Origin of the sequence: Pseudomonas sp. SMN5 (genome assembly GCF_052041925.1) — a bacterium.
Lineage (GTDB): Bacteria > Pseudomonadota > Gammaproteobacteria > Pseudomonadales > Pseudomonadaceae > Aquipseudomonas.
Window position 1 is genome coordinate 112475 of the sequence record NZ_JBKGGX010000005.1, and the last position, 55021, is coordinate 167495.

At 57.1% G+C, this 55021-nt stretch carries 59 protein-coding genes and 3 pseudogenes (2 of these 62 cut by a window edge); 43 read left to right on the forward strand and 19 right to left on the reverse strand.

The features are described 5' to 3' along the window. On the reverse strand, positions 1-204 hold the 5' end (the start) of the coding sequence (gene dnaA / locus ACLEJR_RS06910) for a chromosomal replication initiator protein DnaA (protein WP_440794593.1). The gene continues 1320 nt to the left of window position 1, outside the view; 204 of the gene's 1524 nt are visible here — the first part of the coding sequence; it begins with the start codon at positions 202-204; its stop codon lies off the left edge, out of view. A 564-nt stretch (positions 205-768) separates the two neighbouring features. Here dnaA and rpmH point away from each other — a divergent pair. The 25 genes from rpmH (at position 769) to ACLEJR_RS07035 (ending at position 27337) form a co-directional block, all read left to right on the forward strand. Beyond that, positions 769-903 carry a 50S ribosomal protein L34 gene (gene rpmH, locus ACLEJR_RS06915; RefSeq protein WP_003213577.1) on the forward strand — a complete coding sequence of 45 codons (135 nt, stop codon included), beginning with the start codon at positions 769-771 and terminating at the stop codon, positions 901-903. A 16-nt stretch (positions 904-919) separates the two neighbouring features. Beyond that, on the forward strand, positions 920-1327 hold the full coding sequence (rnpA, locus tag ACLEJR_RS06920) for a ribonuclease P protein component (protein WP_440794788.1): 408 nt from the start codon (positions 920-922) through the stop codon (positions 1325-1327). After that, positions 1320-1565, forward strand: a complete 246-nt coding sequence (gene yidD / locus ACLEJR_RS06925; protein WP_010465488.1) for a membrane protein insertion efficiency factor YidD — start codon at positions 1320-1322, stop codon at positions 1563-1565. The genes rnpA and yidD overlap by 8 nt, the downstream gene beginning before the upstream one ends. A gap of 2 nt (positions 1566-1567) precedes the next feature. Then, complete coding sequence (yidC, locus tag ACLEJR_RS06930; RefSeq protein ID WP_440794594.1) at positions 1568-3250, forward strand: membrane protein insertase YidC; 1683 nt, start codon at positions 1568-1570, stop codon at positions 3248-3250. A gap of 79 nt (positions 3251-3329) precedes the next feature. After that, positions 3330-4700: a tRNA uridine-5-carboxymethylaminomethyl(34) synthesis GTPase MnmE gene (gene mnmE, locus ACLEJR_RS06935; RefSeq protein ID WP_440812943.1), complete on the forward strand. Its 1371-nt coding sequence runs from the start codon at positions 3330-3332 to the stop codon at positions 4698-4700. 543 nt (positions 4701-5243) lie between these two features. Continuing rightward, positions 5244-7136 carry a tRNA uridine-5-carboxymethylaminomethyl(34) synthesis enzyme MnmG gene (mnmG, locus tag ACLEJR_RS06940; RefSeq protein WP_440812944.1) on the forward strand — a complete coding sequence of 631 codons (1893 nt, stop codon included), beginning with the start codon at positions 5244-5246 and terminating at the stop codon, positions 7134-7136. A gap of 5 nt (positions 7137-7141) precedes the next feature. Further along, a complete protein-coding gene (rsmG, locus tag ACLEJR_RS06945; protein WP_440794790.1) occupies positions 7142-7777 on the forward strand; it encodes a 16S rRNA (guanine(527)-N(7))-methyltransferase RsmG in 636 nt (211 codons plus the stop codon). A gap of 18 nt (positions 7778-7795) precedes the next feature. After that, positions 7796-8593, forward strand: coding sequence for a ParA family protein (locus ACLEJR_RS06950; protein ID WP_245145415.1), 798 nt, complete (start codon positions 7796-7798; stop codon positions 8591-8593). A gap of 9 nt (positions 8594-8602) precedes the next feature. Then, entirely contained in the window at positions 8603-9475 is an 873-nt protein-coding gene (locus ACLEJR_RS06955) for a ParB/RepB/Spo0J family partition protein (protein WP_440812945.1), read from the forward strand. Positions 9476-9623: 148 nt separating this feature from the next. Beyond that, positions 9624-10031, forward strand: coding sequence for a F0F1 ATP synthase subunit I (locus ACLEJR_RS06960; protein WP_440812947.1), 408 nt, complete (start codon positions 9624-9626; stop codon positions 10029-10031). A 16-nt stretch (positions 10032-10047) separates the two neighbouring features. Further along, on the forward strand, positions 10048-10917 hold the full coding sequence (atpB, locus tag ACLEJR_RS06965) for a F0F1 ATP synthase subunit A (protein ID WP_047703951.1): 870 nt from the start codon (positions 10048-10050) through the stop codon (positions 10915-10917). A gap of 132 nt (positions 10918-11049) precedes the next feature. Further along, positions 11050-11307, forward strand: coding sequence for a F0F1 ATP synthase subunit C (gene atpE, locus ACLEJR_RS06970; protein WP_003097235.1), 258 nt, complete (start codon positions 11050-11052; stop codon positions 11305-11307). A 59-nt stretch (positions 11308-11366) separates the two neighbouring features. Then, positions 11367-11837, forward strand: coding sequence for a F0F1 ATP synthase subunit B (locus ACLEJR_RS06975; RefSeq protein ID WP_030139033.1), 471 nt, complete (start codon positions 11367-11369; stop codon positions 11835-11837). A gap of 12 nt (positions 11838-11849) precedes the next feature. Continuing rightward, positions 11850-12386, forward strand: a complete 537-nt coding sequence (locus ACLEJR_RS06980) for a F0F1 ATP synthase subunit delta (RefSeq protein WP_440794604.1) — start codon at positions 11850-11852, stop codon at positions 12384-12386. Between the two features lie 21 nt (positions 12387-12407). Continuing rightward, positions 12408-13952, forward strand: a complete 1545-nt coding sequence (gene atpA / locus ACLEJR_RS06985) for a F0F1 ATP synthase subunit alpha (RefSeq protein ID WP_024777788.1) — start codon at positions 12408-12410, stop codon at positions 13950-13952. Between the two features lie 50 nt (positions 13953-14002). After that, the gene (gene atpG, locus ACLEJR_RS06990; protein ID WP_030139034.1) at positions 14003-14863 is read left to right on the forward strand and encodes a F0F1 ATP synthase subunit gamma; all 861 of its coding nucleotides are present in this window, start codon (positions 14003-14005) and stop codon (positions 14861-14863) included. Between the two features lie 27 nt (positions 14864-14890). Beyond that, positions 14891-16267, forward strand: a complete 1377-nt coding sequence (gene atpD / locus ACLEJR_RS06995; protein WP_042727805.1) for a F0F1 ATP synthase subunit beta — start codon at positions 14891-14893, stop codon at positions 16265-16267. 45 nt (positions 16268-16312) lie between these two features. Next, positions 16313-16738: a F0F1 ATP synthase subunit epsilon gene (locus ACLEJR_RS07000; RefSeq protein WP_440794607.1), complete on the forward strand. Its 426-nt coding sequence runs from the start codon at positions 16313-16315 to the stop codon at positions 16736-16738. Between the two features lie 114 nt (positions 16739-16852). Then, positions 16853-18220, forward strand: coding sequence for a bifunctional UDP-N-acetylglucosamine diphosphorylase/glucosamine-1-phosphate N-acetyltransferase GlmU (gene glmU / locus ACLEJR_RS07005; protein WP_440812948.1), 1368 nt, complete (start codon positions 16853-16855; stop codon positions 18218-18220). A gap of 228 nt (positions 18221-18448) precedes the next feature. Next, positions 18449-19225, forward strand: a complete 777-nt coding sequence (locus tag ACLEJR_RS07010) for a DeoR/GlpR family DNA-binding transcription regulator (RefSeq protein WP_440812950.1) — start codon at positions 18449-18451, stop codon at positions 19223-19225. 1 nt (position 19226) lies between these two features. After that, positions 19227-21059 (forward strand): glutamine--fructose-6-phosphate transaminase (isomerizing), encoded by a 1833-nt coding sequence (gene glmS, locus ACLEJR_RS07015; protein ID WP_440812952.1) that lies wholly within the window; start codon positions 19227-19229, stop codon positions 21057-21059. A 269-nt stretch (positions 21060-21328) separates the two neighbouring features. Continuing rightward, a complete protein-coding gene (locus tag ACLEJR_RS07020; RefSeq protein ID WP_440813100.1) occupies positions 21329-22228 on the forward strand; it encodes a TnsA endonuclease N-terminal domain-containing protein in 900 nt (299 codons plus the stop codon). Next, entirely contained in the window at positions 22221-24389 is a 2169-nt protein-coding gene (locus tag ACLEJR_RS07025; RefSeq protein WP_103435499.1) for a Mu transposase C-terminal domain-containing protein, read from the forward strand. The genes ACLEJR_RS07020 and ACLEJR_RS07025 overlap by 8 nt, the downstream gene beginning before the upstream one ends. Then, entirely contained in the window at positions 24386-25834 is a 1449-nt protein-coding gene (locus ACLEJR_RS07030) for an ATP-binding protein (RefSeq protein ID WP_023048574.1), read from the forward strand. Before ACLEJR_RS07025 ends, ACLEJR_RS07030 begins: the two co-directional genes overlap by 4 nt. A gap of 24 nt (positions 25835-25858) precedes the next feature. After that, complete coding sequence (locus tag ACLEJR_RS07035; protein ID WP_031312166.1) at positions 25859-27337, forward strand: TnsD family Tn7-like transposition protein; 1479 nt, start codon at positions 25859-25861, stop codon at positions 27335-27337. On the opposite strand, the gene ACLEJR_RS07040 is transcribed toward ACLEJR_RS07035, so the two are convergent. Next, on the reverse strand, positions 27309-28232 hold the full coding sequence (locus tag ACLEJR_RS07040) for a TniQ family protein (protein WP_125924300.1): 924 nt from the start codon (positions 28230-28232) through the stop codon (positions 27309-27311). The genes ACLEJR_RS07035 and ACLEJR_RS07040 overlap by 29 nt on opposite strands. Positions 28233-28369: 137 nt before the next feature. On the opposite strand from ACLEJR_RS07040, the gene ACLEJR_RS07045 reads away from it, so the two are divergent. The 3 genes from ACLEJR_RS07045 to ACLEJR_RS07055 all read left to right on the forward strand — a co-directional run bounded on the left by ACLEJR_RS07045 (position 28370) and on the right by ACLEJR_RS07055 (position 29686). Then, positions 28370-28882 carry an antitoxin Xre/MbcA/ParS toxin-binding domain-containing protein gene (locus ACLEJR_RS07045; RefSeq protein WP_023048572.1) on the forward strand — a complete coding sequence of 171 codons (513 nt, stop codon included), beginning with the start codon at positions 28370-28372 and terminating at the stop codon, positions 28880-28882. Positions 28883-29027: 145 nt separating this feature from the next. Next, positions 29028-29360: a DUF2790 domain-containing protein gene (locus ACLEJR_RS07050; protein WP_012316932.1), complete on the forward strand. Its 333-nt coding sequence runs from the start codon at positions 29028-29030 to the stop codon at positions 29358-29360. Positions 29361-29497: 137 nt separating this feature from the next. Next, entirely contained in the window at positions 29498-29686 is a 189-nt protein-coding gene (locus tag ACLEJR_RS07055) for an AbrB/MazE/SpoVT family DNA-binding domain-containing protein (protein ID WP_016489899.1), read from the forward strand. Positions 29687-29791: 105 nt separating this feature from the next. On the opposite strand, the gene ACLEJR_RS07060 is transcribed toward ACLEJR_RS07055, so the two are convergent. The 6 genes from ACLEJR_RS07060 to ACLEJR_RS07085 all read right to left on the reverse strand — a co-directional run bounded on the left by ACLEJR_RS07060 (position 29792) and on the right by ACLEJR_RS07085 (position 34726). Next, positions 29792-30247: a DUF411 domain-containing protein gene (locus ACLEJR_RS07060; RefSeq protein ID WP_023048571.1), complete on the reverse strand. Its 456-nt coding sequence runs from the start codon at positions 30245-30247 to the stop codon at positions 29792-29794. After that, positions 30237-31019 (reverse strand): c-type cytochrome, encoded by a 783-nt coding sequence (locus ACLEJR_RS07065; protein ID WP_012316930.1) that lies wholly within the window; start codon positions 31017-31019, stop codon positions 30237-30239. The genes ACLEJR_RS07060 and ACLEJR_RS07065 overlap by 11 nt, the downstream gene beginning before the upstream one ends. Positions 31020-31029: 10 nt before the next feature. After that, complete coding sequence (locus ACLEJR_RS07070) at positions 31030-32145, reverse strand: copper resistance protein B (protein WP_012316929.1); 1116 nt, start codon at positions 32143-32145, stop codon at positions 31030-31032. Next, on the reverse strand, positions 32135-32458 hold the full coding sequence (locus ACLEJR_RS07075) for a hypothetical protein (protein ID WP_125924299.1): 324 nt from the start codon (positions 32456-32458) through the stop codon (positions 32135-32137). Before ACLEJR_RS07075 ends, ACLEJR_RS07070 begins: the two co-directional genes overlap by 11 nt. 14 nt (positions 32459-32472) lie before the next feature. Beyond that, positions 32473-34338 carry a copper resistance system multicopper oxidase gene (locus tag ACLEJR_RS07080; RefSeq protein WP_181073833.1) on the reverse strand — a complete coding sequence of 622 codons (1866 nt, stop codon included), beginning with the start codon at positions 34336-34338 and terminating at the stop codon, positions 32473-32475. 181 nt (positions 34339-34519) lie between these two features. Next, the gene (locus ACLEJR_RS07085) at positions 34520-34726 is read right to left on the reverse strand and encodes a co-regulatory protein PtrA N-terminal domain-containing protein (RefSeq protein WP_053868003.1); all 207 of its coding nucleotides are present in this window, start codon (positions 34724-34726) and stop codon (positions 34520-34522) included. Between the two features lie 165 nt (positions 34727-34891). Between ACLEJR_RS07085 and ACLEJR_RS07090 the strand changes: the two genes are divergently transcribed. From ACLEJR_RS07090 to ACLEJR_RS07125, 8 genes and pseudogenes are all read left to right on the forward strand, one after another. Beyond that, positions 34892-35569, forward strand: a complete 678-nt coding sequence (locus ACLEJR_RS07090; RefSeq protein WP_012316925.1) for a heavy metal response regulator transcription factor — start codon at positions 34892-34894, stop codon at positions 35567-35569. Further along, a complete protein-coding gene (locus ACLEJR_RS07095; RefSeq protein WP_125924308.1) occupies positions 35569-36969 on the forward strand; it encodes a heavy metal sensor histidine kinase in 1401 nt (466 codons plus the stop codon). Before ACLEJR_RS07090 ends, ACLEJR_RS07095 begins: the two co-directional genes overlap by 1 nt. 36 nt (positions 36970-37005) lie before the next feature. Beyond that, positions 37006-37353, forward strand: coding sequence for a hypothetical protein (locus tag ACLEJR_RS07100; RefSeq protein ID WP_023048569.1), 348 nt, complete (start codon positions 37006-37008; stop codon positions 37351-37353). A gap of 86 nt (positions 37354-37439) precedes the next feature. Next, positions 37440-37820: pseudogene (locus ACLEJR_RS07105) on the forward strand (TolC family protein); the annotation flags it as partial. Continuing rightward, positions 37817-38245, forward strand: a pseudogene (locus ACLEJR_RS07110) (efflux RND transporter permease subunit); the annotation flags it as partial. The pseudogenes ACLEJR_RS07105 and ACLEJR_RS07110, both read left to right, overlap by 4 nt. Beyond that, on the forward strand, positions 38242-38595 hold the full coding sequence (locus ACLEJR_RS07115; RefSeq protein ID WP_023048565.1) for a copper-binding protein: 354 nt from the start codon (positions 38242-38244) through the stop codon (positions 38593-38595). The pseudogene ACLEJR_RS07110 and the gene ACLEJR_RS07115, both read left to right, overlap by 4 nt. 160 nt (positions 38596-38755) lie before the next feature. Further along, a complete protein-coding gene (locus ACLEJR_RS07120; RefSeq protein WP_371263243.1) occupies positions 38756-39082 on the forward strand; it encodes a four-helix bundle copper-binding protein in 327 nt (108 codons plus the stop codon). Positions 39083-39739: 657 nt separating this feature from the next. Next, a complete protein-coding gene (locus ACLEJR_RS07125) occupies positions 39740-40423 on the forward strand; it encodes a hypothetical protein (RefSeq protein WP_172439589.1) in 684 nt (227 codons plus the stop codon). A 166-nt stretch (positions 40424-40589) separates the two neighbouring features. Here ACLEJR_RS07125 and ACLEJR_RS07130 read toward each other — a convergent pair whose 3' ends face one another. Genes ACLEJR_RS07130 through ACLEJR_RS07160 form a run of 7 tightly spaced genes read right to left on the reverse strand, consistent with a single transcriptional unit; the run spans position 40590 to position 45632 of the window. Continuing rightward, positions 40590-41132 carry an arsinothricin resistance N-acetyltransferase ArsN1 family B gene (locus tag ACLEJR_RS07130; protein WP_125924296.1) on the reverse strand — a complete coding sequence of 181 codons (543 nt, stop codon included), beginning with the start codon at positions 41130-41132 and terminating at the stop codon, positions 40590-40592. Then, positions 41125-42207: an ArsO family NAD(P)H-dependent flavin-containing monooxygenase gene (locus tag ACLEJR_RS07135; protein ID WP_023048561.1), complete on the reverse strand. Its 1083-nt coding sequence runs from the start codon at positions 42205-42207 to the stop codon at positions 41125-41127. Before ACLEJR_RS07135 ends, ACLEJR_RS07130 begins: the two co-directional genes overlap by 8 nt. Positions 42208-42232: 25 nt before the next feature. Beyond that, positions 42233-42736, reverse strand: coding sequence for a cyclin-dependent kinase inhibitor 3 family protein (locus ACLEJR_RS07140; RefSeq protein WP_080992800.1), 504 nt, complete (start codon positions 42734-42736; stop codon positions 42233-42235). A 4-nt stretch (positions 42737-42740) separates the two neighbouring features. Then, the gene (gene arsH / locus ACLEJR_RS07145) at positions 42741-43454 is read right to left on the reverse strand and encodes an arsenical resistance protein ArsH (RefSeq protein ID WP_023048559.1); all 714 of its coding nucleotides are present in this window, start codon (positions 43452-43454) and stop codon (positions 42741-42743) included. 23 nt (positions 43455-43477) lie between these two features. Further along, the gene (locus ACLEJR_RS07150; RefSeq protein WP_023048558.1) at positions 43478-43948 is read right to left on the reverse strand and encodes an arsenate reductase ArsC; all 471 of its coding nucleotides are present in this window, start codon (positions 43946-43948) and stop codon (positions 43478-43480) included. A 14-nt stretch (positions 43949-43962) separates the two neighbouring features. Then, positions 43963-45246, reverse strand: coding sequence for an arsenic transporter (locus ACLEJR_RS07155; RefSeq protein ID WP_049695270.1), 1284 nt, complete (start codon positions 45244-45246; stop codon positions 43963-43965). A 29-nt stretch (positions 45247-45275) separates the two neighbouring features. Then, the gene (locus ACLEJR_RS07160) at positions 45276-45632 is read right to left on the reverse strand and encodes a metalloregulator ArsR/SmtB family transcription factor (RefSeq protein ID WP_049695271.1); all 357 of its coding nucleotides are present in this window, start codon (positions 45630-45632) and stop codon (positions 45276-45278) included. Between the two features lie 177 nt (positions 45633-45809). On the opposite strand from ACLEJR_RS07160, the gene arsN2 reads away from it, so the two are divergent. Then, positions 45810-46259, forward strand: a complete 450-nt coding sequence (gene arsN2 / locus ACLEJR_RS07165; RefSeq protein ID WP_023048556.1) for an arsenic resistance N-acetyltransferase ArsN2 — start codon at positions 45810-45812, stop codon at positions 46257-46259. 648 nt (positions 46260-46907) lie between these two features. After that, a complete protein-coding gene (locus tag ACLEJR_RS07170; RefSeq protein WP_440812958.1) occupies positions 46908-47132 on the forward strand; it encodes a hypothetical protein in 225 nt (74 codons plus the stop codon). Positions 47133-47182: 50 nt separating this feature from the next. Here the strand turns inward: ACLEJR_RS07170 and ACLEJR_RS07175 are convergent. After that, positions 47183-47293 (reverse strand): annotated as a pseudogene (locus ACLEJR_RS07175) (methyl-accepting chemotaxis protein); the annotation flags it as partial. Between the two features lie 108 nt (positions 47294-47401). On the opposite strand from ACLEJR_RS07175, the gene ACLEJR_RS07180 reads away from it, so the two are divergent. Beyond that, on the forward strand, positions 47402-48559 hold the full coding sequence (locus ACLEJR_RS07180; protein WP_440794615.1) for an ATP-binding protein: 1158 nt from the start codon (positions 47402-47404) through the stop codon (positions 48557-48559). A gap of 59 nt (positions 48560-48618) precedes the next feature. Here the strand turns inward: ACLEJR_RS07180 and ACLEJR_RS07185 are convergent, their stop codons facing one another. Both ACLEJR_RS07185 and ACLEJR_RS07190 read right to left on the reverse strand, forming a co-directional pair. After that, positions 48619-49326 carry an NUDIX hydrolase gene (locus ACLEJR_RS07185; RefSeq protein WP_440794617.1) on the reverse strand — a complete coding sequence of 236 codons (708 nt, stop codon included), beginning with the start codon at positions 49324-49326 and terminating at the stop codon, positions 48619-48621. 1 nt (position 49327) lies between these two features. Continuing rightward, positions 49328-49873: an adenylyltransferase/cytidyltransferase family protein gene (locus ACLEJR_RS07190; RefSeq protein ID WP_440812960.1), complete on the reverse strand. Its 546-nt coding sequence runs from the start codon at positions 49871-49873 to the stop codon at positions 49328-49330. 173 nt (positions 49874-50046) lie between these two features. Here ACLEJR_RS07190 and ACLEJR_RS07195 point away from each other — a divergent pair, with 173 nt between their 5' ends. Genes ACLEJR_RS07195 through nudK form a run of 4 tightly spaced genes read left to right on the forward strand, consistent with a single transcriptional unit; the run spans position 50047 to position 53390 of the window. Continuing rightward, positions 50047-50694 carry a nicotinamidase gene (locus tag ACLEJR_RS07195; RefSeq protein ID WP_440812962.1) on the forward strand — a complete coding sequence of 216 codons (648 nt, stop codon included), beginning with the start codon at positions 50047-50049 and terminating at the stop codon, positions 50692-50694. 9 nt (positions 50695-50703) lie between these two features. Beyond that, positions 50704-51933: a nicotinate phosphoribosyltransferase gene (gene pncB / locus ACLEJR_RS07200; RefSeq protein ID WP_440794623.1), complete on the forward strand. Its 1230-nt coding sequence runs from the start codon at positions 50704-50706 to the stop codon at positions 51931-51933. A 1-nt stretch (position 51934) separates the two neighbouring features. Further along, a complete protein-coding gene (gene nadE / locus ACLEJR_RS07205; protein WP_440794625.1) occupies positions 51935-52765 on the forward strand; it encodes an ammonia-dependent NAD(+) synthetase in 831 nt (276 codons plus the stop codon). Positions 52766-52793: 28 nt separating this feature from the next. Beyond that, the gene (nudK, locus tag ACLEJR_RS07210) at positions 52794-53390 is read left to right on the forward strand and encodes a GDP-mannose pyrophosphatase NudK (protein ID WP_440794627.1); all 597 of its coding nucleotides are present in this window, start codon (positions 52794-52796) and stop codon (positions 53388-53390) included. Positions 53391-53417: 27 nt separating this feature from the next. Here nudK and ACLEJR_RS07215 read toward each other — a convergent pair whose 3' ends face one another. After that, positions 53418-55021 carry the 3' portion of an LTA synthase family protein gene (locus ACLEJR_RS07215; protein ID WP_440812964.1) on the reverse strand. Its footprint extends 601 nt past the window's final position, so the window shows 1604 of its 2205 coding nt (coding positions 602-2205); its start codon lies beyond the right edge, outside the window — the gene reads right to left on this strand; the stop codon is at positions 53418-53420.

Here is a 55021-nt window from a genome sequence, read left to right on the forward strand (position 1 = left end):
ATTGCCGTGCTCGTCGAGGAGCTCCATGACCCGGCCCAGGTACTTTTCGTTGACCCAATCGAGAACGAAACGATTCGGTGCATAGACACGCAACTCGTCGCCTTCGGCTTCGACCTGTAGTGGACGGATCCAAGTGTTGAATTGTTGGGCAGGCAGCTCATCGCGCAAAAGATCTACGCACTGCTGCCAAAGTTCCACTGACACGGATATCCCCTAAGTTGAAAGCCGGTGAGGCAAAAACAAGCGGCCATTGTAGCGATCAGTCGGTCACTTATCCACACGCAGGTTGCTGTTCGCCCAGTATTTATCAATGTCTTACGGACAAGAAAGGCGACCGGCGGTCAGTGGATAAGCTCTGTGGATAACCAAGCTTGAGGTCTTTGTACAAGTCCGGGTCAAACCCGGTGGATAACCCGCCTGTGGATAACTGATCTTTCAGCTCACAGCTTATCCGAGGGCGCAGCACAGGCTTGTCACTGCTTTCCCCTGTAGTTGTCATTCTCTGTACAGCTTGAATCCAAAGGTCTGCAGGGGGTTATCCACAGACGGCAGGCCACCTAGCTTTTATAAGCTTTACAGAAAAGCTTTAAATAATTCCCTTCTTTATTTCTATATCTGGCTCCGATGAGGAAGCCGTCCTGAGGCCGGATATCTATTTAAAGGAAACGTTGGTTGGAAATTGACCTAGAGGCTTGCTTTCTCTAGAATCCCCGGTCTCTTAAAACGGGGGCCATTCCGGCCCGTTGTGGACGAACCAGGTAACACGACATGAAACGTACTTTCCAACCAAGCACTATCAAACGCGCTCGTACCCACGGTTTCCGTGCTCGCATGGCTACCAAGAACGGTCGTGCCGTCCTGTCGCGTCGTCGCGCCAAAGGTCGTGCGCGTCTGGCAGTTTGATAATCCGGCACTGGAGGTGAGTCAGGACTTCAGTCGGGAAAAGCGTCTGCTTACTCCCCGGCATTTCAAGGCAGTCTTTGACTCCCCTACCGGCAAGGTTCCGGGGAAAAATCTCCTGCTCCTTGCGCGCAACAATGATCTCGATTACCCCCGACTTGGGTTGGTTATCGGGAAAAAGAGCGTCAAGCTCTCCGTTCAGCGCAATCGCCTCAAACGTCTGATGCGCGAATCGTTTCGCCTGAACCAGCAAGCCCTGGTCGGGTGGGACATCGTTATCGTCGCGCGCAAAGGTTTGGGTGACGTAGAAAACCCCGAATTGATTCAGCATTTCGGCAAGCTCTGGAAGCGTCTGGCACGTAACAAGCCGGTATCCGCTCCAGCTGCCAGCACCGAAACTGTAGGGGTAGACAGTCCCGATGCGTAAACTGGCACTCGTTCCGATCCAGTTTTATCGCTACGCCATTAGTCCTTTGATGGCCAGCCACTGTCGTTTCTACCCCAGTTGTTCCTGCTACGCGTATGAAGCCATAGAAAATCATGGTCTCCTGCGCGGTGGCTGGCTGACCTTTCGTCGTTTAGGTCGCTGTCATCCGTGGAACCCCGGCGGTTATGACCCGGTTCCGCCTATCCCTACCTCCCGTTCTTCTTCGATGGCCGAGTAATCATGGATATCAAACGCACGATCCTGATCGTCGCCCTGGCAATCGTGTCCTATGTCATGGTCCTTAAATGGAACCAGGACTATGGCCAGGCTGCCCTGCCGACTCAGAATGTTGCAGCCAGCAATACAGCACCGAGCCTGCCGGATGTACCTGCCGGCAACGCCGCTGCCAGCAACGACGACATTCCGCGCGCCGCAAGCGAAACCAGCGCTCCCGCCGAAGCCCCCGCGGCTGCAAGCAAAGACCTTATCCAGGTCAAGACGGATGTGCTCGAACTGGCAATCGATCCACAAGGTGGTGACGTTGCGCAGTTGAAGCTACCGCTGTACCCGCGTCGCCAGGATCATCCGGAAATCCCGTTCCAGTTGTTCGACAACGGGAACGAGCGGACCTATCTGGCCCAAAGCGGCCTGATCGGCACCAATGGCCCGGACTCCAACCCGGCTGGACGCCCGGTTTACTCTGCCGAGAAGAAGACCTATCAACTGGCTGACGGCCAGGATCAATTGGTCGTCGACCTGAAGTTCAGCAAGGACGGCGTCAACTACATCAAGCGTTTCACTTTGAAACGTGGCCTGTATGACGTGACGGTCTCCTACCTGATCGACAACCAGAGCGCCCAGCCTTGGTCGGGCGCGATGTTTGCGCAACTCAAGCGCGACGCCAGTGATGATCCGTCGTCCAGCACCGCCACCGGTACCGCGACCTACCTGGGCGCCGCCCTGTGGACAAGTTCGGAGCCGTACAAGAAAGTGTCCATGAAAGACATGGACAAGGGGCAGCTCAAGGAAACCGTCCAAGGCGGTTGGGTTGCCTGGTTGCAGCATTATTTTGTAACTGCCTGGATTCCGCAGAAGGGCGACAGCAACATCGTCCAGACGCGTAAAGACAGCAAAGGCAATTTCATCATCGGTTATACCGGTCCGACATTGACCGCTGCACCCGGTGGAAAAGTCGAAACCAGCGCGATCCTGTACGCCGGTCCGAAGAGCCAGGCCGTGCTGAAAGAGTTGTCCCCAGGTCTGGAACTGACTGTGGACTACGGTTTCCTGTGGTTCATTGCCCAACCGATCTTCTGGTTGCTGCAACATATCCACAGCATCGTCGGTAACTGGGGCTGGTCGATCATCTTCCTGACCATGCTGATCAAGGGCTTGTTCTTCCCATTGTCGGCTGCCAGCTACAAGTCCATGGCCCGCATGCGCGCAGTGGCACCGAAGCTGGCCGCCCTGAAAGAACAGCATGGCGATGACCGGCAGAAAATGTCCCAGGCCATGATGGAGCTGTACAAGAAAGAAAAGATCAACCCGCTGGGTGGATGCTTGCCGATTCTGGTACAGATGCCGGTGTTCCTGTCGCTGTACTGGGTTCTGCTGGAAAGCGTGGAGATGCGCCAGGCACCGTTCATGCTGTGGATTACCGACCTGTCGATCAAGGATCCGTTCTTCATACTGCCGATCATCATGGGCGCGACCATGTTTATCCAGCAGCAATTGAACCCGACCCCTCCGGACCCGATGCAGGCGAAGGTCATGAAAATGATGCCAATCATCTTCACCTTCTTCTTCCTGTGGTTCCCGGCCGGTCTTGTGCTGTACTGGGTTGTGAACAACGTGTTGTCCATCACTCAGCAGTGGTACATCACGCGTAAGATCGAAGCGGCGACGAAAAAAGCCGAGGCGTAACTTGCTCTGTGGATAACCACACAAAACGCCCCCTAGTGGGGCGTTTTGCTATCTGTCACTTTTGTCTGGATATCGGTTTATGAGCACACCGCGTGAAACCATCGCTGCCGTTGCCACCGCCCAAGGTCGCGGTGGTGTCGGCATCGTCCGTATTTCCGGGCCGTTGGCCAGTGTCGCGGCCAAGGCTATCAGCGGTCGTGAACTCAAGCCGCGATACGCGCATTACGGCCCGTTTTTCAGCGACGACCAGCAAGTTCTGGATGAAGGTCTGGCCTTGTATTTCCCGGGCCCGAATTCATTCACCGGCGAAGACGTGCTGGAGTTGCAAGGACACGGCGGCCCCATCGTGCTGGACATGTTGCTCAAACGTTGCCTTGAACTGGGTTGCCGCTTGGCCCGGCCGGGGGAATTCAGCGAACGGGCCTTTCTCAATGACAAGCTCGACCTGGCCCAGGCCGAGGCGATTGCCGATCTGATCGAAGCCAGTTCCGCCCAAGCCGCTCGCAACGCATTGCGCTCCTTGCAGGGGGCTTTTTCCCAGCGTGTGCATAACCTCACCGAACAATTGATCGCCCTGCGGATCTATGTCGAGGCCGCGATCGATTTCCCGGAAGAAGAAATCGACTTTCTCGCCGACGGCCACGTTCTGAGCATGCTTGATAAAGTCCGCGAACAGTTATCCACAGTACTGCGTGAAGCAGGACAAGGGGCCTTGCTGCGCGATGGAATGACCGTGGTCATCGCTGGACGACCGAATGCCGGCAAATCCAGCCTGCTGAATGCCTTGGCCGGCCGCGAAGCGGCGATCGTCACTGAGATTGCTGGCACCACTCGGGACATCCTCCGTGAACATATCCACATCGATGGTATGCCCCTGCACGTAGTGGATACTGCCGGTTTGCGCGATACCGATGACCAGGTGGAAAAAATCGGCGTCGAACGGGCACTCAAGGCCATCGGTGAAGCTGATCGGGTTTTGCTGGTGGTGGATGCCACTGCGCCTGAAGCAAATGATCCCTTTGCCTTGTGGCCCGAATTCCTTGAGGTCCGCCCCGATCCTGCGAAAGTCACCCTGATTCGCAACAAGGCCGACCTGACCGGGGAAGCGATCGCCCTCGAAGTCAGTGATGACGGTCACGTGACCATCAGCCTGAGCGCGAAATCGGCGGGTGAAGGGCTGGAATTGCTGCGTGAACACCTCAAGGCCTGCATGGGCTACGAACAAACTTCAGAAAGCAGCTTCAGTGCCCGCCGCCGGCACCTTGAGGCGCTGCGCCATGCCAGTGCCGCCTTGGAACACGGTCGTGCACAGCTGACGTTGGCGGGAGCTGGAGAGCTGCTGGCCGAAGATTTGCGCCAAGCGCAGCATTCCTTAGGGGAAATCACTGGGGCGTTTAGCTCGGACGACCTGCTGGGGCGGATATTTTCCAGCTTCTGCATCGGTAAATAACCCCATCCACCCAGCCGGGGGAGCATTCGAAAGCGCATCGAGTCAATGCGAACCCGGCCCACCCTCTTTTTCGCTGATTGCCCAACATGGCGGTTGGCCTATGGACGATGATTTCTTGAGGGTAAGCCCTGTGAATAACTGCCGCTGAGGTCGGTTGATAAACGGCCTTCAAAACTGAAGATAATTGCCTCTGTGGATAACAGCGTCATTCATCCACAGGCTTACACCGGTTATCCAAGCCCCTCATTGCCAGATGACCACAGGCTTTTGGATCGCTGTACATATTGAAATAAAAGGCCTGCAAAGCTTTATCCACAGATTGGTCGCGGCCTAAGAATAAACATAAAAACAAAGGTTTTATAAATTTCTTTCTTTTTTATTTTTTTTTACCCCCAGTTCTCCACAGCTGGTTAAATTTTGTGCAAAGGGTTCTTTAGAAAGGGCGAAGTCCCTATACTTGCCGACCTGGCTCCAAAAACGCCCCAAGGCCAGAGCCAAATCTATTTTCCGAATTACCTGAATTAAGCAGGCACGAGGTGCGTGGTGGATTTCCCTTCCCGTTTTGAAGTGATCGTCATCGGCGGCGGTCATGCCGGTACCGAGGCAGCACTTGCATCAGCGCGCATGGGGGCCAAGACCCTATTGCTGACGCATAACGTGGAAACCCTCGGCGCCATGAGCTGCAACCCCGCCATTGGTGGGATCGGCAAGAGCCATCTGGTCAAGGAAATCGATGCCCTGGGTGGCGCGATGGCCATAGCTACCGATAAGGGTGGTATCCAGTTCCGCGTATTGAACAGCCGCAAAGGCCCTGCCGTGCGCGCTACTCGCGCCCAGGCCGACCGGGTCTTGTACAAGGCTGCTGTGCGCGAAATCCTGGAGAACCAGCCGAACCTGTGGATATTTCAACAAGCGGCCGATGATCTGATCGTCGAGCAAGACCAGGTACGCGGCGTCGTTACCCAGATGGGCCTGCGTTTCTTCGCAGATTCCGTGGTATTGACCACCGGGACCTTCCTCGGCGGACTTATCCACATCGGCATGCAGAACTATTCCGGTGGCCGCGCCGGTGATCCGCCCTCGATCGCACTGGCCCAGCGCCTGCGAGAGTTGCCGCTGCGTGTCGGTCGCCTGAAAACCGGTACGCCACCGCGCATCGACGGCCGGACTGTGGATTTCTCGGTGATGACCGAGCAACCCGGCGATACGCCGATCCCGGTGATGTCGTTCCTGGGATCCAAAGAGCAACACCCGCAACAGGTAAGCTGCTGGATCACCCACACCAATGCCCGCACCCACGAGATCATTGCGGCCAACCTTGATCGTTCGCCGATGTATTCCGGCGTGATCGAAGGGGTCGGCCCACGCTATTGCCCGTCGATCGAAGACAAGATCCATCGGTTTGCCGACAAGGAAAGCCATCAGGTCTTCATCGAACCGGAAGGCCTGACCACCCACGAGCTGTACCCGAACGGGATTTCCACCTCCCTGCCGTTCGATGTGCAATTGCAGATCGTGCAATCGATCCGCGGTATGGAGAATGCCCACATCGTTCGCCCGGGCTACGCCATCGAATACGATTATTTCGACCCGCGTGACCTGAAATACAGCCTCGAGACCAAGGTCATCGGTGGTCTGTTCTTCGCCGGACAGATCAACGGCACCACGGGGTATGAAGAGGCCGGCGCCCAAGGTCTGCTGGCCGGGGCCAACGCCGCGCTGCGTGCCCAAGGCAAGGACAGCTGGTGCCCGCGACGCGATGAAGCCTACATCGGTGTGCTTGTGGATGACTTGATCACCCTGGGTACCCAGGAACCGTATCGGATGTTCACTTCCCGTGCGGAATATCGCCTGATCCTGCGTGAAGACAACGCCGACCTGCGCCTGACCGAGAAAGGTCGCGAACTGGGGCTGGTGGACGACGTGCGTTGGGCCGCGTTCTGCAAGAAACGTGAAGGCATCGAGCTGGAAGAGCAGCGCCTGAAAAGCACCTGGGTTCGTCCCGGTACCGAGCAGGGCGATGCAATCGCCGCAAGATTCGGTACGCCGCTGACCCACGAATACAACCTGCTCAATTTGTTGAGCCGCCCGGAAATCGATTACGCCGGATTGGTGGATGTCACCGGGCAGGGCGCAGAAGATCCGCAGGTGGCAGAACAGGTCGAGATCAAGACCAAGTACGCCGGTTACATCGACCGCCAACAGGACGAGATCGCCCGGCTGCGCGCCAGTGAAGATACGAAGCTGCCTGTGGATATCGATTACACGGGTATCTCCGGTTTGTCGAAGGAGATCCAGAGCAAACTCGGTGCTACCCGGCCGGAGACCCTGGGCCAGGCTTCGCGTATCCCGGGCGTGACCCCGGCGGCGATTTCCCTGTTGATGATTCATTTGAAAAAACGCGGCGCCGGCCGCCAGCTGGAGCAAAGCGCTTGAGTTCGATGGTCACCTCGCAACACGCTGAAGAGTTATCCACAGGAGCTCGTCAACTTGGCGTCAGCCTGAGCGAAGCCCAGCATGCGCAATTGCTGGGTTACCTGGCGCTGTTGATCAAATGGAACAAGGCCTACAACCTGACCGCAGTGCGCGATCCGGACGAAATGGTCTCGCGGCATTTGCTCGACAGCCTCAGTGTGATGTCTTTCATCGAGAACGGTCGCTGGCTGGATGTGGGCAGTGGCGGCGGGATGCCGGGCATACCTCTGGCGATCCTGTTTCCCGAGTCGCAAGTGACATGCCTGGACAGCAACGGCAAGAAAACCCGCTTCCTGACTCAGGTCAAACTCGAGCTGCAGTTGGATAACCTGCAAGTTATCCACAGTCGCGTCGAAGCGTTCCAGCCGACGCAACCGTTCACCGGGATTATTTCCCGTGCGTTCAGCAGCATGGAAAATTTCAGCAACTGGACTCGCCACCTGGGTGACGCCGATACGCGCTGGCTGGCAATGAAGGGCGTTCATCCGGCCGATGAGCTGGTAGCATTGCCGGCAGACTTCCACCTCGATAGCGAACACGCCTTGGCCGTACCCGGTTGCCAAGGCCAACGCCATCTGCTGATACTGCGCCGCACGGCATGATTGGGAACACAAGCAAGAATGGCTAAGGTATTCGCGATAGCGAACCAGAAAGGTGGCGTGGGCAAGACCACCACCTGCATCAACCTCGCAGCATCCCTGGTCGCGACCAAGCGTCGGGTGCTGCTGATCGACCTCGATCCACAGGGCAACGCCACCATGGGTAGCGGTGTGGATAAACATGGCCTGGAAAACTCCATCTACGACGTACTGATCGGTGAATGCGATCTGGGTCAGGCCATGCATTTTTCCGAACACGGCGGTTATCAGCTGCTGCCGGCCAACCGTGACTTGACGGCGGCCGAAGTGGTGCTGCTGGAAATGCAGATGAAGGAAAGCCGCTTGCGCAGCGCCCTGGCGCCGATCCGGGAAAACTACGACTACATCCTGATCGACTGTCCGCCGTCATTGTCGATGCTCACCCTCAATGCCCTGGTGGCCGCCGATGGGGTGATTATCCCCATGCAGTGCGAGTACTTTGCGTTGGAAGGTTTGAGCGACCTTGTGGATAACATCAAGCGCATCGCCGAACTGCTGAATCCGGACCTGAAGGTCGAAGGCCTGCTGCGGACCATGTACGACCCGCGCCTGAGCCTGATGAACGACGTCTCGGCCCAGCTCAAGGAACACTTCGGCGAGCAGCTCTACGACACGGTCATCCCGCGTAACATCCGCCTGGCCGAAGCGCCGAGCTACGGCATGCCTGCCCTGGCCTACGATAAACAATCGCGTGGTGCACTGGCCTATCTGGCCCTGGCGGGCGAGATGGTTCGCCGCCAGCGCCGCAATCCACGCATCGCTGCAGCCCAGCCAACTTAAGGAAACCTGATGGCCGTCAAGAAACGAGGTCTCGGACGTGGACTGGATGCACTGCTCAGTGGTCCGACCGTCAGCTCCCTGGAAGAGCAGGCGGTGCAGGCCGATGAGCGTGAGCTGCAGCACCTGCCGCTGGACCTGATCCAGCGTGGCAAATACCAACCGCGCCGCGACATGGATCCGCAGGCGCTGGAAGAACTGGCCCAGTCGATCAAGACCCAGGGCGTCATGCAGCCGATCGTGGTGCGTCCCATCGGCAGCGGACGTTTCGAGATCATTGCCGGCGAACGCCGCTGGCGCGCCAGCCAGCAGGCCGGTCAGGAAACCATCCCGGCGATGGTGCGTGATGTGCCGGATGAAACCGCCATTGCCATGGCGCTGATCGAGAATATCCAGCGCGAAGATCTCAACCCGATCGAAGAGGCGGTGGCCCTGCAGCGTTTGCAGCAGGAGTTCCAGCTGACCCAGCAACAGGTGGCCGAGGCGGTGGGCAAATCCCGCGTGACCGTCGCTAACCTCTTGCGGTTGATCGCGCTGCCGGAAGTCATCAAGACCATGCTGTCCCACGGTGACCTGGAGATGGGGCACGCCCGTGCGCTGCTCGGTTTGCCGGAAAATCAACAGGTTGAAGGGGCGCGACATGTTGTCGCACGCGGTCTGACCGTGCGCCAGACTGAGGCATTGGTTCGTCAGTGGCTCAGTGGGAAACCGGCCCCTGTCGAAGCCCCCAAACCTGATCCGGATATCGCTCGCCTGGAACAGCGTTTGGCCGAGCGCCTGGGCTCTGCGGTGCAGATTCGTCACGGCAAGAAGGGCAAGGGGCAACTGGTGATCGGTTACAACTCTCTTGATGAGCTGCAAGGTGTCCTTGCACACATTCGCTGAAACAATTGCGCTTGTAGCGCCCAGTCGGAAATCACTACCTGACAGTTGAATAGGGGCAGAACCGCCCCTATACTCTGCGCGCATTTTGTCGGCACAAATTATGCCAAGTTATTGAAATATGGCAGCCGACCCTTGGAGAGCAAAAGCGATGGAAACCCGCACGCCAAACCGCTTGCCGTTCCATCGTCTGGCAGTTTTCCCGGTTTTGATGACTCAGCTCATCGTTGTTCTGATCGCCACATTGGCGCTCTGGCAATGGAAAGGCGTCGTCGCCGGATACTCAGGTCTTTGCGGAGGCCTGATAGCCTTGCTTCCCAATATTTACTTTGCTCACAGGGCCTTTCGGTTTTCCGGCGCCCGAGCAGCCCAGGCTATCGTCCGGTCTTTTTATGCCGGCGAGGCGGGGAAACTGATTTTGACGGCAGTGCTGTTTGCACTGACGTTTGCAGGTGTGAAGCCATTGGCGCCGCTGGCTGTATTCGGCGTCTTCGTGCTGACCCAACTGGTCAGCTGGTTCGCTCCCCTGCTGATGAGAACAAGACTTTCGAGACCTTAGGGCGTTTGAGGCAACCATGGCAGAGACAACCGCTTCGGGCTATATCCAGCACCACTTGCAGAACCTGACTTTCGGTCAGCTACCCAACGGCGGCTGGGGCTTTGCCCACTCCGCAGCAGAGGCCAAGGAAATGGGCTTCTGGGCTTTCCACGTCGATACCCTCGGTTGGTCGGTCGCGTTGGGCCTGATCTTTGTCTTCCTTTTCCGCATGGCGGCGAAGAAAGCGACCTCCGGTCAGCCTGGCGCACTGCAGAACTTCGTGGAAGTACTGGTCGAGTTCGTCGATGGCAGCGTGAAGGACAGCTTCCATGGCCGTAGCCCGGTGATCGCACCGCTGGCCCTGACCATCTTCGTCTGGGTGTTCCTGATGAACGCCGTCGACCTGGTACCGGTCGACTGGATTCCTCAACTGGCCATCCTGATCTCCGGTGATCACCACATCCCATTCCGCGCCGTGTCGACCACCGACCCGAACGCGACCCTGGGCATGGCATTCTCGGTTTTCGCACTGATCATTTTCTATAGCATCAAGGTCAAGGGCATCGGCGGCTTCATCGGCGAACTGACCCTGCATCCGTTCGGCAGCAAGAACATCCTGGTTCAAGCCCTGCTGATCCCGGTGAACTTCCTGCTGGAATTCGTGACCCTGATCGCCAAGCCTATCTCTCTGGCCCTGCGTCTGTTCGGCAACATGTATGCCGGCGAGCTGGTGTTCATCCTGATCGCTGTGATGTTCGGCAGCGGCCTGCTCTGGCTCAGCGGCCTGGGCGTGGCACTGCAGTGGGCGTGGGCTGTGTTCCACATCCTGATCATCACCCTGCAGGCGTTCATCTTCATGATGCTGACCATCGTCTACCTGTCGATGGCGCACGAAGAAAACCATTAAGGCCAGTCTCGACTAGTCTGATGTCCTTCCCGGTCAAACGGGAAGGAGCCCGAACAGGGCTGATGAAACGATTTGTTTTACCGCTTTAATCTAAAAAACCTAAACCATACGACGTAAAAGTCGGGAGGAAAGATGGAAACTGTAGTTGGTCTAACCGCTATCGCTGTTGCACTGTTGATCGGCCTGGGCGCACTGGGTACCGCAATTGGTTTCGGCCTGCTGGGCGGCAAGTTCCTGGAAGGCGCTGCGCGTCAGCCAGAAATGGTTCCAATGCTGCAAGTCAAAATGTTCATCGTTGCCGGTCTGCTCGACGCCGTAACCATGATCGGTGTTGGTATCGCTCTGTTCTTCACCTTTGCGAACCCGTTCGTTGGTCAGATCGCTGGCTAATTACTCGGAGTTTTTCGAGTAGTTTGATGTGATGGACAACGTAACTGCGAGGTGTTGGCGTGAACATTAATGCGACCCTGATTGGCCAGTCCGTTGCGTTCCTGATTTTTGTATTGTTCTGCATGAAGTTCGTATGGCCTCCGGTCATTGCGGCATTGCACGAACGTCAAAAGAAGATCGCTGATGGTCTGGACGCTGCCAGCCGTGCAGCTCGCGACCTGGAGTTGGCCCATGAGAAAGTGGGTCAGCAACTGCGCGAAGCGAAGGCTCAGGCAGCTGAAATCATCGAGCAAGCCAAGAAACGCGGTACCCAGATTGTCGACGAAGCCCGTGAACAGGCTCGCGTCGAAGCTGACCGTGTGAAGGCTCAGGCTCAAGCCGAGATCGAACAGGAACTCAACAGTGTCAAAGACGCGCTGCGTGCCCAAGTGGGTAGCCTGGCCGTTGGCGGTGCTTCGAAGATCCTGGGTGCCACAATCGATCAAAACGCGCACGCAGAGCTGGTAAACCAACTGGCTGCTGAAATCTAAGCGAGGGCGATCATGGCAGAACTGACCACGTTGGCCCGACCTTACGCTAAGGCGGCCTTCGAGCACGCTCAGGCCCACCAGCAACTGGCCAATTGGTCAGCCATGCTCGGCCTGGCTGCTAAGGTGTCGCAAGATGACACCATGCAGCGCGTGCTCAAGGCCCCGCGACTGACGAGCGCAGAAAAGGCCGCCACGTTCATTGACGTGTGCGGCGACAAGTTCGATGCCAAGGCACAGAATTTCATTCATGTCGTTGCCGAAAACGACCGTCTCCCGCTTCTGCCGGAGATCGCTGCTCTTTTCGACCTGTACAAGGCCGAGCAAGAGAAGTCGGTAGACGTGGAAGTGACCAGTGCTTTTGCATTGAACCAAGAACAGCAAGACAAACTCGCCAAGGTTCTCAGTGCACGACTCAACCGGGAAGTGCGCCTGCAAGTCGAGGAAGACAAGTCCCTGATTGGGGGCGTTGTCATCCGCGCCGGCGACCTGGTTATCGATGGCTCGATTCGCGGCAAAATCGCGAAACTTGCCGAAGCATTGAAATCTTGAGTTTGAAGGGGCAGCAGAGCAATGCAGCAACTCAATCCTTCCGAAATAAGTGAAATTATCAAGGGCCGCATCGAAAAGCTCGATGTGACCTCCCAAGCCCGTAACGAAGGCACTGTCGTCAGCGTATCTGACGGCATCGTGCGGATTCACGGTCTGGCCGACGTCATGTACGGCGAGATGATCGAGTTTCCGGGCGGCGTCTACGGTATGGCCCTCAACCTGGAGCAAGACTCCGTAGGTGCCGTGGTACTGGGCGCGTACACGACTCTGGCTGAAGGCATGAGCGCCAAGTGCACCGGCCGCATCCTCGAAGTTCCGGTAGGCAAGGAACTGCTGGGTCGCGTTGTCGACGCACTGGGTAACCCAGTTGACGGCAAGGGTCCGCTGAACAACACCGAGACCGACGCGGTCGAGAAAGTTGCTCCGGGCGTGATCTGGCGTAAGTCGGTAGACCAGCCTGTACAGACTGGCTACAAGGCTGTCGATGCCATGATCCCTGTCGGCCGTGGCCAGCGTGAGCTGATCATCGGTGACCGTCAGATCGGTAAGACCGCCCTGGCAATCGACGCGATCATCAACCAGAAAAACAGCGGCATCTTCTGCGTCTACGTGGCAATCGGTCAGAAGCAATCGACCATCGCCAACGTGGTTCGCAAGCTGGAAGAAAACGGCGCCCTGGCCAACACGATCATCGTGGCGGCCAGTGCTTCGGAATCCGCTGCACTGCAATTCCTGGCACCGTACTCCGGTTGCACCATGGGCGAATACTTCCGCGACCGCGGTGAAGACGCGCTGATCGTCTATGACGATCTGTCCAAGCAAGCAGTGGCCTACCGCCAGATTTCCCTGCTGCTGCGCCGTCCACCAGGCCGTGAAGCCTACCCAGGCGACGTGTTCTATCTCCACTCCCGTCTGCTGGAGCGCGCATCTCGCGTTTCGGAAGAGTACGTCGAGAAGTTCACCAACGGCGCAGTGACTGGCAAGACCGGTTCCCTGACCGCCCTGCCAATCATCGAAACCCAGGCTGGCGACGTTTCCGCGTTCGTTCCGACCAACGTGATTTCCATCACTGACGGTCAGATCTTCCTGGAATCGGCCATGTTCAACTCGGGCATCCGTCCTGCTGTAAACGCCGGTGTTTCGGTATCCCGTGTAGGTGGTGCCGCTCAGACCAAGATCATCAAGAAGCTGTCCGGTGGTATCCGTACCGCCCTGGCTCAGTACCGTGAACTGGCGGCATTCGCCCAGTTCGCTTCTGACCTGGACGAAGCGACCCGTAAGCAACTTGAGCATGGTCAGCGCGTTACCGAGCTGATGAAGCAGAAGCAATACGCACCGATGTCGATCGCTGACATGGCGCTGTCGCTGTATGCCGCTGAGCGTGGGTTCCTGACTGACATTGAAATCGCCAAGATCGGCAGCTTCGAACAAGCGCTGATTGCTTTCTTCAACCGCGATCACGCCGATTTGATGGCCAAGATCAACGTGAAGGGTGACTTCAATGACGAAATCGACGCTGGCCTCAAGGCTGGTATCGAGAAGTTCAAGGCCACCCAAACCTGGTAAGCCGCAGCGGGAGCCGCAAGGCTCCCGCTTGCTAACCTGATAGGTGTTACATGGCAGGCGCAAAAGAGATTCGCAGTAAGATTGCGAGCATCAAAAGCACGCAAAAGATTACCAGCGCCATGGAAAAAGTGGCGGTCAGCAAAATGCGCAAGGCACAAATGCGCATGGCTGCTAGCCGTCCTTATGCGGAGCGCATCCGCCAGGTGATTGGTCATCTGGCCAACGCCAACCCGGAATACCGCCACCCGTTCATGATCGATCGCGCCGTCAAGCGCGTCGGTTACGTCGTGGTGAGCAGTGACCGTGGTCTGTGCGGTGGCTTGAACACCAACCTGTTCAAGGCCCTGGTCAAGGACATGGCGGTAAACCGCGAACAAGGCGTCGAGATCGATCTGTGTGTGGTCGGTAGCAAGGGTGCGGCTTTCTTCCGCAACTTCGGCGGTAACGTCGTTGCTGCTATCAGCCACCTGGGTGAAGAGCCGTCGATCAATGACCTGATCGGTAGCGTCAAGGTGATGCTGGATGCTTATCTGGAAGGCCGGATCGACCGCCTGTCCGTGGTATCCAACAAGTTCATCAACACCATGACGCAGCAACCTACCGTGGAGCAGTTGATTCCACTGGTGGCGACCCCGGAACAGGAACTCAAGCACCACTGGGACTATCTCTACGAACCGGATGCCAAGGAGCTGCTCGACGGCTTGATGGTCCGCTACGTGGAGTCGCAGGTCTACCAGGCGGTGGTCGAGAACAACGCAGCTGAACAAGCGGCGCGGATGATCGCGATGAAGAACGCTACCGACAACGCCGGTGATTTGATCAGCGATTTGCAGCTGATCTACAACAAGGCGCGTCAGGCTGCGATCACCCAAGAGATCTCGGAAATCGTCGGCGGCGCTGCCGCGGTTTAACGGTTCAAATATTCAGAGGATCCAGCTATGAGTAGCGGACGTATCGTTCAAATCATCGGCGCCGTTATCGACGTGGAATTTCCACGCGACAGCGTACCGAGCATCTACGACGCCTTGAAGGTTCAAGGCGCCGAAACCACTCTGGAAGTTCAGCAGCAGCTGGGCGACGGCGTGGTTCGTACCATTGCGATGGGCTCCACCGAAGGCTTGAAGCGCGGTCTGGATGTCAACAACACTGGCGCAGCCATCTCCGTACCGGTCGGTAAAGCGACCCTGGGTCGGATCATGGACGTACTGGGCAACCCGATCGACGAAGCGGGCCCGATCGGCGAAGAAGAGCGTTGGGGCATTCACCGTCCTGCGCCGTCCTTCGCTGAGCAGGCTGGCGGCAACGACCTCCTGGAAACCGGCATCAAGGTTATCGACCTGGTCTGCCCGTTCGCCAAGGGCGGTAAAGTCGGTCTGTTCGGTGGTGCCGGTGTAGGCAAGACCGTAAACATGATGGAACTGATCCGTAACATCGCCATCGAGCACAGCGGTTATTCCGTGTTCGCCGGTGTGGGTGAGCGTACTCGTGAGGGTAACGACTTCTACCACGAGATGAAGGATTCCAACGTTCTGGACAAAGTGGCACTGGTCTACGGCCAGATGAACGAGCCGCCGGGAAACCGTCTGCGCGTAGCCCTGACCGGCCTGACCATGGCCGAGAAATTCCGTGACGAAGGTAACGACGTTCTGCTGTTCGTCGACAACATCTACCGTTACACCCTGGCCGGTACCGAAGTATCCGCACTGCTGGGCCGTATGCCTTCGGCAGTAGGTTACCAGCCGACCCTGGCTGAAGAGATGGGTGTGCTGCAAGAGCGTATCACTTCGACCAAGCAAGGCTCGATCACCTCGATCCAGGCCGTATACGTGCCTGCGGACGACTTGACCGACCCGTCGCCAGCGACCACCTTCGCCCACTTGGACGCCACCGTCGTACTGTCCCGTGACATCGCTTCCCTGGGTATCTACCCAGCGGTAGACCCACTGGACTCGACTTCCCGTCAGTTGGACCCGAACGTGATCGGTACCGAGCACTACGAAACCGCTCGCGGCGTTCAGTACGTGCTGCAGCGCTACAAAGAGCTGAAGGACATCATTGCGATCCTGGGTATGGACGAGCTGTCGGAAACCGACAAGCAGTTGGTAGCCCGCGCTCGTAAGATCCAGCGCTTCTTGTCGCAACCGTTCTTCGTGGCTGAAGTCTTCACCGGTGCTTCGGGTAAATACGTTTCCCTGAAAGACACCATTGCTGGCTTCAAAGGCATCCTCAACGGTGACTACGACCACCTGCCAGAACAAGCGTTCTACATGGTTGGCGGCATCGAAGAAGCGATCGAAAAAGCCAAGAAACTGTAATCCCGGCGCCCGGCAACGGGCGCTAATTTAGGTTGAGGCAATCAGATGGCTATGACAGTCCATTGCGATATCGTCAGTGCGGAAGGGGAAATTTTCTCCGGTCTGGTCGAGTTTGTGGTTGCGCATGGTGAGCTGGGGGATCTTGGTATCGCCATGGGCCACGCACCGCTGATCACCAGCTTGAAGCCAGGTCCGATCAGTCTGACCAAGCAGGGCGGGGAAAAGGAGGTGTTCTACATCTCCGGTGGTTTCCTCGAGGTTCAGCCGAACATGGTCAAGGTCCTTGCCGACACCGTGCAACGTGCTGCCGACCTGGACGAAGCCTCCGCTCAGGAAGCCGTCAAGGCTGCCGAGAAGGCCCTGAACGAAAAAGGCGCAGACTTCGACTACGGTTCTGCTGCTGCACGTCTGGCCGAGGCCGCAGCCCAGCTGCGCACCGTCCAGCAGATCCGCAAGAAGTTCGGCGGCTAAGCCGTCTGCTTCCTGTGCGTTTGATTAAAAAGGGTAGCCTCGGCTACCCTTTTTTCTTTCCCGACACTCATCATCTGGTCACAGCCGCTGACCACCCAGGATTGGTAGCCAGTCATGTCTCTTGAAATCGTTATCCTCGCGGCCGGCCAAGGCACCCGCATGCGTTCCGCGCTGCCCAAGGTATTGCACCCGGTAGCCGGCAATTCCATGCTGGGTCATGTTATCCACAGCGCCCGGCAACTTGATCCACAGCGCATTCACGTGGTGATTGGCCATGGCGCCGATGCGGTACGCGAGCGCCTGGCAGCCGATGACCTGAACTTCGTCCTGCAGGACAAGCAGCTGGGGACAGGCCACGCCGTGGCCCAGGCCGTGCCATTTATTACCGCCGACACGGTACTGATTCTCTACGGCGACGTGCCGCTGATCGAAGTCGACACCTTGCAGCGCCTGCTCAAGCAGGTCACGCCCGAGCAGTTGGGTCTGTTGACCGTCGAGCTGGACGACCCCACCGGTTACGGCCGCATCGTGCGCAACGCCCAGGGTCAGGTAACCGCCATTGTCGAGCAGAAGGACGCCAACGAAGCCCAGCGCGCCATCACCGAGGGCAACACCGGGATTCTTGCCGTACCGGCAGCGCGCCTGGGTGATTGGATGAGCCGCCTGTCGAACAACAATGCCCAGGGTGAGTACTACCTGACTGATGTGATCGCCATGGCTGTCGCTGACGGGCTGGTGGTGGCCACCGAGCAGCCATTGGATGCAATGGAAGTGCAGGGCGCCAATGATCGCAAGCAACTGGCCGAACTGGAGCGCCACTATCAATTGCGCGCCGCCCGCCGCCTGATGGCGCAAGGCGTGACGCTGCGCGACCCGGCCCGTTTCGATGTGCGCGGCGAAGTCAGCGTGGGCCGCGATGTAGTTATCGATATCAACGTGATCCTCGAAGGCAAGGTCGTGATCGAGGACGATGTGGTCATCGGGCCTAACTGCGTCATCAAGGACAGCACCCTGCGCAAAGGCGTGGTCATCAAGGCCAACAGTCATCTTGAAGGCGCGATCATGGGCGAGGGCAGCGATGCGGGCCCGTTTGCGCGGCTGCGTCCAGGTTCGGTTCTGGAAGCCCGGGCCCATGTGGGTAACTTTGTCGAGCTCAAGAACGCCCATTTGGGTGAGGGCGCCAAGGCCGGTCACTTGACGTATCTAGGGGATGCAGAAGTCGGGGCGCGCACCAACATTGGCGCCGGGACCATCACTTGCAACTACGACGGGGCCAACAAATGGAAAACCGTGCTGGGTGAGGATGTGTTCATCGGTTCCAACAACTCGCTGGTGGCGCCTGTGGATATCTCCAGTGGCGCAACGACTGCGGCCGGTTCAACCGTGACGCAAAATGTGGATAACGGCCAATTGGCTGTTGGACGAGCCCGCCAACGCAACATTAATGGCTGGAAGCGCCCGGAGAAAATCAAGAAGTCTTGAGTTATCCACAGCCTCTCCCTATGGGAGCGAGCCTGCTCGCGATAGCGGTGGGTCTGTTGATGATGATGTCGGCTGCGCCGCCGTCATCGCGAGCAGGCTCGCTCCCACAGGATCGGTAACAATTTTCGATCCGCACCATTTCTGAATTTTTCTCCTCGCGCCTTGACGATCCCGTTGCAATAGGTTTTGATTGCTTACGTTATCTTTCGAATCGAAACTTAATTCCTCATGTCAAAGCGCAACACGCCACAACGCCGTCATAACATTCTCGCCTTGCTCCAAGAGCAGGGGGAGGTCAGTGTGGACGAATTGGCCAAGCGCTTCGAAACCTCTGAAGTTACGATTCGCAAGGATCTCGCCGCTTTGGAAAGCAACGGCTTGCTGCTTCGTCGCTACGGCGGTGCGATACCGATGCCCCAGGAGCTGGTGGCCGATAACGGCCAAACCGTCTCCAAATATAAGCTGGCCATCGCCCGGGCTGCGGTGAAGCGGATCCGTGAGCATGCGCGAATCATCATCGATAGCGGCAGTACAACGGCAGCGATGATTCCCCAGCTGGGTCAGCAACCGGGCCTGGTGGTGATGACCAATTCCCTGCATGTCGCCAGCGCCCTGAGCGAACTGGAGCATGAACCGGTGCTGTTGATGACCGGGGGCACCTGGGATCCCCATTCCGAATCGTTCCAAGGCCAAGTGGCCGAACAGGTCCTGCGTTCCTACGATTTCGACCAGTTGTTCATCGGCGCCGATGGCATCGATCTGGTTCGAGGCACCACCACCTTCAACGAACTGCTGGGCCTGAGCCGTGTAATGGCTGAGGTTGCCCGCGAAGTGATCGTGATGGTGGAGGCCGACAAGATCGGTCGCAAGATCCCCAATCTGGAACTGCCGTGGAGCAGCGTCCATACCCTCATTACCGATGATCGCCTGCCCGTAGAGGCCCGCGACCAGATCCAGGCCCGCGGGATTACCGTGATCTGCGCGCCTGTCAGCCAGGAGAAATAACATGTGTGGAATTGTCGGCGCCGTTGCTGAACGCAACATCACAGCAATCTTGCTCGAAGGCCTCAAGCGCCTGGAATACCGCGGCTATGACAGCGCCGGCGTAGCGGTGTACACCAATGATCAGACGCTTGAGCGCCTGCGTCGTCCCGGCAAGGTCAGCGAGCTGGAGCAAGCTCTGGACGCCGAGCCGTTGATCGGTCGCCTGGGAATCGCCCACACCCGTTGGGCCACCCATGGTGCGCCGTGCGAACGTAACGCCCACCCGATGTTCTCCGGCGGCCTGGCGGTGGTGCATAACGGCATCATCGAGAACCACGAAGCCCTGCGTGAACAACTCAAGGCCCTTGGCTACGTGTTCACCTCGGACACGGACACTGAAGTCATCGCCCACCTGCTCAATCACAAGCTAAAGGACCTGGCGGACCTGACCGTAGCCCTCAAGGCGACCGTCAAGGAACTGCACGGCGCCTATGGCTTGGCGGTGATCAGCGCTAAACAGCCGGATCGCGTAGTGGCGGCCCGCAGCGGCAGTCCGTTGGTGATTGGCCTGGGCCTGGGTGAGAACTTCCTGGCGTCCGACCAGTTGGCGTTGCGTCAGGTCACCGACCGTTTCATGTACCTGGAAGAGGGCGATATCGCCGACATCCGTCGCGACAGCGTGCAGATCTGGGACATCGGCGGTCAAGCGGTGGAGCGCGAGATTGTGCAGTACCGCGACGGTGCCGAAGCCGCCGACAAGGGCGAGTTCCGTCACTTCATGCTCAAGGAAATCCACGAGCAGCCCGCCGTGGTACAACGCACCCTGGAAGGCCGTATGAGCCAGACCCAGGTGTTGGTCCAGGCCTTTGGCCCGCAAGCGGCCGAGCTGTTCGCCAAGGTCCGCAACGTACAGATCGTTGCTTGCGGCACCAGCTATCACGCCGGTATGGTCGCCCGTTACTGGCTGGAAGAACTGGCGGGTATTCCGTGCCAGGTCGAGGTCGCCAGCGAGTTCCGCTACCGCAAAGTGGTGGTGCAACCCGACACCCTGTTTGTCACGATTTCCCAGTCCGGCGAAACCGCCGACACACTGGCAGCCCTGCGCAACGCCAAGGAACTGGGTTTCCTCGCCAGCCTGGCAATCTGCAACGTCGGCATCAGCTCACTGGTGCGCGAGTCCGACCTGACGCTGCTGACCCAGGCCGGTCGCGAGATTGGTGTCGCTTCGACCAAGGCATTCACCACCCAACTGGTCGGCCTGCTGCTGCTGACCCTGTCCCTGGGCCAGGTGCGCGGTACGCTGGGCGAAGGCGTCGAAGCCAAACTGGTGGAAGAATTGCGTCGACTGCCGGCCCGCCTGGGCGAAGCGCTGGCGATGGACAGCACGGTGGAGAAAGTCGCGGAGTTGTTTGCCGAGAAGAACCACACCCTGTTTCTCGGTCGTGGCGCGCAATTCCCGGTGGCGATGGAAGGCGCCCTCAAGCTCAAGGAAATTTCCTATATCCACGCCGAGGCCTACCCGGCCGGTGAGCTCAAGCATGGCCCGTTGGCCCTGGTGGACAACGACATGCCGGTGGTCACCGTGGCACCGAATAACGAGCTGCTGGAAAAGCTCAAGTCCAACCTGCAGGAAGTACGCGCCCGTGGCGGCCAGTTGATTGTCTTCGCGGACGAAAAAGCCGGCATGACCAATGGCGAAGGCACCCACGTGGTGCACATGCCGCACATCCACGACATCCTCTCGCCGATCCTTTACACCATCCCGCTGCAACTGCTGTCGTACTACGTGGCGGTGCTCAAGGGGACTGACGTGGACCAGCCGCGGAACCTGGCGAAGTCTGTGACGGTGGAGTGAGTTTCGCTTCTCGATAGGCTCTTGGTGTTTTTGATTAATAAAGGTTGTCACAAAACAATAAAGGTTGTCACAACGTAATAAAGGTTGTCACAAGGCTGGCCCCGACCGCACATCAGGCCGGAGCCAGGCCTTGGAGATTTGGGTGACAATCCTCTACGCACCGCTGTGACTATTGTCCTGGCTGAGCCCGCTCGCTGGCGTGTCCTCTTTACACGACACACCAGCCTCGTTCCGTTCGAGTGGGTCGCCCAATCATGAGCGACTTGAACATGGCATCTGCGCCCGTAGCTCCGGTCAAGGCTGCCCACCGCCAGCTGATGACCCAATCAAAAATAGATAAAAAAATTAAATCAGGCCGTGGAAGTGGAGTGAGAGATTCCTATAAACCATGGATCAAGGTGTGGGAAATCAAATCAAAGGGTGTCTCCCATATGATTGCGGGAGTTAAGATTTTCCGCACTCATCACCTGCTGTCCAATGCGGAGCGAGATTACCTCACTGTACTTGAGCACGACGCCTCGATCATTGATATCCGAGAGCAGTACCCCCTGCTTACACAGGCTGAGACTCAAGCAATTGCCTCAAGCATAAATTGTCGTCACCCTGTATATCCTGGTACGCAGATACCTGTCGTTATGACGACGGACTTTCTCATCACCTTCTTGGATCCCTCTGGTGAAACGAGGTTAGCTGCTCGCTCAGTAAAATATAGAAAGGAATTTGAGCAGGCTGATCTTCATGTGCGGAATCGAATAGCTGAAAAGCTCGCTATTGAGGAAAAATACTGGTCAATGAGGGGCGTGGACTGGAAGCTGGTCCTGCACGAAAACCTCTCGAAGATTAGATTAGCGAACCTCAGAGTTCTCAGGACTTATGCCAATATCCATCCCTCGTTGCCGACTGAGAAAAATATAGGGAACTTACTTGAATACATCGCGGGGTCAAAGACGGATCAAATACCCTTAAAAGCTCTTTTGGAAAAGGCGTCACGTGATATCTATATTGACTATATGAGCGTGAAGCGGCTCTTCCATCACCTGCTATGGATCGGCCGTTTAGAGTCTGATCTTACCTCGAAAATAACAAGCTTGTCGCAGCCGTTGCACGTATGGCCGAGCCATCGGTCAGCGGCTTTGTCTCCGCCAACCGAGGTTTCTCATCATGCTTGATTTTCAAATTAACAGCATTGTTTCTCCCGGCGAAGAACCGAGCTTACTAAAAAAGGCAGTTAGGGTCTTAGGCATAAATAATGATACTGTTATCGTGATTGAGCTGAATATGAATCCAGGCAAGCCTTGGCAGATTGATAAGTCAGTTTTAATTGACGAAATTGATTCAGGGCGCGCGGTCTTAAGTCCAGAAATGGTTCCTTTACATCTGCTCAGAAGCGACGATGAAATTAGTGAAAATGAAAAGGCGAGCCGAAATCGAAATTGGAGTCTTATAAGAAGTTTAGTAGAAGATCGCTCTGCCTTGGATATTCTTGGTCCTGATTTTGGGAAGCTTGTTGCGACGCATGCCATAGAGACAGGGGTAGAGCGTAAGCAGATATACCGGCTTCTATACCGCTATTGGAGTATGGGTCAGACACCTAACGCGTTTCTTTGGAACACAAGCGCTTGCGGCGGACGTGGGAAGAAAAAGGATCGGTCCTCAGGTATTATCCCCGGTCGGCCGCGTAAGTATCTTGGTGTCGTTGTCAATGATGGTGGTGCCATCCCGCTCGAACAGCGCCATCTCTCTCATATCCGTTTGGCTTACGGGCGAGTCGCTAGCGGCAAGTGTGGCACCCTGAAAGATGCACATAAGTGGATGTTAAACAAATTTTATAGAGCGACTCTCCCTGACGGATCGAAAGGAAATATTGTACGCGGCAGTTACCCGACTACTGCACAGCTTAGATATCACGGTAAATTATTTTTCGATGACCTGTATAAGCTCAAGGTGCGTGGCGGTTCTATCAGGTACAACAAAGACCATCGGGCTATCGTTGGCTCAGCATCCCAAGGCCTGATAGGCGCAACGCAGCGATATGAGATAGATTCCACCATCGCTGATGTCTATTTAGTGCATCGCGTTAATAGGCTGTGGCTCATTGGGCGTCCGATACTTTATGTAGTCGTCGATACCTACACCAGAATGATTGTAGGAATTCACGTGGGCCTTGAGGGGCCCAGCTGGAATGGGGCTAGACACGCGATATACAACGCTTGCACCTCAAAGGTTGAGTTTTGCAAACGATACAACGTAGACATTGAGGAAGCTGACTGGCCATGCTCGCATTTGCCAGTCGAAATTGTGGCTGACCGGGCTGAACTTCTAAGCGAGGCGGGGGCAACGCTCTCCCAAAGCTTGGGGCTTGGGGTGCAAATTTTGCCTCCTTTCAGGCCTGATTGGAAAGGGATCATCGAAAGCCGTTTCCGTCTGATCAATGAACACCTCGACTTGAAGTTCGTTCCAGGCGGAGTGGATGCTCGTAAAATGGAGCGCGGCGATAGGGACTACCAACTCGATGCCATTTTGGATATCGACGAGTTCACCGAAATGGTTATTGTAGGAGTCTTGGCTCACAATAAGAGCCTGCGGATACCACACCTTTTAAATCGCGAGATGATTGCCGGCGGAGTGGAAGCAACGCCTATAGCGATTTGGAATTGGTCGAAGGATAATAGCCCTATAAATTCAAAAGTAGTATCGCCGGCTGAGTTGAAAATCGCTCTATTGCCCTCTCAGCAGTGTCGTATAAGTCGAGGCGGTATTGTTTTCCAAGGCGTACAGTATACATGTCAAACAGCGTTACGCGAGGAGTGGTTGGAGCGCTCGCACAACCTGCGGACGAAATATGTTCGAGTATTCTATGATCCTAACTCTATTGAAAATTGTTGGATCAAGTCAGAAGCAGGTTTTGAGGCTTTAACTATTGTACCGCAGCAACGGCAGAAATATGGTGGACTCCGTATGGAGGAGGTTCTTGATATGATCCATGTCCTGAACCAAGTTTCGCCGGATGCCCGTTATGACAGTGATAATACTGCGGCGCTGGTAAGGGGGCGGCAAGAGGAAATCTTTGACCGGGCCAAATCCAAACGTGTCGCTCAGGGTGACCCGAAATCGAATGCAGATTTCAAGCGGGACAAACGTGCCAAGCGTGCTACCGAAGCTCAGACCGAGCGCGATTCCCATACCGCTGATCTGAATCAGCTACGCGTTGTGGATAACATACCTCCTGTGGCAGAAAATTCTAAGCTAGTCACCGGCAGGCCCAGTTCCGCGAGAAGCGCGGCGTTTCTGAAACTAGTCGTCAGCGAGGGAAGCGAGGCTGAGACATGAACGATTTGACGTTCTCCCCCGCAGAATACATTCCTACAGGCATGCCTCAGTACGATGGCAACCCGCTGATCGAATGCTTGCCTAGAATTCTGTCGGATGTAGATGTGGTCAGGCGCGTTGGGAACCTTCCGCCGAAGCCCGACGAGGCCGAACGAGCGTTGCCACCGAAGCTTCGCGGTCATGGGATCAACCGGCTGAAAGATGTTGTTGTTCCATTCGAAATTCACCTGCGCCTTGAAGACCTTTTCAGCCAGCTGATTCGCTACGGATATATGGGACGCAATCCGCTGTTGGCCTCATCTGTTAGGCATCGGCTGCCTTCCTCAGCGGAGGCCAAGGGCCACGGATTCATGTCCACCGCTGAGACGATGACGCTCATCGGCTTGAGTGGTATGGGTAAGACCACAGCGCTCAATTCCATCGCAAGGCTTTATCCGCAGGTGATCAGCCACAGCAGATATAAAGACGCCATTCTCATCGAAACCCAGGTCGTGTGGCTAAAGATTGAGTGCCCTCATGACGGCTCGTTGCGCGGTTTCTGTGCAGCATTCTTCTCAGCGTTGGATGCTGCGTTAGGAGTCGACAAATACTCGCGCAGGGGCGGTTCTGGCAACAGCATCAGCGTAATGCTCCAGCACATCAGTCAGCTGTGCAAAACCTTTTTCATTGGTGCTTTGATCATTGATGAAATGCAGCATCTTTGCTCCTCGCGGGGGGGACAGGATCGGGAAAAGTTGCTGAATTTCTTCGTAACTTTATCCAACGATGCAGGCGTTCCGCTGGTGTATGTAGGGACCAACGCAATGCTCCCGCTGTTTTCTGGTGTGCTGCGCAACGCCCGAAGAGCGGCGGGGATGGGACCCATCGCTTTTGACCGATTCAGCGAAGACGATCCGTTTTGGGAGCACTTGGTGTCCCAACTCTGGGCCTATGACTGGACGGCATCATGCGCCCCCCTGACGAAGGAGCTCTTGTCCAAGATCTATGATCTCGCCCAAGGCAATACTGATTTCCTAGCGAAACTGCTTATGCTTGCGCAGCGTCATGTAATTTGGGAGGGCCTCGACGCTATTACGCCAGCGGTGCTTCAGCAGGTGTATGACAATCAAATGAGGCTTCTACACAAGCCCATCGAGGCTCTACGAAGCGGTGATCCTCTTCAGATTGCTGACTTCGAGGACATGATGCCTACAAAAGACCAGATCGCCCAGATGATGAACTACGACTTGGCTCGCCGGGCCGACAGAGCTCATCTTTCGCTACTTACCCAGGCCGCGATCACTCCTCCACCTCAAGCCAAGGATAAATCGGCATCGAAGGCTACGGGTCGTACCGTGGTCCCGGTTGCTGACGGAGCATTAGCTAACGTGCATTTTTCGAAGGACGAAGACCTTCAGGCTCAGCTCGAACAGCGCGGCTGGGTGGATAGGGATTCCTCCTGGTGACATGAGGATCGGGAGCTCAAGGCAGTGGCTAACCTTCTGTTCTTCCCCCAGCCGTTCCCGGATGAGTCGCTCTACAGCCTGGCCGTGCGCTATCACAAGCTAGCGGCCAATCCAGGATACCGCGTGTCAAGCCACGAGCTCTTCGGTAGCTACTCGCGTACCTGTGGTTCCATTTTGCCATGCTGCTTAGGGGCTCTGTCTGAGCGTCTGGGAGGCGCCATTCCCGTAGGAGAGTTGATCAATCGCTTCACACTTTTACCGCTTTATTTGCCGTTTTTGAATGAACAGAAGGGCCGCGATGCCGTTGTTCTAATGGGAGGTAATCGGGGTACAGGACTCAAGATGGCCTTGGGCATAACAGCGTCGCGTTTCCTCCAACACGCCTCGTTTAGATATTGCGAGAGCTGCGTCGGACAGGACATGCTGGAGTGCGGCTTAGCCTACTGGCATCGTATTCATCAAGCTTCGGGCATTTGCGTCTGTCCGCGCCACAGCGAAGTGCTACAGGCGATGAGATTTCCCAAAGGGGCAGATTGGCGTTGCATGTTGCTACCGGGCGAATCAGGTGGAACGCCGGTTATGGACTGTGGAGAACACAGCGCGGCCATTGCGATTGCCCGTATGCAGCTATGGGGGCTCGACCACCCCGATGAGATCAAAGCGATCCAGGCTGGAAATTTTTTCAGGACCCGTTTGGACGAGATGAGTTTTATTAGGTCTGGTCGAATTAGAGAGGGAATGCTGAGAGAGTTCTTAACCAGGCGACTTCGGTGCAGTCCTAGCGCTGCCGAGTTTGAAGAAATGGTTCGGTCCTGTGACTGGGTTTTGCAGATCATACGGCGACGAGAGCGAATCGTGCAGCCCTTCAAGTTCTATTTCCTCTGCTGGCTCCTCGATCTGGAGCTGGAACACCTCAAGACCTACTGTCCAGAGGCCGATATATCCGCTGGTGTTATGGTCTGTCGTGATAGGCCGAATAACCTTACTGATGACAATGACCTCCAAGCCCGCCGGTTAGCCTTTGCAAACAGTGCTAACCCCAAATGTCATGACAAGCCGGGCTATCAGTGGTTGTACCGCCACGACAGGGAATGGTTGGTCAACTATGTTGCTGCAAACCCCTACCTCAGAGATCGAAAGATTCGAATCGACTGGCAATCCAGGGACTTCACCCTTGCGTCAGAGCTCGCTAAAGCTAGGGCGATCTTACTTTCTGTACACGGAAAGCCTCAGCAGGTCACCCGCGCTGCTCTATGCAGGCTTGTGGTAAACGCCCACGCTTTCCTTAAAATGCCGGAACATTTTCCGAGGAGCATAAGGTTGATGGCGGATTTGCTTGAGTCTACTCATGACCACCAGCTGCGTAAAATCCGGTGGGCAATCCGAGAATACTCTCTGACTGAACACTGTGCCATGAGTGTTCTCTACCGTTATGCCGGAATACGGATATCTCGCGTATCCGAAGATGAAATCCTCATGCAGATACGTGACGATATGGACTAGTTCTATTGGCTTCGTGCAAGAGTTTATTGAATATGGATTTTTTCTTCTCTCGCAGGAGGTCTTGCTCATCTTGGTTCGCTAGCAAATTTAAATAATTCTCAGCGGTGTGACATCCTAAAAATACATACATAGGAAATTTGTCACTGGTGGAGATACTGCTCGTGGTAAGTCTCGACGTAATCCCCATTTCTTTGTAAATCAGTTTGGAAATATCCAGCTCGGTGCGTTCGAATTCTCTAGTGCGATTAATCATGAGGCTTGCATATGCGATAAAGTCTGCCGTTCCATCATGTATCATCGGGCCGCGGTAGCCCAGAAGATCTGCGACAAATTTGGCGTACATATGACGGGTTGATCCGAATTCTCGCTTTTGACGTCTTGACCATTTGCCCTGCTTGCTGCACTTGGCTAGGTGACCAATCTCGTGCTTTTTCAGTGGCATTGAGCAGGCCGGACATGTTTCGATTAGAGTGCAAGCATGAGTACTGCAAACCTGTACGGAACCCAACACGTGCCTGCAATGAATATAGGGGCTTCCGCAGTTATTCAAGTCTTCGAGAACGCAATCTGGACAAACTTTCTGCCAAGTCTTTGGTGTGACGATTGCGGTCGCTCGATGACGACCAAGCGCAGCTATCATAGGATACAAAGTGTGGTCGTTTAGGACTAGTTCGGAAATTTTGTGGTCGTCTAGCAGTTTTGGGTAATAAAATTCTTGATGCGGCCGCCACTCTGCTTGCACGGTGCTTAAGGTTTTACTAATCCCGAAGCCAACACGAGGTATCGGTTTTATATAGAAATCTTCAGTTTTTAGAGATTTAATACCTAGAAGCTCATTGCCTCGCTTAAGCGCTGATGCGACATATTCTCCAGGTAATGGTGCGAAAATTCTCATTAATTGAAGTGCTTGTACACGTTGCTAGACGGGCGGTATGCCATTTTAGTTAGAAGTCACCGGTATCGCATCCACATTGGTGACCGTATTGGGCTATTGTGAAGGTGGAAGGGCGCCGGACGTGCTTGGGAATCAAAATGGCTAGTCTGGCAGCCAACGCACAAGAGGAGGTCGATGCAGTGAATCCTACAAGCACTCGCCCACCTGTTGAATCGCAGGCCTTTCCACCAACGTTCCACCTGGTTCATACCCACCCCGACGGGTTGAGCCAGCTGGAGCTCCTGAGTCTAGTCCAAACAGGATTCTTTTTCAGCGACGTGAAGTGCATGGTCGAGTCATCGAGCCTGTTCAAGGCTCGTAACCTCGTCGGGCGAATCACAGGAAGATCGACCAGAAGCATTCACCGTCTGAGCCATCCCGCTCAGGCCCATCGTCTGGATGCCCAGCAGAGCGCGGTGGCGTTCCAGTATGCGAAAGGACTGGAGCTTGCATCGAAGGTATTTGGCTCTCAGATGCTCGCGGAGCAGTGGCTTTGTCGGCCGTGCGGCCGTTTGTTGGGGTTTGTACCCTTCGAGATGCTCGACACGTCGCTCGGGTTCAGCGTCGTAGCGGACTATCTTGAGCGTATACGCTTGGGTGTCTACCAGTAGCTTGCCTGAGGGCGAGGTTGGTATGCGGCGAGGAGGCAACGCTACCTCTTTTTACATGCGGGACTTACAACCTTGTAATTCCCGTATCACTCAATTGACAGCGATCAACCCCTAATCTTCAGTCACGTTTATTGGAGTGATTGAAATGAAAGTCATCAAAAGTATCACCGCTATCCTGGCCCTAGTGGCTTCGTCAGCCGTACTCGCCGAAGGAGGATCCGACCGTCTGCATGGAAAGATGATTCAGGCCAATGAGCAAGCTATGCGAGCTTATGCCGCTGCCAAGGGAAAGAACCCACCGGAGGTGATCCACTATCGCTACGGGATGCGGCTCGACGTGGCGAAGGTGATCAGCATGACGTCGACCAAGGCGAGCTGTGACGTGATGCCGGCACAGATGAATTACGAGGATTCCAACGGAGACGTGAAAATCCTTGAATACCGGACCGCTGGAGTCGGTTGCCGGGGCCAGAACTGAGCACTGAGCGAGTGGACAGGACTTACTCTGATAAAACGCCGGGTTGAAGCGTCAATTCCGGCAATAGATCGCCTGGTTACCGGCTTTCATGACTGGTGGAGTACGATGAGGACTGGTAGCTCAGGCAGGAGAGTCCAATGACTCAATCAGCGCGCACCACGGTAAAGTGCCTAGATCCCGGCGACGGCTCCGGCGATGTGATTGTGGAATTACCCGATGACATTTTGCGCGAGCTCGGGGTCACGACGGGCGACAGACTCTCCATCGAGCTCATCAACGGCGATATCGTACTCAAGCCAGTCCGCGAGCGCCGTGAATCTGACTAGCTACCCTTTGTAGCCCCTCTCTGTCGTCCTGTTGAGCTGATGAAGCTTTCTAGCGGGGGAATAAGGGACGGCAGTCAGCCTACCGCCGTCCTCCTGGTAGGTGCGTTATTTGGCTGGATAGTTGGCGACTACTTGGTCCTCGCCGCTTTTGATTAAACCAATGACTTGGTAGGCATGGCTTACGCCATCAACCTCCATGCCTGGGGACCCAGCTGGCATTCCTGGTACGGCGATCCCGACTAGATCGTTCCGCCCCCTGAGTTCTCGAATCTGCTCAGCTGGCACGTGACCTTCAACAAACTTTCCGTCGATCACAGCTGTGTGGCAGGACGCTAACCGTGGCGCTACGCCCAGCTTCTGTTTCACTGCGCTCATGTCCGTCTCAACATGGTCGGTCACTTTGAAACCATTGGCTTCCAGGTGCGCGATCCACTTCTTGCAGCAACCGCAGTTCGCGTCTCGGTGAACGTCGATGGACAATGGCTCGGCAGCATAGGCCGCCGAGGTCACCAGAAGCCCAGCGATAGCGGCTAGCCGAACGAATATCCGGTTAGTTGGCATGAGTGTGCTCCTTACCGTCTTTGTGAACATGCGTCTTTGGCGACGATGTCGGGTGGGCATCCGAATGGGCCTCGGCCGCATTGTGGTCACCGTGATGATCTGCCGCTTGAGCGGAGCCTGCGGGTGCAGCTCCATGGTCGTGAGCTGCCTGGGCATGATCGTCGTCTGCCGCTTCATCGTGATCACCATGCTCGGCACGACCGCTCCCGCCGTGCTGGCCCTCATGGTTGTGCATATCGCTTTCACCGCCGCCGTGCTGGTGGCCGCCGCTCGTGGCCACCAAGGCCTTGTACTGCTCGGCATTCATCTGGGGCAGTTGATCCAGGAACGCGACGATTCCCCAGATGTACTCATCGCCCATGCTCTTGCCCCAGGCGGGCATGCCCGTGGCTTTGATACCGTGCTTGATTGTCCAGAATGCGGCGGCTGGATCGCCTCCGACACCCACCTTGGTGAGGTCGGGTGGCGACGGGTATAGCGCTTGGCTTAGCTCAGTCTTCCCAACGCCAGGGGCAAGGTGACAGCCTATACACATGGCGTTGTAGTTGCCCGCCCCCGCTTTGATCAACGCGGCTTCCTTCAGATCAGGGACTTCGATGTCTCGCGCTCGAACCTCAATAGACCGATCACGAGCCATGGCGAGAAAGGAATGGACTGCCGGGAAGTGAGGATCATCAGCGCCGACATTCACCAGACCGAAATAGGCTGTGCCCAATACCGCAGCACTTCCGACAGCACCGGCCCCAAGCAGCGTTGTAATTGTTTTTTTCATGTTGGAATTCTCAGAACCACATCCGGATACCGGCAACGAAGCGTGCCTCATCAACATCTCCACCCTCGTCTCGGATGAAGTCAGCGGTGTTGCCGTAGGAGCGGCTCCAGGTAACGCCTATGTATGGAGCAAACTGGCGGACAATTTCATACCGTAGGCGCAGCCCGACTTCGGTATTGGCAAGGCCCGAGCCAACGCCGCGCTCAGGATCGTTCTTGCCATAGAAATTGACCTCGGCCGTGGGCTGCAAAATCAAGCGATTGGTCAGCAGGATGTCGTATTCGCCCTCAAGACGCGCAGCAGTCTGACCGTTCTCGCCTATAAACGCCGTGGCTTCGGCCTCGAAGTCATACAGAGCCATGCCCTGAATACCAAAGGCTGCCCAGGTCTGTGGGGATTCCGGTTTGAAATCCTGGCGGACCCCGGCGACCACATCCCACCAAGGGCTGACCGAGCGCCCGTACAGGAGTTGCAGCTCAGCATCTTCGGTTACCCCATTGGTGCGCTCGCCTTCCGAACGAACCCAGAGGCGATTAATGTCGCCGCCTATCCAGCCTGATGCGTCCCAGGCCAGGGTGCTGCCCTCATCGGCGTCCTGGTATTCGAGCTGGTCCAACAGGAAGAAGCTGTTGATTCCGCTGTCGTGCACTTGGTGGCCACCCAGGGGCGGAAAGGCCGACTCGCGATCCGCATCAGTGAGCACTGGAATCGGCGTGCGGCTCGTCGTGGTCGGAGAAGTCGCTGAGCTATGGTTCATCTGGGAATGGTCCATGCCCTTCATAGAGCCGTGATCCATGCCCTGCATGTTTCCATGGTTCATTTTGCTGTGGTCCATCTTGTTGTGGTCCACCGGGCTGGATTTACTCTTGCTTTGAGCATGCCCCATCTGGCTGTGATCAACAGGGGCAGGCTTTTTCTGCTGTTTGCCCATCCCCATCTTGCTGTGATCCATCGCCGGCATCGATTCGGATGGAGCAGCATCCATTTGCATGGAGCCGTGCCCCATTTTCGAATGATCCATGCCCGAGTGATCCATTTCTTCAGCAGCGAAGCTGGGCGTTACGCCCAGCATGCTGATCGAAACGGTCAGAGCCAGCAGCGAAGGCCGCCCGAGGCTATTGGCCATCTTTCCCTGCCTTAGCTTTGTCGCTGCCATGCGATTTCATCATTTTGTCGTGGTCCATGCCTTCCATCGAGCCATGGTCCATTCCCTTCATCGAGCCGTGGTCCATACCTTCCATGGAACCATGGTCCATGCCTTCATGGTTCATCCCCCGGCCCTGCTTGTCCTGCGAGCCTTTGGCTTTGCCGGCCTCTGTGGTTTTCTGGGAATGCTGATCATGATTGTCGCTGGACCACGACGACGGGGCATAAACAGCCAGAATGCCTACCATCGCAGCAGAAAGGAAAAAGGCGCTTCGTTTCATTGGTTTGCTCATCTCAAATCTCCAGTTCATTCGTCCACACGTACTTCTCGGAACATGCCCATTTCCATGTGGAACAGTAGGTGACAGTGATAGGCCCAACGTCCCAAGGCATCTGCGGTGACGCGATAGCTTCGTTTTGAGCCAGGTGGCATGTCGATGGTGTGCTTGCGAACCATGAAGTTGCCGTTCTCGTCCTCCAGATCACTCCACATACCGTGGAGGTGGATGGGGTGAGTCATCATGGTGTCGTTGACCAAGGTGATGCGAAGACGCTCGCCATATTTCAACCGCAGCGGTTCAGCGTCGGAGAATTTGATACCGTCGAACGACCACGCGAACTTCTCCATGTGGCCGGTAAGGTGCAGTTCGATTGTCCGTCCAGGCTCTCGACCATCGGGATCGATGAAGGTGCTCCGCAGATCGGCGTACGTCAGCACTCGACGCCCGTTGTTGCGTAGGCCAATTCCCGGATCGTTCAGCTTTGGCGTTGGCGACATAGTCTGCATATCGACCAGTGGGTTGTTGGTCTCGGAAGCCGGATGGCTTTGCATTGCGCCGCTCATGCCGGCCATGCCTTCATTGCCCATCCCAGTCATCTTGCTGTGGTCCATACCGGCCATGCTGCCGTGGTCCATTCCAGCCATCTTGCTGTGATCCATGCCGGCCATGCTGCCCTGGTCCATGCCAGCCATGCTGCCATGATCCATTCCGGCCATGCTGCCCTGGTCCATGCCAGCCATGCTGCCATGATCCATTCCGCCCATGCTGCCGTGGTCCATGCCCATATCGCTCATGGCGATGATCGGGCGTGGATCTACCGCCGGTACGGGCGCTTGCAAGCCTTCGCGAACTGCCAGGGTGCCTCGGGAATACCCGGTACGGTCCATGGATTGCGCGAAAATCGTATAGGCCTGTTCGTTTTCAGGCTCGACGATGACATCGTAGGTTTCAGCAACGGCGATCCGGAACTCATCGACCGATACGGGTTTGACGTACTGGCCGTCGGCAGCCACAACCGTCATCTTGAGCCCAGGAATCCGGACATCGAAATAGGTCATGGCCGAGCCGTTGATGAATCGCAGGCGGATCTTCTCGCCGGGCTTGAAGATACCCGTCCAGTTGCCGTTCGGAGCTTGGCCGTTCATGAGGTAGGTGTAGGTATACCCGCTCACATCTGCGAGGTCGGTGGGGCTCATCTTCATTTCAGCCCACATCTTCCGATCCGCTACAGCGGCCGACCAGCCTTTCTCGCTCACGTCGTCAACGAAGTCGCTGACCGTGCGCTTGTGGAAGTTGTAATAGTCGGACTGCTTCTTGAGTTTGGAGAGCACCCGCGCCGGGTCCTCATCCGTCCAATCGCTGAGCATGACGACGTAATCGCGGTCATATACAAACGGCTCGGGATCCTTAGCATCGATCACCAGTGCGCCATAGACCCCAGACTGCTCTTGGAGGCCTGAGTGGCTGTGATACCAGTAAGTGCCGTTCTGATGGACCTTGAACTTGTATTCGTACATGCCATCGGGAGCGATGCCGTGAAAGCTCAAGCCCGGCACACCGTCCATATTGGCGGGCAGGATTATGCCGTGCCAGTGAATGGAGGTGTCCTGTTTCAACTGGTTGCGTACGCGCAGCGTCACGGTGTCGCCTTCGCGCCATCGCAGGATCGGCCCTGGCACGGAGCCGTTGATGGCCATGGCCGTACGAGCTGCCCCCGTAATGTTGACGGGCAGTTCACCGATATACAGGTCGAATTCATTGCCGCTGAGCACGTTCGGTTGGCCAGGGCTGGTCACAGCCCAGACCGGCGCGCGCCACATGCCGAGCCCACCCAGAAGTCCGGTAGCGGCCAGGCCTTTGACGAATGATCGTCTCGTGGTTTTGCTTTGCATGCCGTTGCGTCCAGTCAGGTAGATCGCTGATATCCAGGCTGCTCGATGGCGCAGCCCTTGGGTTCGTTGGAGCTCTCACCAGTCTCGTAGACTTTCGCTACTGCGCGAGGCTGATGAGAGGCCGTAGTCTGAAACTGCCATAGTTCAGATTCCGGAGTGATTACATTTCTGTAAGCTCGGATCAGCAGCTCTCGTGGCCGACATGCTTGCTGGACTGTGCGGCGACCGGCGGCTGCTCTTTCTCCTGCTGCGCAACCTGATAGGCCTGCATGGAGTTTTGGCGAGCCGCTTCCATCCGCGCAAAGGTCCGGTCCGCGCCGCCCTCTGCCAGGGCGATGCCTGCCATGCCGAAGGTAACGACCATCACAATTGCTTTGACCATGTTCATCTGGAGATCCTCAGTGGGTTCTGCGCCTCATGGCGTCAGGTACAGGGTCAAATTAGCCTCGCGGTGCTGTCAGAAAACTGATCGCGACATTACTTTTCCGTCAGCTTCTGGTTGGGCGTCTTTTTTCCTGCAAACTGGAGATGCACTCCGCGTGGATGAGAGCAGATGAAATTACTCGTAGCCGAAGATGAGCCGAAAACCGGTGTCTACCTCCAGCAAGGCCTAACAGAGGCTGGCTTCACTGTAGACCGGGTGATGACAGGCACTGACGCCCTGCAACAGGCGCAGAGCGAAGCGTATGACTTGCTGATCTTGGACGTAATGATGCCGGGGCTCGATGGCTGGGAGGTCCTGCGCAAGATCCGGGCAGCGGGGAAAGACGTGCCGGTCCTCTTTCTCACGGCCCGTGATGGCGTAGATGATCGCGTTAAAGGCTTGGAGCTGGGTGCTGATGACTACCTTGTGAAGCCCTTTGCGTTCTCTGAGCTGTTGGCTCGGGTCCGCACACTGCTGCGCAGAGGCAACGGTGGTTCTGCTCAAACCACCATGAAGATGGCGGACCTTGAGGTTGACCTGCTCAAGCGCCGGGCTACGCGAAACGGCAAGCGGATCGACCTTACTGCCAAGGAGTTTGCCCTTTTGGAGCTGCTCATGCGCCGACGCGGGGAGGTGCTCCCCAAGTCGCTGATCGCTTCTCAGGTCTGGGACATGAACTTCGACAGTGACACCAACGTGATCGAGGTCGCGATTCGCCGACTGCGGGCCAAGATTGATGACGACTTCGCGCCAAAGCTCATCCATACCGCCCGAGGCATGGGCTACATGATGGATGTGGCCGAGTGATGCGCCCGCAATCATCGCTCGTCAAGCGACTGACCCTGATGTTCATGTTCGCGGTGACTGCTGTCTTGGTCGTTGCCGGCGTGGCTTTCTACGGGCTCAGCCAGCACCATTTCCGGATGCTGGATGAGCAGGCGCTCTCCGAAAAGCTGGAGTCAACGCGTCATATTCTGTCCATTTCAGTAGCGCGAGGCGGGCTCGACGATCAGAAGCAGCAGCTGCGGGCATTGCTCGGCGCACATCAGGATCTGTCGGCGAAAATCACCAAGGCTGACGGAACGGTCCTTTTTTCAGATCCCAAGGCTTCGCAAATTCCTAAGCAGTTCGAGCAGGCGCACCGGGGCGCAGTTTGGGAATGGCAGGATGAAGCGCAGAACTTCCGCGGTATCACCGCCCAGATGACCATCGCGGGCGAGCCGGAACCGGTGACGGCCGTGCTGATGCTCGATGTCACCACTCACGCGCATTTCTTTGTCACCCTGCAATGGTGGTTCGGCATCGGCCTGGTGATCAGCGCGATTGTGAGCGCAGGCTTGGGCTGGGTCGTTGCCAAGAGTGGGCTTCGGCCTGTCGGGCAAATCACCAAAGTGGCCACCGGGATGTCGGCAAGATCGCTCCGCGAGCGCATTCCGCTGGAGCCCGTACCGCTAGAGCTTCAGGAGCTCATCCTGTCTTTCAACGGGATGCTGGGACGGTTGGAGGATGCATTCGTTCGGTTGTCCAACTTCTCTGCCGATATCGCTCATGAGTTGAGAACGCCGGTCAGCAACCTACTTACCCATACCGAAGTGGTGCTCACCAAGAAGCGTGACCTGGATGCCTATGAGGAAAACCTCTATTCGAACCTTGAAGACCTCAAGCGCATGTCGCGCATGATCGACGACATGCTTTTCCTCGCGAAGGCGGATAACGGTCTGATCGTGCCTGAGCAGATTGATGTGGAGCTCTCCGAACTCGTATCCAAGCTGTTCGAGTACTACCAGTTTCTGGCTGAGGATCAAGGCATCCAGCTGACCCTCCAAGGTCGTGGCAAGGTTCGTGGCGATCTCTTGATGATTGACCGAGCGCTTTCCAACCTTTTATCGAACGCGTTGCGCTACACCCCGGAAGGCAACGAGATATCAGTGCAGATCGAGCAAACACGTGAAAACGTGACGTTGTCCATACGTAACAGCGGAGTAACCATCGATCCTCAGCACATTGGCAAGATCTTCGACCGGTTCTATCGGGCTGATCCAGCCAGACGCGAAGGCGGACCAAGCAATGCAGGCCTGGGCCTGTCGATAACACGCTCCATCATCGAGGCTCACAGCGGACGAATTTGGTGTACTTCAGCGGAGGGATTCACAACCTTTTACATCAGCCTTCCAGCCTCCAAGCGGTTGTTTGGTGAAGCCTCTTAATGCTGAATTCATCCCGGTAACCTATATTCGCCCATCATGAAACGCTTCATTCGACTGCTCACCATCCTGATGCTTATCGTGGCGCTTCCGCTTAACGGGATGGCGGGCATCGATTCGGCGACTGAACCTTGCCCAATGCAGACCATGGGCATGGAAATGATGGCGGGCATGGACCATGACTGCTGCCAGGACCAAGAGCCGGGCAAGACTGGTGACCATGCCAAATCCTGCAAGGTAGGCCAGGAGTGCAGAACTGCCAGCACAGTGCAGCTCAGCTTCCTGACGCCTGGACTGACCTATGCCAAGCCACGACCTGCCGATACCTACGCTGTAGGCATAGCAACAGGTTCTCCCCCCGATCCATGGCGTCCTCCCCGCGTCTGACTCCCTCTTAATTTCACACCATCGTTCTGCCTAGCAGCGGGCCGATGGCACGCGCCTGGGCGCTGATCTTTCGAGGAATCATTCTCATGACTCCCCAACGTTTTCAGGGACGAACTCCCACTGCCGTCCTTTTCATACTGCTGCCGGCTGTCTCAGCACAGGCGACAACGCTGCCGCTGGATGAAGCGCTGCAACTGGCTGAACGCAACGCTCCCTCTCTACAAGCCCGCCAAGAGCAGGCATCAGCTGCGCGCAACTTGGTCATTCCAGCGGGCGAACTACCCGATCCGCGCCTGAATCTTGGAGTACAAAACCTGCCGATTGAAGGCGCTGATCGCTGGAGCTTGAACAGAGACTTCATGACCATGCAGGTGGTTGGCCTGTCCCAGGACGTACCGAACCGGGACAAACGTAAAGCTCGCGTAGAGACAGCTCAGGCCACGGTCGAGCGAGCCGATGCTGAGGCGTTTGGCTGCTGTACTTGCTGGGCTACAACCTGTCGGTGGCCACAGGCGTTGGTTTCATTGCCTTGGCCGGCGTAGCGGCGGAGTTTGGCGTGATTATGCTCATTTACCTGAATAACGCTTGGGCTGAGCGTCAGGCCAGTGGCGAAACCACACGAGCAGCGCTGCTCGGCGCAATCCGTGAGGGTGCGGTGCAGCGCATCAGACCCAAGGCAATGACCGTGGCGGTCATCGTTGCAGGCCTGCTGCCCATCCTCTGGAGCAGCGGTACCGGCAGCGAGGTCATGAGTCGCATCGCGGTGCCCATGGTCGGCGGCATGCTAACCGCTCCGTTGCTCTCCCTGTTTGTAATACCTGCGGCGTACTGGCTGATCCGTCGCCGCGAACTTACTGTCACTACCCCCAACCCCTCAGGAGAAAACCAATGAAAAAGCTAATCGTCATCGCAGCCCTGGTCACAGCTTTCGCCGCCAGTGTGCATGCCCAGGACATGGATGGTATGGACATGAAGAACATGCCAGCTTCCGCCGAAGGAGGCCAAGGCACCCAGGCGGCACCCACCGCGCATGCTGAAGGGGCAATAAAGGCGCTGGATCCTCAAAGCGGAAAAATCACATTGGCCCACGGCCCGGTAGCAGAGCTCAAATGGCCGGCGATGACCATGGGTTTCCATGCTGAGCCTGCACAGCTGAAGGGCTTGAACGTAGGAGACAAGGTGAAATTTGGGTTCCGTATGGAAGGAAGCGTCGCGAAGATCGTGAGCATTCATAAGCAGTGATGTTCCAGCCTTAAATGATCGGGCACGCCTTCACACCGAGAGGATTCGGACAAGCTTACAGAAATGTAATCAATCTTCAGGACCCCGTCAGGTCGAACGCTACATACCGTCATGAGACGGTGCACTGGCATCAAATCGACCCGATACCGGAGATATGACCATGAACAGTCGCTTTGAAGAATGCATCTCGGAATGCCTGCGCTGTGCGCTGGCCTGTGAAGGCTGTGCGTCAGCCTGCCTACAAGAACAAGATGTAAAAATGATGGCTGACTGCATCAAGCTGGACAGAGATTGCGCAGATATGTGCAACCTTGCGGCTACCTTGATGGCACGAGAAAGCATGCTGGCCAAAGAGCTTTGTGCCCTATGCGCCAAAATTTGCCGGGCCTGCGGGGAGGAGTGCGGTAAGCATAAGGCAGACCACTGTCAGCAATGCGCCCAGGCCTGCATGACCTGCGCAGAATCCTGCGAAGCAATGGCTGCGTAAGCGAATTTCGCCAAACCTCCGCCTGCTTTCCATGCGCCTGATTAAGGATTTGGGTACGTCGATAATCGTCGTGCTTAGGGAGGCGGGTAGACCGCTGATGGGCATGCGCCCTGGCAGAGCCTAGCTTGGGAAGCTAGCAAACCAAAGGCGCTGCGACCCGATAGCAAAGAAGCCCGCCTCAGCGGCGGGCTATCAGATGTCTCCAAGGGGAGGCTGTAGGCCAACAAGTCTCGGAGCAAGCACTTGTAGGATACGCCTGTTGGCTCACGCCCACCAGCCCGCTTCGGCGGAAGCGAATGGTCCTACGTTCTGACGGCCGGCATTGGGAGCGGCTTGGTGAAGGCCACGTCGATTTGTAGGGCAATCCACCAAGACAAAGCCGGCTGATTATCCCCAAGCGGTATACCCTCAGGAAGAGTCAAAGGCAAAGCTAGGGGTGAATCTAGCGGGTACCCACATTTGAGGGCAAAATCACCAGCTTCGCCTACAGTGCATTGGGTTGAGGGGAAAGGTGTGGGAGCAGAGCTAGATCGGGTAAAGGATCGCAAAAGGAGCAGAGCGTTAATCGAAGACCTCTACCTGGACGCGAACCGAGTTTACGTAATTCACTACTCCTGCGAATCGTTTTATGAAAATGATACGGGGGAGTCGAAACGTGTGACATCCATCGCCACACGGAACCTAAAAACCGGCCAAACCAAATCGTGGTCCATCCATAAAGAAGCAGAGCTCAGCAAACAGCTCTCCAGCATGCAAGCAGAGCTCAATAAATTCGAAAAGTCGATGCTGAAAGGTTTTTTCCAATGGCTTGATAAGCACAAGGATTGTCGGTTCCTGCATTGGAACATGCGAGACGAAAATTTCGGGTTCTTTGCGCTTGAGCATCGCTTTCGGGTGCTCGGGGGCAAACCCGTAGAGCTGCCGGATGACAAGAAGGTTGACCTTGCGCGTGAGCTGGTTGCGTTATATGGAAGAAACTATGCCCCGCATGCCGATAGTAGGGGAAGGAAAGGCAGGATCATGGCATTGGCTGAACTCAATAATGCCAGCGACCAAGACGCACTGCCCGGCGCTGATGAGGCTGCCGCCTTTGTGAACGCTGAGTACATAAAAATGCATCAATCGACCCTAAGGAAGCTCGATATGTTTGCGAACTTCTTCGAGCGTACACATGAAAAGTCCTTGAAGACAAAATCCAAATGGTACGAGCGGAACGGGGTGCATCCTGTTGTGTTAATTGAAATCGTCAAAGACCACCCGATCTACACGACAGTTATCGTACTGAGCGGCCTTGCCATTGCCGCTGTCAATTTCAGCCGTTTCTTGGCCCTTTTCAACTAGCCCCCTGTAGTGCAAGCACCATTTCACCAATCTTTGGGCATCATTATTAGGTTTGGAGGTGTCTACAAAACTGGGACGATTCAGGTTTACTCACATGTGTTGGAGGATTAGTGCTGTCGCAGCCAGCAACGGCGCGGGCTGGGACGCTCTAGCGTGGCATTCGGGTTTAGGATACGAAGCTCATTGGAGCCTCGGGTCGAAGGCCGTCGTCACCGAACTCAAACCGCCAATACCCCACATCATGCCAAGCATCGAGCTTGAATCCGACCTGCGGAAACGTACCGATGTGCTGAAAACCGAGTCGTTCGTGCAGCCCGACACTGCCTTCATTCGGCAAGGCGATACCGGCATACGCCGAGCGATATCCCAGACGCTTCAGAACCGGCAGCAGCACGTCATAGAGCTGCCGAGCAATTCCGCTGCGGCGCTGCCCCTCGGCGACATACACCGTCACATCCACCGTCCACCGGTACGCCGCACGCGCCCGGTGCTGACTGGCGTAGGCATAGCCGACTACCCGTCCTTCTCGCACAGCCACCAGATACGGATAGGTTTGCAGCGTCGTGGAGATACGCTCACACATTTGCTCCACGCTCGGCACTGCCTCTTCGAATGAGATGGCCGTGTTGAGTACGATGGGCGCGTAGATGATCTGGATCTCTTCTGCATCCTCTGGTCTGGCGACACGAATTTCGATTCCGCTATGCATCCGACTGCTCCAAGCTGTTCAGGTGTTCGACTACTTCGTTAACTGTGCTGCGCGCGGTACGGGTGACGCCAATCAACGTCGCCGAGGCCAAGCCGGTCCAGTCGCCATATCCGACCAGCCAGAGGCGCGGCTCGCGAATAGAACGCCCCCCATCAACCTCGACCCTTCCGTAGTCATCCAGCACGTCCAGTGCCTTAAGGTGATCCAGTGCCGGCCGGAATCCAGTACACCAGACCACCACATCGACCTGGGTTTTCTCACCGTTGGGCCAGACGACCCCATCCGACGTAAATGAGGTGAAAGGCCTTACAGCACGAAGGGCCCCGCGCTCGCGAGCCCGGACTACTGAGGGCACCATGACGATATCACCAAGCCCACCGACCTGTGCGTCGATAACACGGCCCTCCTGTTGAGCCTTGAGGCGCTCGGTAGCCCGTTCGAACAGCACCCGGCCATCCACGTCATCAGGCAGAAACGCCGGTTCCTTCGTGGTTACCCACGTTGCGTCGGCGATCTCGGACAGCTCCGCGTAGATTTGCGCCCCCGAGTTGCCACCACCAACGACCAGCACGCGTTTTCCTTGGAAAGCCTCTGGTAACTGGTACTGGGCGGAGTGAATCTGCTGCCCCTGGAACAGCTCTATCCCCGGATAGGCCGGAACATTGGGCTTGCTCCAGGTCCCCGTTGCGCTGATGACGGCACGGGCTTCCCAGTTGCGGTCCTTCGAGCGCACACGAAGACCACGTGCGGTCCGCTCCACCGCCGTGATGCTGACGGGGCGAACGATAGGAAACCCGTAGCGCGCCTCGTACTGCTCCAGGTAGCTGACCACGTGATCCCTATCAGGATTACCTTCGGTGACTGGCGGCATCGGCCAGCCCGCGATGGAGCTCCAAGCGGAGGGCGAGAACAGCGTCAGCGAGTGCCAGCCATGGCGCCACGCCCCGCCCGCAGCCTCTTCAGCGTCAAGCAGCAGGAACGAGAGCTTGGCCCGCTTGAGAAAATAGGCCACCGTCAGCGCGGACTGCCCGCCGCCAATCACGATGACATCGAGTAGCTCGCCTTCGGTGGCCATGGTTTCTCCTGTCTGGCTGGAGCGCTCAGCCTTCGCCGAACTGGTTGATGTAGTTGATGTGCGCAGGCTTCTGAATCGCCCGTGGGCGAAGATCCTGCACCCATGCAATCGCCTCGCGGCGCGGCATTCCGGACTCGATCAGCAGACGGGCAGCGAACAGCCCGGTGCGGCCGGAGCCGCCCTTGCAGTGGATGGCCAGGGCCTTGTTGGATGCGAGCAAAGCGTTCAACTGGTGGCGGATCTCTCCCAGCCCGACCTCGAAGTTTTTATCCGGAGCATGATCATCCTTGATCGGCAGTTGGTACCACTCCAACCCATGCTGCTTGGCCGCGACGCCAAGCTGGGCAACTCCGTTTTCCTGAAGCTCTGCGTCCGACATCAGCGTAACCAGCGCCACGGCACCGGCCTTCTTGAGCGTATCCAGGCTTTCAGCGAGACCGCTGGTCTGGGTGCCCGGACAAGGCGTAAAAATCAGCACACCCGGAGCATGGGGCAACGATTTCAATGAGTAAGGATGCGACATGCTCATGACCTCAGATAGACCGAATATTGACTCGCTTGGATAGTTCTTCCGCCGACTCTTTGCGCTCGGAGTAGCGGTCTACCAAATAATCCTGGCGATCACGCAGCAGGAGCGTGAACTTGGTCAGTTCCTCCATCACGTCGACCAGTCGATCGTAGAAAGAAGACGGCTTCATGCGCCCGGCTTCATCGAACTCCAGGAAGGCTTTCGGCACCGACGACTGGTTCGGGATGGTAAACATACGCATCCAGCGGCCAAGCACGCGCAGTTGGTTCACCACGTTAAAGGACTGCGAGCCTCCACATACCTGCATCACCGCGAGGGTCTTGCCCTGGGTTGGGCGAACCGCGCCCATGGCCAGCGGTACCCAATCGATCTGCGCCTTGAAGACAGCACTCATTGAGCCGTGACGCTCGGGCGAGCACCACACCTGGCCCTCGGACCATTGCATCAGCTCGCGGAGTTCCAGCACCTTCTCGTGAGAGTCCGGAGCGTCATCCGGCAGCGGTAGGCCGGAAGGATCAAAGATTCGGGTTTCGGCGCCGAACTCTTCCAGCAGGCGCGCAGCCTCCTGGACCATCAAGCGGCTGAATGAGCGTTCGCGGGTCGATCCGTACAGCAGCAGGATGCGCGGTTTGTGTGTGGAAGGATCCTTCGGCGCCAGCCGCTCCAGCGACGGCAGATCAATAAGTTCTGGTTGGACATTGGGCAGGTGGTCGTTCATTTCGGTCTCCATTGATCCAGGGCCTACAGCGCGCCGATGCGGGCAAGTTCGGCTTTCAGTTCGTCCTGGCTCAGTTGCGAGAAAGGCAGCGCAATGAAGGCGCGCACGCGCTCATCAATCTTCGCAAGTGTTGTCTGGAAGGCTTCTTCGATTTCTGCCTCACTCCCGGTGACCGCCGAAGGGTCGGCCAGGCCCCAGTGGGCTTTGAGCGATGGACCGAAGAAGATCGGGCAGGCTTCGCCGGCAGCGCGGTCGCACACGGTGACAACGATGTCGGGAGGAGAGCTCTCGAAGGCATCCGAGGCCTTGCTTGAAAGACCTGCGGTGGGGATACCGGCGGCTTCCAGGGTATTCAGTGCCCGCTCATTGACCTTGCCGCTTGGGAAGCTGCCCGAGCTCACAGCTTCCATACCCTCTGGGGCCAGGTGATTGAACAGCGCCTCGGACAGGATGCTGCGGCAGCTGTTGTGGGTGCACATGAACAAGACTTTCATCAGGTATCTCCGGTTCAAAAGCTCAGGCGGATGGCCAATGCGGCCAAGGTGGCAAGCAGGATCGGCAGCGTCAGGACGATGCCGGTGCGGAAGTAGTAACCCCAGGTGATGACGATGTTCTTGCGGGCCAGCACGTGTAGCCACAGCAAGGTGGCCAGGCTGCCGATGGGGGTGATTTTCGGACCGAGGTCACAGCCGATGACGTTGGCGTAGATCATGGCCTCGCGCACGATGCCGGTGGCCTCGGCGGAATGGATCGACAAGGCCCCTACCAACACAGTGGGCATGTTGTTCATGACCGACGACAGGCCAGCGGCGAGCAGCCCCGTCCCGAGGGATGCGCCCCAGATTCCGTAGCCAGCGAAGACATTGAGGATCTGCGTCAGGTAGTCGGTGAGGCCGGCGTTACGCAGGCCATACACCACGAGGTACATGCCAAGCGAGAACACCACGACCTGCCAAGGCGCGTCCTTGAGCACCTTGCGGGTTGAAATCACGTGCCCACGCGCGGCGATCAGGTAGAGGATCAGCGCACAGGCAGCAGCGATGGCGCTGATCGGAACGCCCAGCGGCTCGATGGCGAAGAAGCCAACCAGCAACAGCGCAAGCACCCACCAGCCGGCAACGAACGTCGCCTTGTCGCGGATAGCGGCTTCGGGAGCCTTCAGTTGGTCGAGTTCATAGGTACGCGGCAGGTCCTTGCGGAAGAACCACAGCAGCATTCCCAGGGTGGCGGCGATGCTGACCAGGTTCACCGGCACCATGACCGAGGCGTATTCGCTGAAGCCAATGCCAAAGTAGTCGGCGGAAACGATGTTCACCAGGTTGGACACCACCAGCGGCAAGCTCGCGGTATCGGCGATGAAGCCCGCCGCCATGACGAATGCCAGCGTCGCCGCCGGGGAGAAGCGCAGGGCCAGCAGCATGGCGATGACGATCGGGGTCAGGATCAGTGCCGCACCGTCGTTAGCGAACAGCGCCGAGACGGCGGCGCCCAGCAGGATGATGAAGGCGAACAGCTTGCGGCTGCTGCCATTGCCCCAGCGGGCCACGTGCAATGCCGCCCACTCGAAGAACCCCGCCTCATCCAGCAGCAGGCTGATGATGATGACGGCGATGAAAGTGGCGGTAGCGTTCCAGACGATCTGCCAGACCACGGGAATATCGGACAGGCTCACGACGCCCGCCAGCAGCGCCACGACGGCCCCCAGTGCGGCGCTCCAGCCCACGCCCAGGCCTTTGGGCTGCCAGATGACGAGAACGATCGTCACCAGGAAAATCAAAAATGCGATCAGCATGACTACAACTCAATCAGCGAAGGGAATTCTCAAGCACAAGCAACAGGGCTCTGCGGCCGCTCGCCCATTTCGGCAAGGCGCAATGCATCGGGGCTCAACCATTCCTGGTTGGCATCGACCACTCCCTTCAGCATCGCGTCCACCCACTGCGGCAGTTCGGGGTGCAGTCGGTAGTACACCCATTGACCCTTGCGGCGATCCATCAGGATTCCAGCCTCGCGCAACTGGGCAAGATGCCGGGAGATCTTCGGCTGGCTCAGCTCCAGCGCGTGGGTAAGTTCGCAGACACAGAGTTCGCCTTCACGGGCGATCAGCAGGGTCATCCGGGCCCGGGTGTCATCAGCCAGGCATTTGAAAACGATGGGGGGAGTCAGTGTTTCCCGCATGTGACCTCCTGGGGAATGCGTGTACGGCCAATATCTGGAAATCCGAATATATGCCAATTCGAATATACGGTAAAGCAGATATTTACACTCGCCTCGCCTTACGGGACGTCATAAAACTGGAAAAAGCCCTCGCTTTGGGCCCTATACTGGCCGTCGATACCATCCCCAGAGTCCCCAATGAACCAGTCTGATATCTCTGTCCGATTGCTTGGTACCGATCAAATCCAAGGCCTGGCTGCGCATCTGACTGCAGCGGGCTTGCCGACCCAAGACCTTTTGCAGCCCGACCGAATGTTCTATTCCTTTCATCGGGGAGAAACGGAGCTGGGATACGGGGGCATTGAAGGAACTGGTCGGACTCGTCTGATTCGCTCACTGGTTGTCGTACCGGCCCAGCGAAAGTCAGGGATCGGTACCCTGCTGCTCAGAGCACTTGAGCGAATAGCGGAAGCTGACGGAGCCCAGAGCCTTCATCTGCTGACCACAACAGCACCCGACTTCTTCGAGGCTCGGGGATATGAGCACAGAGACCGATCTCAAGCCCCAAAGGCAATTTCCAGTTCGGAGGAGTTCAAGAGCCTTTGTCCGACCTCTGCGGTCTATATGGTGAAGGATCTGGCGACATGAACTCGGTGTCACCTCAGGGAACTCGCCTCCACGAATTTCACTGAGTCCTGCGGCGCCCTGAAGATGGCGAGCCCTGGGCCCGGCATGATTGAGCGACTTCATGAGTGAGGATACAGGCGTATCCTTGGACGGTTTTAAACCTGCCTGGTAGCGGAAAACAGTCAGTCTGGTTGGCGCGTCTGCGCTCGGAAAAGCAGCAACCCCTCCAAGATGTATCTCAGAGAAATCCATGCCCAACCCAACGATTTGTAGGGGGCTCCCAGCCAGGAGCGCTCGCACCGGTTACCACGCCCCAAAAAGATACCATCATAATTTTTTTGGGGTTTTAGCACGGGGTCCTTCCTGTGATTTTTTCTGGCTGAACCTTTGCTGTGACAACCTTTATTAAACGAAAAAGCCCGAGAAATTTTGAAAAATTATGCTTTGTGACAACCTTTATTTTTGCTTCCCTAGAAGCAGCCTCCTCGCTAGGCCGCGAAATGCAAGAGACTTTGTGACAAAGTTTATTAATCGGCAACACTTGGATTCAGGACCGACTCGGCCGGCTCGCCGGACAGGCCCTGAATCACGCTCAGATCTTGAAAGTACTGACCATTTGTTCAGCAGGATTGATTGGTTTTCCAGCTTGTTGTACGCCTGCAGGGTGGAATGCAGGTTGCCGAAAGTTTTCTGGTTCAGCTCATTGATGTGGTTGATGTCACGATCCAGATTGTCTACCACCGAGGTTTGTTTCTCAGTGGCGGTGGCCATGGGGAGGTTGATTTCGTCGATCTCGCCAATGTCCTGCAGGACTCGATTGAGCCGTTCACCGGCAAGCCTGGCGGTACTGACATTGGTGTCGCTGTGACGCTGGCTTTCAAGCATGGCGTTTGACGGCGTTGCCGGCACCGGCTTGCAACTCCTCGATCATGTTGTGAATCTCCTGCGCCGATTGTTGGGTGGGCGAGGGTGCGCACTTCGTCCGAGACCACGGCAAAGCCACGTCCGGCGTCTCCACCACGGGCGGCCTCAATAGCGGCATTCAGTGAATATAATCAGTCTATAGTCACTCTATAATTTCCTATAATTAAGTGACGCCTAGCGGTTCGCCTCGAATAATTGGTCTATAGTCGCTCTATAGTTTTCTATAGAGAGGCGTTCCAGTGGCTGAAATTTTCTACCATCGTCCGGTGTTGGCGGCGCGCCTGTCAAAACTGATCATGCAGGTGGCAATCGGTAGCGCTGCCAGCTCCGGCGTCTTCCTGGCGGCTCCCCGACGTACCGGCAAGTCAACGTTCGCACGCGAAGACTTGCGACCTGCGTTGGAGGAAGCGGGAGCGATTGTCCTATACGCCGATCTCTGGAAAGACCAGACGAAAGATCCCGGTCTGGTCATCGTGCAAGCGGTTCGGGAGGCTGTCGGGCGCAGCGAAGGATTCGTGACGCGTCTGGCGAAGGGTGCTGGCATGGAGAAACTGACCGTTGGCGGTCTGAGCTTCAGTCTGGACAGAATCGGGCTCGGTAAGGACATCGATTTGACCACCGCGCTTGCAGCTCTTTCGGATGAGTCGAAAAAGATCATTGTCCTGATCATCGACGAAGCCCAGCATGCGATCACCACCGATCAGGGGGTAGCGGCCCTGTTCGCATTGAAAGCGGCGAGGGACGAACTCAACAGTTCAAAGCATCATGGCCTGCGCATAGTGTGCACCGGATCGAACCGGGACAAGCTGGCCATGTTGCGGAACAGCAAGGATCAGGCTTTTTTCGGGGCGTCCATGGTGCAGTTTCCTACCCTGGATCAAGATTTCATCAGCTGGTTTTGCGCCAACGTTGACCTTCCCCATTCGCTCGATCCCTCCAACGTATTCGAGTTGTTCAAGGAGAGCGGTTACCGACCTGAGTTGCTCGGTGCTGCCGCCGACGAAATTCGGTTCGATTTTGCGTTGGACCCGCAAATGGTCCCACATCGATTCGCCTTGCTGGTTCGGGCGCAAGCTGAGGAGCTCAATGCAGATCTGCAGAAGGTGATTCATAGCCTGACGCCTATCCAATCTGCAGTGATCCGGGTCATGAGCGCCAAAGGCGAAAGCTATGCACCGTTCGAGGCCCCGACGATGAACCTGTACGCGAGAGCGATGGTGCAAGCCGGTATCGCCGAGAGCGATATAAAAGTTGAAGTGCCCGGTGTTCAGCAAGCGCTCCTGGCGCTTCAGGAGAAAAAACTGGTGTGGAAAGCTTCCCGTGGCGTCTATGCAGTGGATGAGCAGGTGATCGTGGATCTGCTACGGGATGCAGGTCTGCTCGAAGGCCTTTGCTGAACGCTTCCTCAATCTGAAACCGTTTGGAGGAGTCTCAAAGCCAGGCTGTATGCTGAGCATCACTCCAGAAAACACCGATCAAAAAGATAAACGCTGCTCGGCTTGAGGTTTTCCACCGTGCTCTGTGGACGGCCACCGTCGCCGCTTTTCTTGCGACCGGTTTCACGTAGGTAGCCCGCCTCGGCCATCTTCAGCAAGCGCTGGCGAATGCTGGTCTTGAGTACTGGGCGGTCGAGTACGACGGAGAAGATATTCACGGCTTGCGGTGCGCTGAATTCGGGTCCCAGGAACATCAGCGGCAGGCTGCTGTAGAGGGCTTTGGATAACAAGCGCTCGTGGACCGCCGCAACCAGGCTGTTGTGGTCGAAGGGCAGTTTTATCGAACCGCTGGCGACGCCTTTAAGCGGGAAAAAGCCCTGGTGCTCGGCCAGTAGGACTGTATCGCTGACGATCGCCAGGTAGAACGTCGACGATGACCAGCAGCGCGGATCGCGGAATGCGTCGCCGACGGTGCCGACTTGTTCGATCCAGGCCAATGGCATGCCGACTTTGCTGGAGTTACGCAGGCGCTCCACGGCGTCGTTCAGCGTAAGATCTTCCACCCCCCCGTTGACCACGATCCCTGGCAGCGCCCAATGACCGGCGAACGGCTCGGCTTCGCGCCGGTTCAGGAGGATTTCCAACGCCTGGGTGTCCCGGCAAAAGCGCAGCACACACAGGTCGATGGTGTGCAGATAGTCGCGCGCGGGGGCTGTGGGATTGGGCATGTCAGGTTCCGTGGGCAGCATAAAGGTCATAGTTTAACGGGTTCATGCCGGGTGCCATCCAGTGGATGGGAAGCGGCTTGCCCAAGGCCAGGCGTTCGCGAAGCGCCGTGCTGTGCACGTGGATCTTTTCTTCTACACAAAGGATGGAAAAACGCTCCAGCAGTTCCTGGCCGCGATAGAAGGTCGGCAGCAGCGCCGCAACATCCTCGCCCACCACCAAGGCTATTCGTTTGCCGTCCAGGGCCAGGCTGTCGGCGAGGTGGGCGAGCAGGGTGTAACTGTAGATGGCGCCTTCAACCCCGCGTGCCACGACTTGCTCCACCCGACTGGCCCGCACTTCGGCGCAACACAGCGGTTGGATGCGCTCGACGATCGATTCCAGCCATTTCAGGCGAATCTCATAGTCGACCATCCGCTTGCCGTAGGGATGCCTGAAGCTGGGGGCCACCAGGAGCCGCCTGGCTTGGAGCGAAGCCTCGATCATCACCTGGGCGTGACCGGCGTGAGGTGGGTTGAAGGCCCCGCCATAGAGAGCGATCTCGAACATGGCTCATCTCCATTTTGTACATGACGTGTACTCTACCAGCAAGATTTTCGATTGAGCAACTCCACCGGTTCATTCCCTAAACTCCACCCGGCTCCAGAAATATTTTGAACCGGTGGCTTGTTATGAAAGTACACATCATGTACTTTTGTGCCCATGAAGAGGAGAGACCCAGCATGAACAGCCTGACCCGCAAGACTGCTTCCTTCGATGTCGACGCACAGAAGAGCTTCACACCGCTTTGCCCTGATGAGCTGCCCGTGCCCGGTGGCGATCGGATCGGTGGTGAGCTGAATTTCATGGCGTCGCTGTCCAGCCTGCGCATCGGCAGCAAGGACGCCCACACGCCCCTGGCCCCATGGGTGGTTGCCGAGCACTCACAGATGCTCGTGCCTACCGGGCTCGAGCACGCCGACATCACCTGGGTCAGCCACTGTGTCCCCGGCACCGAGGGTTTCACCCTGCTGGACGAATTGCCGACCCCCTACGATTACGACTATTTCGTCTGGAAAGGCGTGGAACCGGACCTGCACCCATACGGCGCCTGCTACCACGACTTGCACGGCAAGTTATCCACAGGGGTTATCGAATACTTGAAAGGCCAGAGTGTGGAGCAGGTGATTGTCGGTGGGCTGGCGCTGGATTTCTGCGTCAAGACCACCGCGCTGCAACTGGCCGCGGCCGGCTTCAAGGTGATCATTCACCTGCCGGCCTGCCGGGCCATCAGCGAGGAGGGCGCAACCCAAGCCATTCAAGACTTGCAGCAGGCGGGGGTTCAGGTTGCCGCGACCCGCGAAGAAACCATCCGCCTGGCAAGCGAATAAGGAGCGAACATGGACAGTGCATTCGATTCAAGCAGCGGCGTTATTCAGAGTCTCCTGGATACTGACTACTACACCTTCACCATGATGCAGGCGGTCTTGCACCAGCACCCGAACGTGGAGGTGGAATATCAATTCATCGTGCGTTCCAAGGAACGGCTCGGCCACCTGATTCCCGACATTCGGGTGGAACTGGAAAAGCTTGCCGGTTTGCAACTGCGCGAGGGAGAGCAGCGGTTTCTGTTCAATAAGCGTTTCCGTGAATACTTGACCCCGGACTTCGAACAGTTCCTCGGCCTGTTTCGCTTCAATCTGCGCTACATCCACGTGTCGGAAGTCGATGGCCAACTGCACATTCGCGTCCGTGGTCCGATGTTGCACTGCATCATGTTCGAGCAACCGGTCCTGGCGATGGTCAGCGAACTGCGCAACCGTGAAAAATACCCCGAAGTCGAGCTGGCCGATGTCACCCGCAAGCTGTACCAGAAGTTTGAATGGCTGGAAAAAAACGCCAGTCGGGAAGAATTGGCCGAGTTTCGTGTTTCGGATTTCTCCACCCGCCGGCGGCTGTCGTTCAGGGCCCAGCGGGAAGTGGTGAATGTGATGCGCAGCGATTTCCCCGGGGTGTTTGTCGGCACCAGTAACGCCCACCTGGCCTATGAATTCGATCTTCCGCTGATCGGCACCATGGCCCACCAATGGCTGATGGTGCACCAGCAACTGGGGCGGCTGCGCGAGAGTCAGAACGCAGCATTGGAAAACTGGGTGCGCGAGTACCGTGGCCGGCTCGGTATCGCGCTGACGGACTGCATCAGCACCGACTTCTTCCTCAAAGACTTTGACCTGTACTTCGCCAAGCTCTATGACGGCCTGCGCCAGGACTCCGGTGACCCGATCGTCTGGGCTGACAAAGTGCTGCGGCGCTACCACGAGCTGGGTGTCGATCCACGCACCAAGGACCTGATGTTCTCCGACGGCCTGAATTTCGAAAAATGCCTGCCGATCCTGCGTCATGTGCGTGGCAAGGCCCGGTTCGGGTTTGGCATGGGCACCAGCCTGGCCTGTGATGTCGAAGGGGTCGAGCCGCTGAGCATCGTCATGAAACTGGTACGCGTCCACGGCGAGCCGGTGGTGAAGTTCTCCGATGACCCGATCAAGAATGTCTGCGAAGACGCTTCATTTCTGCGCTATGCCGCGCAAGTGTTCAACGTCGCCCTCGCCAATCCACAGCTGGGAGCCTGATATGACTTCGCTTCTGCAAGAGAGCATCGCCCGGGAACTGGGTATCGACCGCCAACTCAAACCGGGTGGCGAACAGGCCGAGATTGCCCGTCGCGTCGGGTTTATCAAGCAGGTGTTGCTTGAGTCGGGCTGCAAATCCCTGGTATTGGGTATCAGCGGTGGCGTCGACTCGCTCACGGCCGGGCGCCTGTGCCAGTTGGCAGTGGAGCAACTGCGCAGTGAAGGCCACGAAACACGTTTCATCGCGGTCCGTCTGCCCTACAAGACCCAGGCCGACGAGCACGATGCCCAGGCCTCGCTGGATTTCATCCGACCGGATCTGATCACCACCAGCAACATCGCCGCTTGTGTCGACGGGTTGATGGACAGTATCGCCATCGAGGGTTTGCAGCCTTCGGCCGAACTGACCGACTTTGCCAAAGGCAACGTCAAGGCCCGGGCCCGGATGCTGGCGCAGTATGCCATTGCCAATTTCAGCAATGGCCTGGTGGTCGGCACCGATCATGGGGCAGAGGCGGTGATGGGTTTTTTCACCAAGTACGGCGATGGCGCATGCGACCTGGCCCCGCTGTCCGGATTGACGAAGACCCAGGTGCGTTTGTTGGCCGACGCGTTGGGCGCCCCTGCGCAGCTGGTACGCAAGGCCCCGACCGCTGACCTGGAAGACCTGGCACCGGGTAAATTGGATGAAACGGCATACGGCTGCAGTTACGAGGAAATCGATGGTTACCTGATGGGCGAACAGGTGTCGCCCCAGGCGCAACAGATCATCGAACGCGCCTACCTCAAGACCGCCCACAAACGCGCGCTGCCGCGAGTCCCGGCATTTTGAATGAACAATCCTTGGATGGAGTGGCTGGATGACACAGGCAATCAGTACCAAAGACCGCGTACGCATCAAGCACGTCGAAGTCCTCTCGGACAATTGGTACGTGCTGCGCAAGACCACCTATGACTACCTGGGTCGCAACGGCCAATGGCGCGAGCTGACCCGCGAGACTTACGACCGGGGCAACGGTGCGACGATCCTGCTGTACAGCAAGGCCAAGCAGACCGTAGTCCTGACCCGGCAATTCCGTTTCCCGGCCTTCGTCAACGGCTACGACGAGCTGTTGATCGAAACCTGCGCCGGCCTGCTGGACAACGACGACCCTGACACCTGCATCCGCAAGGAAACCCAGGAAGAGACCGGCTATATCATCCAGGACGTGCGCAAGGTGTTCGAGGCTTTCATGAGCCCAGGGTCAGTGACTGAACGGGTGCACTTTTTCGTCGGCGAATACTTCGACGAGGACCGAAAGCATGAAGGTGGTGGCCTCGAAGAGGAGGGCGAAGAGATCGAGGTGCTGGAAATGCCCCTCGACCAGGCCTTGGGCATGATCGAAACCGGCGAGATCTGCGACGGCAAGACCATCATGCTATTGCAGTACGCCAAGCTGCATCGGTTGCTGGACTGACCCCGGTGCAGACCTCAGGGTGTCGGCTCAACTGGACTGGACCTCGCCCTCGTCCTGCATGTCATCTAGGTACTCCGGCTGGTCCGCCTGATCGAGCGGCTCGGTCACGACGCTGAAATCGCTGATCTCGATAGCTCCAACGCCATGGCCGAGCAGGTGAAAGGAAAACGCCTTGCGCGGTTGCGGGTTGTCGAAGCTGATGTTCATCACTAGCGGCTGCTCGGGCGTGACCGCTACGTCGGTCGGCAAATCCATCGGTACATCGCGTTCGAACTCCTTGGCCTTGAGAGATATGTACGCAGCATGCTCCGGCTCCAGGGCGCGGATGGTCAGGCTGACACGGGTCTGCGAACCCTTGGGCATCTCCAGGTATTGAGCGCCGATCAGGTTATCGGTCCAGTCGTTGGTGACCTGGGCCGGCAGTGGAATCTTGTCCGCGCTGCCGAACTGGTAATGCTGGTTCAGCGGCGTAGGTGAAAGGGTCTGGCCCAGGGCCGCGGCGCGGGCGTCGATCAACCGGGCACGCTGGCCGCTGAATTGTCCGGCGTAACTGGCGTGATCGGCGATAAAGCCTTCGCTGGTGTAGTCACGGCAACGTTGCTGGAAATCGCATTCGGTGAACCGGCCCTTGCCATCGTGATAGCGCAGCTTGCCATTGGTGAATGACATGATTTCCCGACCTGTCTGGTAGTCCCGGAACATCGAGCGGCCGGACAACGAGCTGGGCACTGCAAAGCCGAAGTAATCGAGGATCGAGGCGCTCAGGTCGACATGGCCGTAGACGCCGTTCTTGATTCGGGGCAATGGTTCCGGGGCCAGGGTCAGGTTGAACCCCCAGGAGGACGCCAGGCGCACATCATCGATGCCGTGGGATTCGTCCGAGGTGATGACCACCAGTGTGCTGTCCAGGATGCCCTGACGCTCCAGGCCAGCCAGGAAGCTCTCCAGCGCGTCATCCAGGTAACCGACGGCGGCCTGTTTGGCGGTGTCGTAGCGTTGCAGATAGTCATCCGGCGCCGAGTACGGCTGGTGGGTGCCCACGGTCAGCAGAGTGAGCATCCAGGGTTTGTCCGCCTGTTGCAGTTGTGCGACGTAATCCAGTGCGCCCTCGAAGAAAGTCTTGTCATCCATACCCCAAGGGAATTGCAGGTAGGCCGGTCGGGTGAACCAGTCCATGCCCAGGGTCGTGTCGAAGCCGATGTGCGGCATGATCCGGTCCTTGGCCATGAACCGCAGGCCGGCGCCCTGCAGGAAGTGGGTAGAGAACCCGTTCTGGCGTAACTGGGCCGGCAGGCAGGCCTGGTTGCGCTGGGTCTGGTTGAGCATTTCGACGCCTTTGGGCGTGCCGTCGTCGAGCTTGTCGTAGTCGCCACACAGCATCGCGTAGAGGCCGCGAATGGTCTGATGGCTATGCAGGACGTAATCAGGAGTGTTCATGCCACGCTCGGCCCAGGCACTGAGGTGCGGCATCAGGTGTTCCTGATAGCGGCTATTCAAGGCCTGACGGTTGGCCTTCACATAGGCTCCGGGAATACCCTCCAGAGCAATGATCAGGACGTTGCGGGCGGTCCCGGGTGCGGCGAGCAGTTTTTCCCCATTCAGGTCCAGTCGGGTCAGCCCCTGCATGGGCG

What these genes read in the sequence shown, in the direction of transcription:
- rpmH (WP_003213577.1), top strand. Translation starts at nt 769, where the DNA reads ATGAAACGTACTTTCCAACCAAGCACTATCAAACGCGCTCGTACCCAC.
- yidD (WP_010465488.1), top strand. Translation starts at nt 1,320, where the DNA reads ATGCGTAAACTGGCACTCGTTCCGATCCAGTTTTATCGCTACGCCATT.
- yidC (WP_440794594.1), top strand. Translation starts at nt 1,568, where the DNA reads ATGGATATCAAACGCACGATCCTGATCGTCGCCCTGGCAATCGTGTCC.
- mnmE (WP_440812943.1), top strand. Translation starts at nt 3,330, where the DNA reads ATGAGCACACCGCGTGAAACCATCGCTGCCGTTGCCACCGCCCAAGGT.
- rsmG (WP_440794790.1), top strand. Translation starts at nt 7,142, where the DNA reads ATGGTCACCTCGCAACACGCTGAAGAGTTATCCACAGGAGCTCGTCAA.
- ACLEJR_RS06950 (WP_245145415.1), top strand. Translation starts at nt 7,796, where the DNA reads ATGGCTAAGGTATTCGCGATAGCGAACCAGAAAGGTGGCGTGGGCAAG.
- ACLEJR_RS06955 (WP_440812945.1), top strand. Translation starts at nt 8,603, where the DNA reads ATGGCCGTCAAGAAACGAGGTCTCGGACGTGGACTGGATGCACTGCTC.
- ACLEJR_RS06960 (WP_440812947.1), top strand. Translation starts at nt 9,624, where the DNA reads ATGGAAACCCGCACGCCAAACCGCTTGCCGTTCCATCGTCTGGCAGTT.
- atpB (WP_047703951.1), top strand. Translation starts at nt 10,048, where the DNA reads ATGGCAGAGACAACCGCTTCGGGCTATATCCAGCACCACTTGCAGAAC.
- atpE (WP_003097235.1), top strand. Translation starts at nt 11,050, where the DNA reads ATGGAAACTGTAGTTGGTCTAACCGCTATCGCTGTTGCACTGTTGATC.
- ACLEJR_RS06980 (WP_440794604.1), top strand. Translation starts at nt 11,850, where the DNA reads ATGGCAGAACTGACCACGTTGGCCCGACCTTACGCTAAGGCGGCCTTC.
- atpA (WP_024777788.1), top strand. Translation starts at nt 12,408, where the DNA reads ATGCAGCAACTCAATCCTTCCGAAATAAGTGAAATTATCAAGGGCCGC.
- atpG (WP_030139034.1), top strand. Translation starts at nt 14,003, where the DNA reads ATGGCAGGCGCAAAAGAGATTCGCAGTAAGATTGCGAGCATCAAAAGC.
- atpD (WP_042727805.1), top strand. Translation starts at nt 14,891, where the DNA reads ATGAGTAGCGGACGTATCGTTCAAATCATCGGCGCCGTTATCGACGTG.
- ACLEJR_RS07000 (WP_440794607.1), top strand. Translation starts at nt 16,313, where the DNA reads ATGGCTATGACAGTCCATTGCGATATCGTCAGTGCGGAAGGGGAAATT.
- glmU (WP_440812948.1), top strand. Translation starts at nt 16,853, where the DNA reads ATGTCTCTTGAAATCGTTATCCTCGCGGCCGGCCAAGGCACCCGCATG.
- ACLEJR_RS07010 (WP_440812950.1), top strand. Translation starts at nt 18,449, where the DNA reads ATGTCAAAGCGCAACACGCCACAACGCCGTCATAACATTCTCGCCTTG.
- glmS (WP_440812952.1), top strand. Translation starts at nt 19,227, where the DNA reads ATGTGTGGAATTGTCGGCGCCGTTGCTGAACGCAACATCACAGCAATC.
- ACLEJR_RS07020 (WP_440813100.1), top strand. Translation starts at nt 21,329, where the DNA reads ATGGCATCTGCGCCCGTAGCTCCGGTCAAGGCTGCCCACCGCCAGCTG.
- ACLEJR_RS07025 (WP_103435499.1), top strand. Translation starts at nt 22,221, where the DNA reads ATGCTTGATTTTCAAATTAACAGCATTGTTTCTCCCGGCGAAGAACCG.
- ACLEJR_RS07030 (WP_023048574.1), top strand. Translation starts at nt 24,386, where the DNA reads ATGAACGATTTGACGTTCTCCCCCGCAGAATACATTCCTACAGGCATG.
- ACLEJR_RS07040 (WP_125924300.1), bottom strand. Translation starts at nt 28,232, where the DNA reads ATGAGAATTTTCGCACCATTACCTGGAGAATATGTCGCATCAGCGCTT.
- ACLEJR_RS07045 (WP_023048572.1), top strand. Translation starts at nt 28,370, where the DNA reads ATGGCTAGTCTGGCAGCCAACGCACAAGAGGAGGTCGATGCAGTGAAT.
- ACLEJR_RS07050 (WP_012316932.1), top strand. Translation starts at nt 29,028, where the DNA reads ATGAAAGTCATCAAAAGTATCACCGCTATCCTGGCCCTAGTGGCTTCG.
- ACLEJR_RS07055 (WP_016489899.1), top strand. Translation starts at nt 29,498, where the DNA reads ATGACTCAATCAGCGCGCACCACGGTAAAGTGCCTAGATCCCGGCGAC.
- ACLEJR_RS07060 (WP_023048571.1), bottom strand. Translation starts at nt 30,247, where the DNA reads ATGCCAACTAACCGGATATTCGTTCGGCTAGCCGCTATCGCTGGGCTT.
- ACLEJR_RS07065 (WP_012316930.1), bottom strand. Translation starts at nt 31,019, where the DNA reads ATGAAAAAAACAATTACAACGCTGCTTGGGGCCGGTGCTGTCGGAAGT.
- ACLEJR_RS07070 (WP_012316929.1), bottom strand. Translation starts at nt 32,145, where the DNA reads ATGGCCAATAGCCTCGGGCGGCCTTCGCTGCTGGCTCTGACCGTTTCG.
- ACLEJR_RS07075 (WP_125924299.1), bottom strand. Translation starts at nt 32,458, where the DNA reads ATGAGCAAACCAATGAAACGAAGCGCCTTTTTCCTTTCTGCTGCGATG.
- ACLEJR_RS07080 (WP_181073833.1), bottom strand. Translation starts at nt 34,338, where the DNA reads ATGCAAAGCAAAACCACGAGACGATCATTCGTCAAAGGCCTGGCCGCT.
- ACLEJR_RS07085 (WP_053868003.1), bottom strand. Translation starts at nt 34,726, where the DNA reads ATGAACATGGTCAAAGCAATTGTGATGGTCGTTACCTTCGGCATGGCA.
- ACLEJR_RS07090 (WP_012316925.1), top strand. Translation starts at nt 34,892, where the DNA reads ATGAAATTACTCGTAGCCGAAGATGAGCCGAAAACCGGTGTCTACCTC.
- ACLEJR_RS07095 (WP_125924308.1), top strand. Translation starts at nt 35,569, where the DNA reads ATGCGCCCGCAATCATCGCTCGTCAAGCGACTGACCCTGATGTTCATG.
- ACLEJR_RS07100 (WP_023048569.1), top strand. Translation starts at nt 37,006, where the DNA reads ATGAAACGCTTCATTCGACTGCTCACCATCCTGATGCTTATCGTGGCG.
- ACLEJR_RS07115 (WP_023048565.1), top strand. Translation starts at nt 38,242, where the DNA reads ATGAAAAAGCTAATCGTCATCGCAGCCCTGGTCACAGCTTTCGCCGCC.
- ACLEJR_RS07120 (WP_371263243.1), top strand. Translation starts at nt 38,756, where the DNA reads ATGAACAGTCGCTTTGAAGAATGCATCTCGGAATGCCTGCGCTGTGCG.
- ACLEJR_RS07130 (WP_125924296.1), bottom strand. Translation starts at nt 41,132, where the DNA reads ATGCATAGCGGAATCGAAATTCGTGTCGCCAGACCAGAGGATGCAGAA.
- ACLEJR_RS07135 (WP_023048561.1), bottom strand. Translation starts at nt 42,207, where the DNA reads ATGGCCACCGAAGGCGAGCTACTCGATGTCATCGTGATTGGCGGCGGG.
- ACLEJR_RS07140 (WP_080992800.1), bottom strand. Translation starts at nt 42,736, where the DNA reads ATGAGCATGTCGCATCCTTACTCATTGAAATCGTTGCCCCATGCTCCG.
- arsH (WP_023048559.1), bottom strand. Translation starts at nt 43,454, where the DNA reads ATGAACGACCACCTGCCCAATGTCCAACCAGAACTTATTGATCTGCCG.
- ACLEJR_RS07150 (WP_023048558.1), bottom strand. Translation starts at nt 43,948, where the DNA reads ATGAAAGTCTTGTTCATGTGCACCCACAACAGCTGCCGCAGCATCCTG.
- ACLEJR_RS07155 (WP_049695270.1), bottom strand. Translation starts at nt 45,246, where the DNA reads ATGCTGATCGCATTTTTGATTTTCCTGGTGACGATCGTTCTCGTCATC.
- ACLEJR_RS07160 (WP_049695271.1), bottom strand. Translation starts at nt 45,632, where the DNA reads ATGCGGGAAACACTGACTCCCCCCATCGTTTTCAAATGCCTGGCTGAT.
- arsN2 (WP_023048556.1), top strand. Translation starts at nt 45,810, where the DNA reads ATGAACCAGTCTGATATCTCTGTCCGATTGCTTGGTACCGATCAAATC.
- ACLEJR_RS07170 (WP_440812958.1), top strand. Translation starts at nt 46,908, where the DNA reads ATGCAGGTTGCCGAAAGTTTTCTGGTTCAGCTCATTGATGTGGTTGAT.
- ACLEJR_RS07185 (WP_440794617.1), bottom strand. Translation starts at nt 49,326, where the DNA reads ATGCCCAATCCCACAGCCCCCGCGCGCGACTATCTGCACACCATCGAC.
- ACLEJR_RS07190 (WP_440812960.1), bottom strand. Translation starts at nt 49,873, where the DNA reads ATGTTCGAGATCGCTCTCTATGGCGGGGCCTTCAACCCACCTCACGCC.
- ACLEJR_RS07195 (WP_440812962.1), top strand. Translation starts at nt 50,047, where the DNA reads ATGAACAGCCTGACCCGCAAGACTGCTTCCTTCGATGTCGACGCACAG.
- pncB (WP_440794623.1), top strand. Translation starts at nt 50,704, where the DNA reads ATGGACAGTGCATTCGATTCAAGCAGCGGCGTTATTCAGAGTCTCCTG.
- nadE (WP_440794625.1), top strand. Translation starts at nt 51,935, where the DNA reads ATGACTTCGCTTCTGCAAGAGAGCATCGCCCGGGAACTGGGTATCGAC.
- nudK (WP_440794627.1), top strand. Translation starts at nt 52,794, where the DNA reads ATGACACAGGCAATCAGTACCAAAGACCGCGTACGCATCAAGCACGTC.